The following is a 57,294-nucleotide window of genomic DNA, read 5'->3' on the forward strand; positions in this document are numbered from 1 at the left end:
CCGCGGGGCCCCCCCCCCCCCCCCCCGCCCCCCCGGGGGGGCGGGCCCCCCCCCCCCGGGGGCCGGGGGGGGGGGCGCCGGGGGGGGGGGGGCCCCCGGCCCGCGGCCCCCCCCCCGCCGCACGGGCTCAGCCGGGGGTCACCCGGGATCGCTCGGATCCGATCAGAGCGCCGGGATCGGGTAGGTCGGGTACTCGACGCCCGAGATGTACCGGACGACCCGGACGACCTGGCAGGAGTAGCCGAACTCGTTGTCGTACCACAGGTACAGGATCGCGTTGTCGCCCTCGACCTTGGTGGCGCCGGCGTCGACGATCGAGGCGTGGCGCGAGCCGATGAAGTCGCTGGAGACGGCGTCGGGCGAGTCGATGAAGTCGATCTGGCGCTTCAGCGGGGAGGTCAGCGAGACCTCGCGCAGGTAGTCCAGCACCTCTTCGCGGTTGGTCTCGCGCTTCAGCTGCAGGTTGAGGATGGCGATCGAGACGTCCGGCACGGGGACGCGGATCGAGCTGCCGGTGATCTTCGCCTGCAGGTCCGGCAGGGCCTTGGCGACGGCCGAGGCGGCGCCGGTCTCGGTGATCACCATGTTGAGCGGTGCCGAGCGGCCGCGGCGGTCGGCCTTGTGGTAGTTGTCCAGCAGGTTCTGGTCGTTGGTGAACGAGTGGACGGTCTCCACGTGGCCGCGCAGCACGCCGTACTCGTCCTCCATCGCCTTCAGCGGCGGGACGATCGCGTTGGTGGTGCAGGAGGCGCAGGAGATGATCTGCTCGTCCGGCTTGATGGTGTCGTGGTTGACGCCGTGGACGATGTTCGGGACGTCGCCCTTGCCCGGGGCGGTCAGCACGACCTTGGCGATGCCGGGGCGCAGGTGCTTCGACAGGCCCTCGCGGTCGCGCCAGCGGCCGGTGTTGTCGATCAGGATCGCGTCCTTGATCCCGTACTCCGTGTAGTCGACCTTGGCCGGGTCGTCGGAGTAGATCACCGTGATCTCGTTGCCGTTGGCGATGATCTTGTTGTTCGCCTCGTCGACGACGATGGTGCCCTGGAACTGGCCGTGGATGGAGTCGCGGCGCAGCAGCGAGGCGCGCTTCACCAGGTCGTCGCCGCCGCCGTTGCGGACCACGATCGCCTTCAGGCGCAGGCCGTTGCCGGAGGCCTTCTCGATCAGCAGGCGGGCGACCAGGCGGCCGATCCGGCCGAAGCCGTACAGGACGACGTCCTGGGCGTCCCGGCGCTCCAGCTTGTTCTCGCCGGTCGCGCCGATCACGGCCTTGGCGGTGAACTCCTCGACCGACAGGCCGCGGGAGTCGGCCCGGTAGGTCGCGGCCAGCATGCCGATGTCGATCTGCGTGGGGCCGAGGTCCAGGGCGGTCAGCGCCTGCAGGAACGGGAACGTCTCGGTGACCGAGAGCTCCTCGCCGGCGATCTGGCGGGCGAAGCGGTGCGTCTTCAGGATGCTGACCACCGACTTGTTCACCAGCGACCGGCTGTGCAGCAGGACGGTGACGTCCTTCTCGCGGTGCAGGCGCCCGATGATCGGGATCATCGACTCCGCGATCTCCTCGCGGTTCTTCCAGTCCGTGAACACGTCGTCGTTGACAGTCACAAGTCCATCTTTCGAGCTGAGGGTGTTGCCCACATGGTAGCTTCGCCCGCTTCCGGCGCTTCCGCCGGTCCCGGCCGACCACCTCCTCCGACCTCGGACGACCCCCTCCGAGGTACGATGCGCGGGCAACCTGACGGGGTCGCCGGGGCGGTGGGCGACGGGGACGGGAGTCGAGCGCATGGCGGATGCGGAGGGCCACCCGAGCCCCCGGGAAATGGACCTGCGGGCCGTTCTGACCGCCCTCGCCGACCCCCTGCGCTACCAGATCGTCCAGGAGTTCCTGGAGCTCCCCGACGCCACCGAGCGGGCCTGCGTCTCCTTCGGCTTCAGCGTGTCGAAGTCCACACTCAGCCACCACTTCCGCGTCCTGCGCGAGGCCGGCCTGATCCGGCAGATCAACCGCGGCAACAGCCGCAAGGCCCAGCTGCGCCGCGCCGACCTCGACACCCGCTTCCCCGGCCTGCTCGACCTCGTCCGCCACAACCCCGCCCCCTTCGCCCCGGGCTCCGCCGCCGCCCTCGCGACACCCGCCGCCCTCGCGACACCCGCCGGGCCGCCGTCCGCCGGGTAGGGCGTCTCGGCCGAGCCGGAACCGCCCGCGCATGCTTCGGGCCGCCGCACAGCGCGCGTGCGCCGGCCCCGGGCACGGTCAGCCTGCGTGGACGCGCTCCCAGCACTCCCGCAGAACCGGTTCGAGGTGGTGCCTACCGGCGGCGTCGACGTCGAACACCTGCAGCGTGCGCAGCAGCACGAGCGCGTGGGCCACGCCCTCCGGGTCGTCCTCCCTGTCTGTCTCGATCGCCGCGTGCAGGTCGTCGAGGGGCATGCCGTCCGAGGTCATGAACTCCAGGACGTCCCGGTAGGCAGCCCACTGCGGCGTTCCGGGGATCATTCCGGCATCCGTCAGGAAGTCCTTCGCCCCCTGGTTCTCCTCCAGGTCCGCGACGACCTTCCGAAGCGCCTGCTCCGCATTGCGTCCCTCGTCGAGCGCGGCGGACAACTGGTCCACCAGGAGGGGCCAGCCGCCGGTGCCTTCCCGGAGCCGCTCCAACTGGGCCTCGGAGGTGAACACCCCCTTGTCCTGGGCCCACGCGCGCAGTCCGTCCGTCGTGAACCTGCGCAGCGAGATCGCCTCGATCTCGACACCGTGCTTCTGGCCGTCGCCGAGGGCGACCTCCCAGACGACCTGCTGCTCGGGCCCTGCGATGACGACCGTTGAGCGAGTCACACCTGACGCGGTCGGGACGCGTCGGACGGCACTCTCCAGCGTGGCCAGACACCTGTTGTCCTTGGGCCCCTTCACCGTCAGGTCCGACACGACGACCCGCTTCGTGTTCGGCTGGCCCAGGACGAGCTCGCGCTCGTACTCGGACCACTTGGAGACCAGGGCGATCTCCCAGGACGTGGCCTTGGCTACCTCCTTCAGGGCAACACTCACCCGGTCGATCCCGGTGGCGACGGTGCCGATCACCAGACGGGCCTGGTTGCCCTGCCCGGGAAGCACGTCGGCAATCTGGTTCGTGGTGAGCGGCGAGTGCGAGTGGCCGTCCGACGACTGGAAGCGTGCCTCGAACTGGCTGAAGTGCTCCGCCACCTTCCGGCTGGAGGCCTGCTCCAGTTCGGCCTCCACCATCTCCAGGTTGCCGATCATGCTCAGCGCGTTGGCACTGCGCAGATGCCAGCCGCCGTGGTCGGGGTCGGGTGCGAGCACGCCGAGTCCCTCCATCTCCGAGAGGTAGGCCCGGAACTGGTCCGTGTCCAGGCTCTCGAAGCCCTCCGGCCACCAATAGGTGCATTCCTCCCTCAGCCGTACCTGACTGAGTTTGTCGTCCAACCCGTAGTGGTGGGCGTGGTGGGCCACGACGTTCGCGATCACGTTGTAGCGGGAGTCGAGCCGCAGCGTGTCGTGGAACGCCTCGGTGATGCTGGCCCGGAGGGCCCGGTCGGACTGGACCTCCTCGACGTCCGCGCGCGTGATGGTGTAGGGCGGTCCGGACTCCGCTCCGCTCCGCTTGGCGTGCATGGACTGCACCAGCCGCTGCCCGAACATCTGGAGCAGGAACGGCTGGTACGAGCAGTGCCCGAGGATGCGGTGCACCAGCGCGGGCTCCTCGAACGCGTAGCCGAGTACCCCAAGCGGCTCGATGAGCAGGCTCACGGCGTCCTGCGGTCGCAGCGGACCGATCACCCTGGGGCTCTGTGCGAGGTGGCTGAACGGGCTGTTGACCGCGATCTTCGCGTACCGCTGCACCGAGTGCAGGCCGGCGAACACGATCTTGACCCGGTCCTCGGTGTCTCCGCCCAGGTCTCGCAGCCGTCGAGTCTCCGTGAACTGCGGGGAGTCGCTCTCGAAGAAGCCGTCTGCCTCGTCAAGCATGATCAACAGCCCGCGTTTGGAGTCCTCCCGAAGCCATGCCTTCATCCCTGTCAGCACCTGCTGGTAGCTCAGCACCGCATCGGGCTTGACCTTGCGTGGCAGGACCAGCGCGTCCCGTTCGACCAACTGTCGACCGATCCGGTCCCACACCGCGGAGGAGGGGGCGTTGGTCCCGGTGAACGTCGAGTCGAGCGAAAGCAGCAGGCTGAGGCGCGAGTTGGGGATCTGGGCCTGGTACTTCCGTCCGGCCGCCGTCAGCAGTGCGGACTTGCCGAGTCCCCGGCCGCCGAACACCACCTGGTCACCCTTGGGGCGCTGAACGGAGGCGAGTTCCTCCCGGCGGCCGAAGAACATCTCCTCGGACACCGGGGCCCGCTTGCCCATGACATACGGGTTGACCGCGGAGAACGGCAGCAGGACCCGCATGGCAGAGTCGAGACGCTGATTGCCGCAGGCCGCGAGATGGGCCAACGCGGCGTCGTCCAGGACGACGATCGCCCGCCTGCCGTGGGCACCCTGTGCCGCGAGCGCGCTTCGATCACGCACCGAGAGGGTGCCGAAATAGGCGACGAGCAGGCTGTCGTGATTGGGATCCTGCTGGATCCATGACAGCAGCGTCTCGGCCGAGGGCCGGTCCCACACCAGCATCACCCGAAGGCTGCCCCGCAGGCCCGAGCCGAAGTCGGGCACCAGTGCCGACCCGGTGTAGTACACCGAGGGGACGTCGAGGAACCGATAACTGCCGGAGCGCGGCTGTTCGACGCGCTGCGGCGGCTTCGTGCTGCTGTAGCCGATCAGCCGGAGGGCGGGCACCAGCAACTCGCTCTCGCGGACGCCCTGCGTGCGCGCGCTGCCCTTGCGGCCCGCCAGATCGGCCCACCCGGCAAGCGCCTGAGCGGCCTGCTCCGCGATCTCGGGCGACAGTCCCGAGTAATCGAGTGCTTCCAACTCCAGGAAGCGCCTCCGCTGACGTACCGCCTCGATCAGCTCCCGGGAGATGCCCGCCGACGCCAACCGTTTCGGCACGTCGGGGAAGAACGTCGCCAGGCTCCGGTCCGTGGTGCGCGTGTCCGGGATACTCTCGCCGTTCACCAGGTGGGAGATCAGCTCGTCGGCGGTGAGCAGGTCACTGGTGTCGATCAACTGCTCGACCCGCTCCTGGTCGTCCGGGCGCAGTCCGTCGATCGCCTGGAGCCGAGCGCGCAGCGCGGCCGTGTGGCTGGCCCGTGCCCGGTTGAGCTCCCCCGAGAGGGCCTCAAGTTCCCGCCTGACGTGGGCGAGGTCGCGGTCCGGATCCGGCACGGCGTCCTGGATCCGGCGTTCGAGCACGCGCTCGCCCTCTTCCGTGAGGGCTCCATCGACCCGAGCGCGCCGAAGGGACTCCTCAAGATTCTGGCGACGGTCACACAGTTCCTGCGAGACCCGCCTGCCCGCATCGGACACGACGCCGGACAGCTCCGCGGACGGCAGGGTCTGCTCCCCCAGGCCGGGAAGCTGACGCTTCGTCCAGAGGTCGAGGAGTATGCGCGCGGTCGCGAAGTGCTCGGCCTTCGTCTGGGAGCGGACCGCTTCCTCCCAGGAACGCTCACCGGCACTGGCGAGCTCGGCGGCGGGCACCTCCGGGTAGCGAACCGTACCGGTGGCCGGGTCCATGCCAGCTCCCGACACCTTGAGGAGCTCCGCGTGCAGGGCCAGCTCCGCGGTGAGCTCGATGTCGTCGAGCCGGGCGTCCCCGGACAGCAGATCGAAGGTCCGGTCGAGCAGCACGACGGTCGCCTCCAGGGTGGCGGCGGCGACGGCGTCCGCGATCACGGCCTGCTCGCGCACCTCCCGCAACACGTCGTCCCGGAGGCCGAGGACGACCAGGCGCATCTCCTGCACCTGGTCGGCGCTCCAGTCCCGGTCACGGGCACCGAGCGCCTGAGCCAGGCGGCACCACTTGTCCACCATGGCCAGCCGGTCGGCCGTGTGACGCAGGAGGTCCTGCTTGGCCGGTCCCTCCAGGCGGCTGCGGGCACCCGCCGACATGAACTGGCGGTCCGTACGCTCCAGCTTGTCCTGGATGACAGCCGGTTCCCTGAGCTCGTTCACCTCCCGCGACAGCGCATCGAGGCGGCTGCGGTCGTCCTCGACGGCCTGTCGCATCAAGGAGCCGATCAGGCCCTTCTCCGGGTCCCACCAGTGGCGGATGATCTTCTGACCTCGCGGGAAGCGGATGCTCGGGATCTGGTCGAGTCCCTGCTTGCAGTCCTCCCTGGCGTCCTCCAGGGCACGCTCCAACTCGGCCGCGTCACGGGCCAGCGCCAGCGGCGGCGAGTGCACCAGAAGCGACTTGAGCGCGCGCTGGGCCACCTCGTCGGCCACCTGTGCCAGGCCGAGCGGCAGCCCGGTCGCGATCCTGCCGAGCGAGGCACCGGCCTCGGGGTCGCCCGTGACGAGCACGGCCCGCAGAAGCGCTGCGGTGGCCAACGCGGCGTCGGGCCGGCTCGCGGCGAGGTCGCCGAGGTCCGGGCCGGCCAGCAGCGTACGGATCCGCGACACGCTCTCGCTGCTCGTCGAGCGCACCGCCTCGGCACAGGCGGCGAGTTGGAGGGCGGTGATCCGGTGCTTCGGCTCGCCGAGGCTGTCGGCCAGCGAGGCGGCCAGACCGTAGCGTTGGGCCGCGATGAGCCGGGCGAGGGCCGAACGGGACTCCGAGTCGACGTCCTCGGCCGCGCCCGTGGCCGAGGAGGGCCCGGGGCCATGGGTGGGCAGGACAGCGGTGACGTGGACCGGTTCCGGCTGCTGGCCACCGGCCGGCAGCTCGGATGCCGTCACTGGCGCGGGCACCACCGGTGCCTCCGGCAGCCGCTCCGCCGGCGAGGGTGCCGGAATCGCCACGTCCACCGTCCCGGCGGCGGGACCGACGGCGGTCGGCTCGTCATCCGGGTGGGGAGCACCGGGCGCCACCGGATCGCCATCGGTCCACGCGGACTCGGCGACGGCCGTAACCGTCTCGACGGCGAAGACGGATGCTTCGTGTCCGGGCGCCACCTGCTCGGGAACCGCCCGCGCGTCGCCCTCCGACTCCTCCGCACGACTCCGCCCCAGCACCAACTCCTGGTAACGACCGGTCAGGTAGGCGAGCGAACGGCTCCTCGACGCGATCTGGAACAGGCTGATGATCTCGGTGGACTGCAGCTCCGCGGCATGTTCCACCATGGTCAACAACGCGTCGAGCGCCTCGGCATCCTCCCGATCGGACGCCCCCCAATCAGCGGCGCCCGCAAGGACGTCCGCTCGGTGACGGGCGGTCTCCAGGTCCGGCGCAAGTGCCTCGCCGCCCGATCGGCTGGTCAACCGGGCCACGTCACGGAGCCGTTCACGCAGCGGCGCAGAGGCAAGGCGGCGCACCACGGCATCGGTCTCCCGGGCGCAGGTGGCCAGGTCGGCCGTGGTGATCACGGCCCCGTGCGCGCGCAGGCCGCGAACCGCGACGTCGAACGCCGTGGCAACCTCGACCAGCGCCGCCAGATCCGCATCGGCCGGACGAGACTGCTCGGTGATGGCGGTCATGGTCCGCCGGGCCGGCTCGACGGCTGCCCCGAGTCCGTCAACGACCCGCTGCAGTGCGGCATTCAGCTGCGGCGTGTCGGGCGTGGCGGCGCAGTCGCCTTCCGGAACGACCGCGCCCACCGAATCGGCCGGCTTCTCGATCCGGGTTTCGGACGTGTTCAGTGCCTGTTCCTCCTCGTCGTCGCCGTCATCGGCGCAGGGCGGGTCCGGGGCCAGCTCCACCACCCGCTGGGCTGCGGCGAGAACCGCCTTGACCGGGACCCCCATGTCGGTGCTCCAGGGCTGTCGCAACGCCCACGCCCACAGCGGAGCGTGGTCGATGCTCGCGTCCAGGTGCGACCAGATGGTCAGCCACAGCAGAGCCGGGCTCCAGCGGTGGGTGAGCGGCTGTGCGGTGTCCTCGGGAACGCCTCCGGCGTGCCTGAAGCCCGCCAGTGCCACGTCGTTGAAGAGCGGATGGGTCAGCAGACCGGCCACATGATGGGCACGCGAGGCGTCCCGACTCCGCTGGAGTCGAGTCAGCACGTCGTGACACAGAGCCCGGTTGACCCGGGTCCCGTCGATCCGGATCCGGAGCGCACTGAGGAGATTGCGGCGCCACTGCACCGGGGTGGAGTTGAGGGAGTGCTCGATGTCCGCCTCGGTGAGCCGCAAGAGCGCGACCGCCAGCGGCCTGGGCTCGCCCGACCGAACATCGGCGACCACTGCGGAGAGCGCCTCAAGAGCTTCGGTCAACTCTGGGGAAGCACCCTTGGATTCCGGTGAGTCGATGTCGAAGAGCGGCGGTTCGCTCTCCAAGCGCGGGACAGCCCGAGGTTGACGGGGAAAAGTCATGCAGCCTCCTGTCTGATGGGAAGGGGGGCACCCGTGTACAGCGGGTGCCATACGGTCAGCGACCTCGCTTGTGCGGACGTACGTAGGTGAATCCGGCCGGCAGCTCGGACGGGCCAGTCAGCCGGAATCTCCGGTGATCCGCGTGGTAGAGCGCGCGTTGCTCATCGGTCGCCTCATGACCGAGATGTCCGATACGGCGGAGGAATCCGGCCACGTCGTGCTCCTGTGTCGGCTGGCCCGGAAAGCTCGGCCCGTCCGGGTCGCGGCCGACTGCGGGGTTTCCGCCCCGGACCTCGACGCGCTGCGGTGTGTAGCAGACGAGTTCCTCAAGGGGCTGCCCCGTCCGAGGCGGGAAGTACGACCGACCGTCCGCTCCCCGGCTGCCTCGCGCGGTCGTCAGCCGTCCGGTGTCGAGCGAATCGGCCAGAGCTACGTCAATCCGATCAGCGGCCGGCACGCTGCCGTCCATGACGGCCTCCACGGCCGCCGGCACGTCGGCCCGCGCCAGCATCGCCCGCCCGAACTGGTCGAGCAGGCCCAGCCGGCGGACCGCGGTCATCAGCAGGCGCGCGGCGGACCGGTCCGGTGCCTTCCGGACGTTCCTCGCCAGGCCGTCCACCCCGTCCCGGGTGAGGACCCTGGGATCGTAGCGGTGCGCGATGGGATCGCCGTCGACGGTGACCGGTCGCGGCAACAGCATCGTCCGTGCGTGAACCGCTCGACTTCCTCGCTGCCAGGTGAACGAGAGCCAGATCCCGGGGAAGAACTCCCACGGCCAGATGAGACCGGTCAACCGGACGCCCCGCCCGCACTCGGTCACGTTCGTGTCCTGGCAGACCGCAGTCGGCGCGAGCTCCTGCCCGGCGTGCTGCAACAGGACACGGACCGGACCGGCCATGGCATCAGCCGCACGGAACTCCTCGGCGACATGGCGCGGCAGTGGCAGGTAGTCCTCCAGCAAATGTGCCAGTCGAAGCGGCTGGGCCCACTCCACCTGGCTGTCGTTCACCGAGCGGATGACCGGCGCCCCCAGGTCACCGTCGTCAGGCCACGGACCGGAGACAGCCTGCTCCACCGTCGCCCCGGCTGCTCGGTCCTCGTCGTGCACCCGATCGGCAGCGGACGTCGCCGGATCCGGGATCGGGTCCGAGTCCGGTTGACCGGGGTCCGGCTTCGGCTCCGGCACGAAGGCGCGCCCCGGCACCGGCCGGGGGAACGACTCGGCCCAGCCCCGCCCGAGCGGCTCCTCCACCGAGCTGTCCGCCTCTGCCGCGTCGATGCCCTGTCCCACGTACACGGCACGCCAGACACCGCCGCCCTGCCAACGGTCGTCAAGGGCCAGTCGCACTCCGGACGGCAGCAGGCCGGTGACTTCGTCGCGCTCACGCCGCGCGTAGTCGGCCAGCACGGAGTTGGCGTGGCAGACGGCCAGCGGGTAGTCGGTCCCCTGGATCCGGTCCCGCCACTCCGCCCTGCTCCGTAGCACCGCGCCGATCGCCGTGTACGACGGCTTCGGTCCGGCGACCTGGGCCCGGCGATTGGTCCGCGGAAGGGCGTGGCTTGCCGTTGACTCGGCCAACCGACCCAGGTCGTCGCGTCCCAGGGAACCGGCGTCGGTGAGTCTTCGTGCCATCGACTCGCGGGTGAACACGTGCTCCCCCCACATCCGCGCCGCGTCCAGTGACGCCAGGGCCTCCCGTACGGTGCCCATCAGCCCTCTCACCGCCGCCAGCATTTCGTCCTCGCCGCTCCCCGGCGCGATGAGCGACGGAAGTGGCGACGGCGCCAGCGCGCTGGTGAGCTGGTCCCGGCCGCGAGCGACCAAGTAGTGAGCGTAGAAGTCGGTGTCGCCGAGGTCGGCGTCCGCCAGCGCGTACCGGGACTCGACCACCAGGTGCTCGAGCTCGTCGGTCCTGCCCTGTCGACGCAGGCGCTGCAACCGGCTCGCGGTCGGAGCCAGGTCCTGCCCGAACGCCGTCGTGTCGAACACGAGCCGTTCCCGGAGAGCGGGAGCAGTCGACCGGTGCGGTGCGAGGCGGCCCGGTCCTCGCGCACCTGCCGGCGCCCCGGAAAGCCACGCCGGAGTCTCACCGTAGGGCCCGACCTCCGGATGCGCCCCCTCCTTGTAGACGATCTCCGCGGGCAGCAAATCCCCGGCCGTCCGGATGTTGATCATCGCGCCCACGGGGAGCGCATCCACCTGGTCGCCGAGCGCCACCGCGGGGAAGTCCCCGATGTCCAGGGGCCCACCGACGTACCCCCCGGCGGCGACGTCGTAGCCGAAGTACACCGCGTTGAAGGCCACCGCCGTGTGCACGGGAGCGGATCGACACGCCACCAGCGCCCCGAGGTAGGTCAGTAGCCGATCCCGCGCCTCGGGGTCACAGGCGCCCAGCCCTGAGATCATCTCCCGGGTGATCAGGGGAGCGTCGTCGTAGGGTCGCCACACGCGCACAGGAGCGATCTGGAGTGCGGTCACACCGGGCCTTCCACCATCGCAGCGGCGGACGGCCTTTCAGAGCCGCTGGCGCTGGCACGGATTCCGCACCTCGGATCCGACCTCTCCTCGCGGCCCGACTCCCGAGAGCCCACACCGCTCCCGAGGAAGATCAGTCCCATCGTTGTCCGTTCTTGGTGGTGCCTGTGCCCGACAGGCACAAAGATGCGAATCGGGCAGACGGTTCGGAACGAGTCCATTGTGCAACTACCGCTGCCTGACGCGTCGTTGTTTTACAGATTAAGCGGCACCATCGACAGGCACCGTACGAACAGCCGCCACCCCTTGGTCACCGGGCAGTGTGGAGGTGCTCCTCGTGCGCACTCCCGCGGCCAGGGGGTCTCACCCCCTCGCGGGCCGGTCGGCCAGGTCGGTGAGGAGATCGCCCAGGACCAGTTCCTCCTCGATGCGCCGGCCGGAGGCGAGGAGTTCCAGGCTCAGGGGCGGGTCCCAGGGGGCGTCGGTCGGGGTGCCGGCCAGGGCCGCGGTGGCGGCGTGTGTGTCGAGGGCGGCGCGGTAGTCGGCGGCCGTGTAACGCCACGGGGTCCACGGAACGTGGGTGAGCAGGCGGGTGGCGATGCGGATGCCGCCCCAGTCGAAGTCGCCGTGGTAGCGGAAGCGCCATCCGGCGTCGGCGTACGACGTCAGCAGCCGCAGGGCCGCTGCGCTCGGCTGTCCCTGGAGGCAGACGAGCGGAGGGCACGCTGGGCCGAGCCGGTCGGCGGCGGCCAGGACGACGGCGGGGTTCTCGCAGACGTATGCGGTGCCGCCAGACGGTGGCGAGGGCGCGTCACGGACGAGCTGACGGAGCGTCAGTACCATCGGCTGCCCGACCTCGCCGAGTGCGTCGAGGGCCCGTCCGGTGGCGGAGGTGCGGTCGCCGGGGAGGTTCAGGGCGAGGACCTGTGAGGACAGTTCGTCGAGCAGGAGCCCGGCCGCCGCCCAGGTGTCGCGCCGCGCCTGGGCGCCGTCGCCGGGTGGGGTGCCCGTGAGGGCCCGGACGGCGTCCAGGGTGAGGGTCGCCAGCGGGCCGCGGTCGAGGGCGTGGGCATCGCCGGTGTGTTCGGCGGCGAAGGTGCTCAGCGAGCGCGGTGGCGAGGCGGGCAGGCCGGGGAGCAGCCGGGCGAGACCGGCGAGCAGCGGCGCCGCCTCGTCGGGGCGTCCAGCCAGTCGGCGGACGAGGCCAGTGGCGTGCAAGGAGGCGTACCAGTCGGCGAGTTCGGGGCGAGTGTTCACGAGCGACGCCAACGGGGCGAAGGCGTCGTCCCAGGCCCTGGCCAGCCGGTCGGCCGCCTCCTGCCGGGGCACGACCGCGCCGGTGAGTGCCACGACGGCGGCCTCCAGGCCGCCGGGACTGGCACCACTCGCCCGGAGTACCCGGTCGACGGCGGCCAGCGGCACGGACAGCGAGAGTCCGGGGCGCGGCGCGCGGCCCAGCAGCCGGGCGGCAGCAGCCCGTTGTGGGTCGGAGGCGCCGCTCAGGGTGACGGTGCCGTCGAGCGGCTGCCCTGTCTCCAAACGCCGGCGGACACGGTCGAGCAGCCAGGCGAGTTCGGGCGTGCCGATCAGGCGCTGGAGTCGGGGGATGTCCATCATGAGGAGAACACGCTCTCCTGACGTGGCCCCGGGACTTCGCGGTTCGGCGCCTGGGTTCGGCGCCGGCCGTCCCACTCCCAACGGGTGACCAGGACGGCGGCGATCTCGTCGACCCGCGAGAGCTGGGCGATGGCCAGCCCGGGCACCTGCGGGTAGCAACCCCATTCGCGTTCGGAGGTCATCACCACGTCCAGGTCGAAGGCCGCGAGCAGGCCGAGCGACTTGGCCCGGGAGTCGTCGTCCACGCCGGCGAACGCCTCGTCCAGGGTGACCAGGCGCGGTGCGTGCGGGTTGCCGGCCGAGGCGTAGTGGGAGGACGCGGCGGCGAACAGCGGCAGCGAGACGGCGAGCACCCGTTCACCCCCGGAGGCGGGGCCGGTGGCGGACTGCCACTTGCCGTGCTGATGGCGTTCGATGCCGAACTCGTGCCAGGAGCGGTAGTCCAGGGCGGTGGTGAGGTGATCCAGCCACGTCCCGGACGGATCGTCGGTGCGAGCCCGCTCGATCTGAGCCTGGAGGAACTCGCCGAGCGATGCCCGGTCGGCCGTCGTCCACGCGTCCGAGGACTGGCGCAGCAGGCGGTCACGGGCCGCCACCAGGCCGCCGGGGGCGTTGCGGGCGGGCCGCCAGACGAGCCGCAGCAGCATGCCGGTGCTGGTCGGGCGGTCCTTGAGTTCGCCGTTCATCCGCAGCACCTGCTGCTCGGCGGAACTCACCAGGTCCTGCAACGTGCCGGCGACCTCGGTGATCAGGTGGTTCTCCAGGATCTCCTGCTCCCGGGCGGAGAGCAGCCGCTGCCGGTCGGCGACCTCGGTGGCCAGGGCGGTCGCCAGCTCGGGGACGGAGCGCTCGCGCCCCTGGAAGACGATGTCGACGACCAGTCCTTCCTCCGACATCCGGGCCGCGGCGGTGTGGCCGTGGCGGGCGAGGGCGTCGGAGAGGTCCTTGAGTTCCTCGGTGATCCGGCGCTGAACACGCTCCCAGGCCGGGCCTGCAGCCTCGACGGATTCCAGTTCCCGCTCGATGGCACGGGCGAGGCGGACAGCCGGTTCGGGCGCCCAGGAGTCCTGTGCGTGTTCCTCTGCCAGCGAAGGTAGGGCCACGGCGAGCAGGCCGGTCGTGGTGAAGCGGCGCAGCGCCTCGATCGCGTCCCCGCGCAGCCGGCCGGCCTCCTCGATCTCGACGCGGACCCGGGCTTGGACGGCACCTGCGGCGGCCCGGCGGCCGGTGGCGTCGTTCTGGTCCCGGCGGGTGACTCGCTCGCTCTCGGCGCAGTCCCTCAACGCTGCTTTAACATCCGCGAGTTGGCGCTGCAGCTCGGCGACGGCGGCACCAACGGTGGCGGCGAGCGTCTCGTGCCGCTCCCCTGCCGCGACGGCCTCGCGCGCCGAGTCGAGGGCCCGATCGGCCAGTTCGGCGGTGTGCTCGGCGGCTCGGCCGTGATCGGCCTCCTCGTCGGCCAGCGCGGCGCGGGCGGCACGGGCCTCCCGGACGGCGGGCCACAGGGAGGCCAGGGACTCCCGGTACGCGCCGAGGGCGTCCAGCGCCCCCCGCAGGCCGGCGCTCGTGGCCGGGAGACCGAGTTCCTCGGCCAGGTCATGCAGTTCGCCGCCGGCGTCCTCGGCAACGGCCGCGGCTCCGGCTGCCGCGCTCTCGGCCTCGCCGCGCCGTGCGGCGGCCCGCGCGTACTCGTGGTGCGCCGCCGCCGCAGCGGCGTGCGCGCCGCGCAGGTCGGCGTCGTCCGGCAGTGCGGTCTGCTCGGCCGCCAGGGTACGGGCAGCCGCCTCCACCCGCTCCGCGCGGATCCGGAGCTTCGCCAACTGCTCGTCCAACCTAGCGAGTTCCCCCTCGACGGCGGCAGTCCTGGCGCGCCTGGCCTGCTCGCGGGCGCCCTCGCCCAGGTACTCGGCGGCCGGCTTGGACCAGGCGCCGGCGAGCGCGCCGAGGCGGAACCGCCCGTCCAGGCCGATCCAGCTGCCGCTGTCGGGCAGTTCGTCGCCCGGGCGCAACAGCCCGATACCGGCGAGCAGCCGCGCCACGTGCTCGTCCGACATCGCGGACGTGGCCGGGTCGGCGCGGTCGACGGCCGGCTGCAGGACAGCCGCCAGCGAGGGTCCGCCGACCGGAGGACCGGCGGTCGCCAGGGTGTCACCGAGACCGGCGGTCACCACCGTCCCGTCCGGATCGATCCAGGCATCCAGCAGCCCCGAGGACTCCAAGGCTGCTTCGATACCGCTTTTCTGGTCATCAGTCAGGTCATCGCCCGTGAAGTCGACGAGATGCCATAGGGGTGCACCGGAGCGGCCCTCCCGGGCCTCGGGCGAGCGGGTGCAAGGGACTTCCGGAGCACGCCGGCGGCCGGCCCTCAGGTCGGCCAGCTCGGCCAGCAGCCGCTCACGGTGCCCGCCCGCCGTCCGCCGTTCGGCGTCCAGTTCCGCACGAGTGCGGGCGAGTTCGGACTCGACGGCGGACGCCACCCGCTGGGCTGCCGCACGGGAGGGATCGCCACCGGCCAGGGTCCGCACCCACTGGTCCAGTTCGTCGAGAACGCCCTCCGGGTTTCCGGGGCGGAGCAGCTCACAGCCGGCGAAATGCGCCCGGACGGCGCCGACGTAGTCCCGGCCTGCCACGGCCGTCCGTTCCCGGGCCTCGGCCCGCAGCTCGGCCGCGCCCGCCAGAGCCCCGTCCGCGTCCTCCAGCCGGCCACGGGCCCGGTCCAGCTCCCGCAGCGCTTCCTGGGCCCTCCCGAGGTGCTCCTCGACGAGGGCGATGGAGCGCTGACGGCGGCCGGTGAAGTCCGCCGCATTCCGCTGCGCGCTCTCGGGCACCTCACCGTTCGCGAGGGGAAGCGCGACCCGTTCGTCGTGCTCCCGGTCCAGTCCGGCCTCCGCAGCGGCCCCGCCCGCCCGCTCCAGGGCCTCGCCCCGGGCCCGTTCAGCCGCCTCCACGCGAGACCTGGAGGCCCCCAACTTCGCTGTGGAGCGGGAGAGTTCTCCCTCGGCCCGGAGACGGTCCGCCTCGGCCCGCTCGGCCTCCTTCGCGGTGCGCTCGGCCAGCGCGGCGGCCTGCTCCAGTTCCCGGGCGCTGCGCATCTCCGGGCCGGCCCGCAGGGCCTCGTCCCTGGCCCGCAGGCCGGCGCGCAGCCGGTCCAGTTCCTCCAGCCGGGCCCCGGCCGCGTCCACGGCCTCGCCGGCGGCGGCGAAGTCCTGCTCGGCGGTGTTCAGTTCGGCACGCAGGGACTCGAACCTGGAGTGCTGGGCACGAGGGGCGCGGGCCTTGCGGCGGGCGGCCACTCGGGCATACCGGCGGTAGTGCTGAAGGAAGGCGCCCGCCGCGCGCTCGGCGGACGCCATCACCGCCAGCTGTTCCTTCTCCTCGTCCAGCGAGCGGAACGCCTCGGCCACGTCGGCGATCACGGCCTGGTCCATCGGCGGCAGCGACTCGGTCAGGGCCTGGGAGAGGGCCTTCTCGCTGGGGCGTTTGGAGAGCTGCGGCTGGCGGAGCTGGATCAGCAGGTCCACCAGGGCCGCGTACCGCTGTTCACCGAGCCCGAACAGCGCTTCGTCCACGGCGCGCCGGTAGGCCCGCGCCGAGTCGTACAGCAGTCCGCGACCGTCCAGTGCTTCGATCAGCCGGTCCCGGCCGATCGCGGCGCCGGTCGAGTCGACCAGCCGCAGCTCCGGGCCGATCCGCCGGTCGGTCACGAAGTACCAGTGCCGGGCGATTCCCCGGCCGCTGACCGCCTTCAGGCCGCAGCCGAGCGTGAGGTACCGGGTCGTGCCGTCCTGGTCCTTTCTGCCGAACTCGATCCAGGTGTAGCCGAGCCGCTCGGGGTGCGGGTGCTCGCCGCCGAGCAGCAGATTCCACTCCATCCGCTTCTTCGGGTCGGCGTCCGGCTCCACCCGGTGCGAGGAGAGGTCGCCGTCGAGCAGGAAAGGCAGGGTCAGGGCGAGGACCTTGGACTTGCCGGTGCCGTTGTTGCCGCGCAGGAGCAGCCGACCGTCGCGGAAGTGGAACTCCTCGACGTCGTAGTAGAAGAGGTCGACCAGGCCGACCCGCAGCGGCTGCCAGCGCGTGCGCCCGGGCAGCGGCAGACGCGTCCCGTCAATGGTGTTCATCGCTTCCTCGTGCCCTTCGTACGGCCGGCGGACGCCTTCGTGTTCCTTCGGGGGGCGCTCTGGCCGGGCTCGAGCAGGACGGTCTCACCGACCCGATAACGGTCCAGGGCGGGTCTCGGCCGCACCAGCGTGGTTCCGTCCGACGCTTCCCCCCGCGCGAGCAACCCGAGCGCGACCAGCCGCTCCACGGCCTGCTCGACCAGTTCCGTCTCGGTGCCGGGAGCGGTCGCGCTCTTGCGCCAGAAACCGGCGTGTTCGACCGCCCAGTCCGCCACCTGCCGGTGCAGGTCGGTCAGCGGAACGGCACCGCCGCGTTCGGCGAGGTACTCGGCCACGAGTAGGGTCACGTGGCCGTCCGTGCCCGACTCCGGCATCCGCACGTCGGTGAGGTCGTCGTCCGGGTCGACCATCGCGAGGCCCTCCGCCCTCACCTCCGGTACGAGACCGGTGAGTTCGCCAATGCGTCGGGTCAACGCACCGCGCTGGGAGGTGAGGTAGGAGCTCTCCTGCCCGGTCAGCCCTTCCGTGTACAGCACCGGATCGTCCAGCAACCGTCGGGTCAGGCTCTGTCTCAGCGCCCGGTTGTACAACTCCTCGCTGTCCGGGAGGACTTCGGCATTGAGTTCAGCGAGCCGTTCCTCGAAGCCGGCCGCGTGTACGGTGCTCGGGCCGCGCCGGGAGACGAGCAGGACGGCGAGCACCCGCCGGTCCACGTCATAGAGGGCGTCCCCGGCCGACTTCAGGAAGGCATCCTCGTCACCGGCCACCTTGGCCAGCACGCCCCACTCCAGCAGTAGCCGGACCACGGCCACCAGGTCAGCACGCTGCTCCCGGTCACCCAGCGTGAACTCCAGCCCCGCGGCAGCCAGTACCGGATCAGCCGCCGCCAGCACCACCTGTTCCGCGAGTCGCCCCAGGGCGATCTGCTGGTCGGCCCGCTCCAGCGCCGCCAGGCACAGGCACACCAGGACGTAGCGGCGTCGGGAGAACGGCAGGCCGGTGCGCCCGTCCCGGGCGGGATGCGTGGGATCGTCGGCCCGGCCCGGGATGCGGCGCAGCCGGGCCACGTCGGAGTCCACCAGCAGCGCCCATCCGGTGTTCCGCTCGAACCAGGTGCGCAACTCGGTCGTGTGCTGGCGGACCAGCCGGAAGTCGTCCGCGTGGGAGCCTCCGGCTCGCAGCAGCGGGCGGCGCAGCAGGGCCCGTGCGGCCCGTCGCACCTCGGCGGCGCGCTGTGCGGCGAGGGCGTCTCCGAGGCGGTTGTCACTCACGATCTGCCTCCACGGGCTCGTACGTGCTCGTCAGATCGATGATCTCAATGAGGTGTTCGGGGCCGGACAGCACGCCGTCGAGGGTGCGGATCTCAGCGATCCCTCCGCCCGGCAACCTGGTCAGTCTGATCTCCATCGTCCCGTCGTTGGTGGTGGTCGAGATCGCTTCGGTTCCGGGGCGCCAGGATGACAAGGCATCGCCGAGAAGCTGCAGGAACAGCCGGAACGCCTCCCGGTCCAGTACGTCCAGCTCACTGAGCCGAAGTTGGCCGCGGGTGGCCAGCCGGACCCGCACCGCCGCCGTCTGTTCGGCTTGTTTGCGGGCCAGCTCGGCCAGGTACGCCTTGGCCTCGCCACGGTCCTGCACGGCCCGGGCGCGGCCGCGCCGCTCGTAGGAGCCCGTTCGGCGCAGCTGAGGGCTGATCCGTACGCCGGGTGCGTCGCGCCAGGGGGTGGAGGCGGGTGCCGGCCCGTCCTCCCGTTCGGCCAGCGCGTCCTGGTCGATCGTCAGGTGACGGGCGGAATGGAGCCCGAAGGCCGATCGCCAGAGACGGTGCCGGGAGTCGTCGTCGGGCGCCTCGGCGAACCACCGGGCGAGCTCCCGGAAGTCGGCCGAGCGGTCCGAGCGGCCTGCTCGCCGCTCGTTCAGCGCCTGGACGACGCTGAGCAGTTGGGGGATCGCCTGGCGGGCGGCGGCGCGCAGCAGCTTGGCCTGCGAGCTGCGGCCCGGCACGCTCAGGAACCAGGACCGCAGTCCGTCCCACCGGCCGTGCCAGCGCCGCTGTCCGGCCGCCAGCGCTTGCGCCACCACGTCCGGCGCGGCGTCGGCGGCCTCGCGCCGGACTGCCATGGCCAGCAGCGGGCCGATCGGCCCCTCCTGCGAGGTGCCGAGTTCGTCCAGCAGCCCGGCGATCTCGGCGCCCCGGGTGACCAGGTCCTGGATGAACCGTTCCAGGTAGTCGATCAGTCGCTGCTTGTAGGCGAGGAACACCTCCACCTCGGCCTCGTGCAAGTCGACGGTGCGCTGGAGGGAGCCCATGAACGCGCGGGCGTTCTCCGCCAGTTCCGTGAACCGGTCCACCAGGGCGCGCAGCGACAGGTGCGCCACCGCCGGGTCCGGCTCGGCCTGGTCGGCCAGCGCCAGCAGCGCCCGCAGTTGCACGGCGATGTCGGCCAGCGCGACCGCCTGCAGCTCGCCCCGCCTGCCGAGCGACTCGTCGTACGCGGCCAGCGCCTCCTCGGCGGCCTCCCCGGCACGGGTCAGCTGGTAGATGTGGCGGGACCGGTAGAAGTCCTCCAGTGCCGTGACCCGCCCGGTGTCCGGATCCGCCCTCAGGTTCCCCCACTTGGCGAGCCGCTCCAGCGCGGTGGTCACCGCCTCCAGTGGTGGCCGGTCCTCCGCCGGCAAGCCGAGGTGGACGTCCTCCGGGCGCAGGTGGACGGTGAACTCCTGCTTGGCCCGAACGAACACGCCCATCACGCGCCGGTAGAGCCCGCAGCCCTCGGTGGTGAGGTGCGCGAAGGGCCGGTACGCCCGGCCGGCGTCGTCGGCCGGGGAGCTCATCGGGTCGTCGGCGCTGGTCATGCGCGTCATTGTGCCGGACAGCGGTACTTGCGCGAACGGATTTGTCGAATTGGGGCACCTTGCGGGACCATCCGCCCCCCTCGCGGCGGCAGGGCCGGCCTGGGCGGCCATCAGTGGGCCGACCTGGGCGGCCTCTTCCCGTGCCAGACCGCGCAGAACGAGGTCATCCACTTCCACCCCGCACGACCTCGACGCGGCGCCCCGCTCCGTTGAGCGGGGCGCCGCGTCCACCGGCCAGGGCTCGTTTCAGGCGGGACAGGGCGAACAACGCCGAGTAGCCGCCGCCGCTGAGTTGCCGCCCGTACGGCACGGTGGGGTAATGGAAACGGCCCGTCCGCAAGCGACTTGGGAGTCGGTATGAGCGGTGGTCCCGAACCGATCAGTGCCGAGGGCCTGCGCGTCGCGCAGGAGGAGCTGGCGCGGTTGCGCGCCGAGCGGGAGAAGGCGGCCGGGACGCTGCGCGGCGAGGACGACGCGGTGGGCGACCGGGCCGACGAGGCGGACGAACTGCAGCGGGCCGACGAGGTGGCCCGGCTGGACGACCGGATCGCCGCCGTGGAGGGCCGGCTGGCGGAGGCCGCGACGGCCGGGGCGCCGGCCACCGACGTGGTGGGCGTGGGTTCGACGGTGTCCCTGCGGTTCGCGGACGGCGAGGAGGAGGTCGTCGAGGTCTCCGAACTGGCCGAGATCGGCGAGCGGACCCTGGTGACCTGGGACAGCCCGCTCGGCAAGGCGCTGATCGGCTGCCACGCGGGCGAGACGGTGGCCTACGACACCCCGGTCGGCGCGGCCAGCGCGACCGTCCTGTCGATCGGCGGCAGCTCGACCCGCTAGAGCGCCGGCTGGAGCGCCAGCTTGAAGCCCTCGTGGCTGCGCGCGTAGCCGAGCGAGGTGTAGAAGCGGTGCGCGGCCTCGCGCTGCTTGTTGCTGGTCAGCTGGACGAGGGCGCAGCCGCGGGCCCGGGCGCGGGCGGCGGCGGACTCCATCAGGCTGCGGCCGAGGCCGCCGCCGCGGCGGTCGGCGCGGATCCGGACGGCCTCGATGAGGGCGCGTTCGGCGCCGCCCTTTCCGAGCCCGGGAATGTACGTCGCCTGCAGGCAGCCGATGACGGTTCCGGCGTCGTCCAGGACCAGCAGTTCGTTGCGCGGGTCCTCCTCGATCGCCGCGAAGGCCCGCTCGTGCGCCGCGCCGACCACGATGCCCGCCGGGTCCACCACCGTGTCCTCGTCGGCGAGCAGGGCGAGGACGGCCGGCAGGTCGGCGCGGGTCGCGGGCCGCAGGGTCGGATCAGCCATGGGCCACACCCTAGCGGGCACTCGACAGGCGCCGCCTGTCAGGCCGGCGGGCATGGCCGCGATCGGCCTGCTCTGCCTGGGCGTCACCGCCGCGCACAGCCGTCGCCACCTGCCGGGCGCCGCGACGCGGGAGGATGCTTCCGTACAGACCTCACCGACGAGGCAGACCTCACCCACGAGGTCGACCTCACCGACGAGGCAGACCTCACCGACGAGCAGGAGCCGAGGACGATGGGCCGAGTGACCGTACCGCGCAGGGTGCTGCGCCTGCGCCAGGGCGTGCCCTCGCACCGCCCCGACACGCTGGCCGCCGAGGAGCCGATGGAGATCCGGGTCGGCGGCCGCCCGCTGACGGTGACCATGCGCACCCCCGGCAGCGACTTCGACCTGGCGGCCGGCTTCCTGGTCAGCGAGGGCGTGCTGCACGCCGCCCACCAGCTGGCCGGCATCCGCTACTGCGCGGGCGCCACCGCGGACGGCGGCAACACCTACAACGTGGTGGACGTGGTGCTCGCCGCCGGCGTGCCCGCCCCGGACGCCTCGCTGGAGCGCAACTTCTACACCACCTCCTCCTGCGGCCTGTGCGGCAAGGCCAGCCTGGACGCGGTGCGCACCACGGCCCCGTGGAGCGTCGCCGAGGACGGGCTGCGCGTCACCCCCGCCCTGCTGGCGGCCCTGCCGGAGCGGCTGCGCGCCGCCCAGAAGGTGTTCGACAGCACCGGCGGCCTGCACGCGGCCGGCCTGTTCGACGCGGACGGGCGGCTGCTGTGCCTGCGCGAGGACGTGGGCCGGCACAACGCGGTGGACAAGGTGATCGGCCACGCCCTGCGCGAGGGCCTGCTGCCGGCCCGCGGCACGGTGCTGATGGTCAGCGGCCGGGCCTCCTTCGAGCTGGTCCAGAAGGCCGTGATGGCGGGGATCCCGCTGCTCGCCGCCGTCTCCGCGCCGTCCTCGCTGGCCGTGGACCTGGCCGAGGAGAGCGGGCTGACCCTGGTCGGCTTCCTGCGCGGCGAGTCGATGAACGTGTACACCAGGACGGACCGGATCGACACCGACACCGACGCCGACGCCGACGCCGAGGGCTCGTAGATGCTCTTCCGCCGGCTGGAGTACCTGCTCGCCCTCGCCCGCGAGCGGCACTTCGCCCGCCGCCCAGGCCTGCCCCGTCTCCCAGCCTGCGCTCTCCGAGGCGCTGCGCAAACTGGAGGACGAGCTGGAGGCGCTGCCGTAGCCGGTGCCACGAGGCCCGGCCGCCGCCGCGCCCCGGTGCGGACGTGGCGTCCGGACGGCGCGCCACGTCCGCACCGGCGGGGCAGGAGCCGCGCCGGGGTGGCTCAGTAGTCGACGGGCGGGTAGCCCTGACCGGCCCAGTAGGGGTACCAGATCTGGTTGTTGCCGTTCCAGCAGTCCCACTGCTGCATGCGGACGCCGCGGGTGTTCGCCCCGCCCGGGACGTCCAGGCACTTGCCGCTCCACGCGTTGCGCAGGGTGTAGCCGGTGCCGGGGAGCTTGGTCCAGATCCACTTCTGGTTGCTGCCGCCGTTGCAGTCCCACTGCTGGGCGGGGGCGCCGTTGTCGGTGCTCCAGCCGCCGATCTCCATGCACTTGCCGCTGGCCGCGTTGACCAGCGAACCGTCCACCAGGTTCCAGTTCTGGTTGGCGCCGCCGTTGCAGGACCACTGCTGGACGGCCGCGCCGTCGGCGGTGCTCCAGCCGCCGATCTCCAGGCAGTGCGGGCTGATGGCGCTGCCCAGGGTGACGGTGTTCGGGACCCCGGACGGGTGGTAGTCGTCGGCGCTGGCGCCGGGGACGCCGACGGTGAGCGCCAGGCCGGCGCCGAGGACGGCGGCGGCTATGCGGGTCTTGAGGGCCAAGGTCGTGATCCTCGCCAGGAAGAGGGGTGATGACGTGGGTGTGCCGCTCGCGGGCGTGATCGTCCGCGGCTGCCGGGCGGTCACACTAGTGGATCGACCGTGCGCCGGTCACCGGGATTCAGTCGCTCGGCTGCGGGGTCCAGCGGTGCAGGCCCTTGCGGTCGTAGTAGCGGGTCATCGCGAAGCCGAAGGCGAGGGCCAGCACCAGGCCGAGCGCGATCATGACCCAGCCCCGGGCCAGCCCGGCGTCGGCCCGGGCGTCGAAGAAGAGGATCGCCCGGATGCCGTCGCTCAGCTGGCGCATCGGCTCGAACAGGCCGAGGAAACGGTAGAAGCCGGGCACCGCCTGGAGCGGCACGGTCGCGCCCGAGGAGGGCAGGGCGAGCGCGATGAAGACGAACATCGACACCAGCTGCCCGATGCCGCCGAAGGCCGCGTTGATCGCCTGCACGCCGAGGCCCACGGCGAGGCTGGCGCAGTACGCGAAGAGCCAGAGCATCGCCGGGTGCGGGGCGTCCATGCCGAGGATGCCGACCGTGCAGAGCATCACCAGGCTCGTGGTGACCAGCATGATCCCGGCCGTCATGACCATCTTGAGCAGCAGGGTCTGGGTGCGGGTGATCGGGACGGTCGGGCGGCGGGTGTGCCAGGGGCCGATCTCGCTGTCGGCGTAGCCGAGCGCGCCGTCGACGCCGCTGTGGATGATGTTGCCGCCGATGAAGGCGGTCAGCACGGCCAGCAGCGTGTAGTAGAAGGCGCTCAGGCCGAGGCCGCTGTGACTGCCGATGGGGTGGCCGATCCGGGTGGTGACGGCGAACGGGTCGGCGAGCAGCAGCCGGGCGGTGGCGCCGGTGTCCGGGCCGGCGGCGGTGGCGGGCGCGGGCGGGAGGGTGGCGAGCAGTTCCTTGCCGGTGACGAGCGATGCCTGGTGGGCGGCGTTCTGGGCGATCTGGGAGGCGATCGAGGAGCCGAGGCTGCCGAGGCCGGGGTTGGTGAGGACGGCCAGGGTGGGCCGCTCGGTGGCCTGACCGGTCGCCAGTCTGGTGACGGCGGCGGTGAAGTCCTTGGGGACGACCAGGGCGGCGTAGACCTTGCCGGAGGCCAGCTGCTCGTCGAGTCCGGGGCCGTCGACCTGCTTCCAGTCGACGGTCTCGCCGGGGCTGCCGGCCAGCACGGCGCCGGTCAGCAGGGTGCCGACGCTCTGGGTGCGGCCGGGCGGCGGCGGGCCCTGGTCCTCGTTCACCAGGGCGATCGGGAGCCGGTGCAGGTGCCCGGTCGGGTTGACGATCCCGCCCATGTAGAGCAGCGAGAGGAGGGCGGCCAGCAGGCCGCACAGGACGGTCGGCAGGAGCCACAGTCTGGGCCGGCGGGCGAGCTGGAACGCCCGTGCCTGGCGGACGGGCCCCTGGGAGTCTGTGGTCGCCATGCCACCCCTCGGGTTCGGGCACGCCTGGGCGCCGTGCCGCTGCGGGTACGGCGGGAAGTCGTTCCGTGGCCGCCCGGCGGCCAAACCCCCGTCACCCGGGCGGGTGGCACACCTCACCGAAGGTAAAGGTTCTACCAAGTACGCAAGTATCGGGTCGCGGCGGGTCTATGCTTTTGGAGGTTTGAAGAAGGCACCTCGTTCGGTGAGGCTTCTTCACGGACACAGGCCACTGATCCGACGACGTCGAGAGACGCCCAGGGTTAGGACAGATCTTCCCGACCTAAGGGTTGATCCGAAGTGGCTTCCCCAGCAGGGGGATTACGCCGTGGAGTGCCAAAGCTCTGACGAGTTGGGGTGAATCGGCGCGCCTCCGGTCACGGATCGCGCGCGCCGGTGAACTCCTTGCCGCGTCGATGACACGCACCACGGGGTGCGTCGGCCGGGAGGAGGCGAGAGACATGGATTGCAGTAGTCCGGGCCACAGTAGCCCCTACCCCCGCTTGTCCTCGTACACCTCCGGCACGCGGTAACACATCCCCCTGCGCGTCTTCCTGACGGCACATCACCTCAGCACGCGGCTTCGCCGTGCCCGCGCCCGTCCGCCCGGGTCGGCACCGCCGCGCGCCGATGCGCCGCGCCCGCTCGCAGGGGGAATTGCTGCCGCGCGTCCCCGACCACCCCACCTGCCAGGGGTACGGGAGGAACGTCATGACCACCAACGCCACACTCAACTCCAAGGTTCCGCAGCCGCGTTCGGCTGTACTGGACGACGCCCACGTCGGTGACATCAAGGGTGCGCTCGGCACCATCAGGCTCGATGACGACGCACCACGCCAGGGGCTGTCGGCAAGACTCAAGACCCTGCTCGCGATCGTCGGCCCCGGCCTGATCGTGATGGTCGGCGACAACGACGCCGGCGCGTTCTCCACCTACGGCAACGCCGGGCAGAACTACGGCACCCAGCTGCTGTGGACGCTGGCCCTGCTGATCCCGGTGCTCTACGTCAACCAGGAGATGGTGCTGCGCCTGGGCGCCGTCACCGGCGTCGGCCACGCCCGCCTGATCCTGGAGCGCTTCGGCAAGTTCTGGGGCGCGTTCAGCGTCATCGACCTGTTCCTGCTGAACGCACTGACGCTGGTCACCGAGTTCATCGGCGTGACACAGGCGGCCACGTACCTGGGCCTGCCGAAGGAGGCCTCCGTCGTGCTGGCCGCCGCGGTCATCATCGCCTCGGCGTTCACCGGCTCCTTCCAGCGCTTCGAGCGCGTCGCCGTCACGCTGTGCGTCGGCTCGCTGCTGCTGGTGCCGATCTACTTCATGGTCCACCCGAAGACCTCGCAGATGGCCCACGACTTCGTGGTGCCGACCATGCCGGGCGGCTCGGGCGAGCTCGCGACCGTCATGCTGCTGATCGTCTCGATCGTCGGGACCACCGTCGCCCCGTGGCAGCTGTTCTTCCAGCAGTCGTACGTCATCGACAAGCGGATCACCCCGCGCTTCATGAAGTACGAGAAGGCCGACCTGTGGATCGGCATCGCGATCGTCATCATCGGCGCCGCCGCCATGATGGGCTTCGTCGCCGCGACCTTCGACGGCACCGACGGCTTCGGCAACTTCACCGACCCGGCCGGCATCGCCAAGGGCCTGGAGGACAAGGTCGGCCACGTGGCGGGCGTGCTGTTCGCCATCGCACTGCTGGACGCCTCGATCATCGGCGCCTTCGCGGTCTCGCTCTCCACCGCCTACGCCATCGGCGACGTCTTCGGCATCAAGCACTCGCTGCACCGTGGGGTCAAGGGCGCCAAGGGCTTCTACGGCATCTACGCCGGCGTGGTCGTGGTGGCCGCCGCGATAGCCCTGACGTCCACCGACTACGCCCAGGGCCTGATGACGCAGTTCGTCCAGGTGCTCGCCGGTGTGCTGCTGCCCTCCGCCACCGTCTTCCTCCTGCTGCTGTGCAACGACAAGGCCGTGCTCGGCCCCTGGCGCAACGGCCCGAAGACCAACGCCTTCACCGCCGTCGTGGTCGGCGTCCTGGTCATGCTCTCGCTGATCCTGACCGCCGCCGTGGTCTGGCCGGACATCAGCTCGAACGCACTGCTGTGGATCATGGCCTCCTGCGGTGTCGCGGGCGTGCTGGTCGCCGGGTACTTCTTCACCTTCGGCCGCAAGGGCACCAAGGAGGACCCTCCCCCAGCCTCCGGCCGGGGGTGCCCCCATGACCGCACCGACCGGGCGAACTGGCGGATGCCCCCGCTGGAGACGCTGGAGAAGCCGGTCATGTCCACCGCCCGCAAGATCGGCATGGGCGCCCTGCGCTCCTACCTGCTGATCGCGATGATCATGGTGATCGTCAAGGTCGTCCAGACCGCCATGAACCACTGACCCGGACGCCGGGGGCGGCGGCGAACCCGAACCCGCCGCCCCCGGCCCCGACCCGGAACCCTCGACCGCCCCGCACCCGGGGAAGGAAGGAAGTACGGCCCCATGCGCCCCGCCCTGCTCCACCGCTGCCCGAGTGTCCGCCTCGCCCTCCACGACGGCGTCGAGCGCGAGTACCGCCTCGACGACCCGGGCAGCTGCCCGCACTCCGGCACGCCGAACACCCCGGCCTCCGCGTACGAGCCACGCGTCCACCTGGCCTACCTGCTGGCCTGCCAGGGCCACCGCCCGGACTGGCTCGCCGACTTCGCGGAGCTCCCGCCGGCCGCCGCGCGCCGCCTCGCCGCCCGCGCCGCCGACACCACCGCCCTGCGCCACCGCCGACCCGCAGCCTGACCGCGTCCTCTGACGCCTCGTCAACTTCTCTGCCGGTCGGTTCGCTTGCCCATGTTCATTGTCCCGTCACGGAGGTGACCAGCCATGTCCATCGTTGCCGCGTTCCAGCCCGTTCTCCCGTCCACCGACCGCGGCCGCCTGCGCGCCGCCCTCGCCGCGGTGGGCCGACGGCTGGCCCAGAGCCCGTTCGACAACTCCGTCCTGCAGGCCGTCGTCGCCCCGGCCGCCGACACGCCGACCGGTCGCCCGACCCGGATGCGGGCCAGCTGGCACACCGTGACCGACGCGGACGGGACCACCCGGCTGGTAGCCGCCTGGCACCCCGGCCGCTGACGGACCCTTTCCCGACCTTCCGAACGACCAGCCGAACGACCAGCCGAACGACCAGCCGAAGGAGCATCGCCATGGCCGTGCGCTACCCCAGGCTCGAAGCCATCTTCTCGGACCACACCCCCGCCGCCCCCGTCCGGCGGCCCGCCCCGGGCACCGTCACCGCCGTGCAGCCCGACACCGGGCTGGTGGTGAACCCCGAGCACCGCACCGTCACCGTCGACGGGCAGCAACTCACCCTGCCGTACCTGGAGTTCGAACTCCTCGCCCACCTGGTCGGCAACCCGCTGCGGGTGCACTCGCGCCGCCAGCTGATGGAAGCCGTCTGGGGCCGCCCGGACACCGGCGACACCCGCACCATCGCCACCCACATCGCCCGGCTCCGCCGCAAGCTCGGCCCCGGGCACCGGGAGGCGATCGCCACCGTCCGCCAGATCGGCTACAAGTACGACCCCCGTCTGAACCAGGCGGCCTGACCGCGACCCGCGAAGGAGGGACACCGCCATGACCGCCATCACTCCGCTCCCCCGCACCGGGAGAGGGACCGCCCTCGGCGGCGTCCTGCTCCTGCTCGTCCTCCAGGGGATCGCCGTGGGCGTGGCCCCCGCCCCGCTGCGGCTCTTCCTCTCCGGCGTGCTCATCGGCGCCTCGGTGGCCGGCCTGCTGCTCGCCCTGCTGCTGGCCCACAGCCGGCGGCGGGCGGTCCGCCCGGCGGACCGCCCGGCCGACGAGGACGACGCCCAGTGGTTCAGCGCCCGCTCGCTGGACGGCTTCCCGATGGACCAGGTCCGCCCGCTGCTGCTCGCCCCCGGCGCGCCCGGCCTGAACCGGCTGTACACCGCCTGGGTGCTCGCCACCCACGGGCGCGACCCGCAGTGGATCGCCCACCACCTCGCCCTGCCCGTCCCCACCGCCCGGCTGCTGGTCACCGCGGCCCGGCACCACGCCACGTCCACTCCGCCGTCCGGCCCGCTGTCCGGCCCGTTCGAAGGGAGGCCGCGATGATCACGGCCCTCGACCACGTCCAGCTCTCCGCCCCGCCCGGCAGCGAGGCCCTGCTGCGGGCCTTCTACGGCGACGTCCTGCAGATGGCCGAGCTGCCCAAGCCCGGCCCGCTGACCGGCAGCGGCGGCTGCTGGTTCGCCGCGGACGGCGGGCGGGTCCGGCTCTACCTCGGCATCGACGCGCGCTTCCGGCCCACCACCAAGGCGCACCCCGGCATGGCCGTCTGCGAGATCGACGACTTCGCGCTGCGCCTGTCGGAGCTGGGCGCCCAGGTGGTGTGGGACGACAGCCTGCCGCCCCGGCGCCGCTTCTACACCACCGACCCGGTGGGCAATCTGCTGGAGTTCGTCGAAGCGGTCGAGGCGGCCGGACCGGCCGCCTCGGCGGCCTGATCGAGCACCGATCACCCGGTCGAACGGCGGGCCATTTGCGTACGGACCTCAGGAGGGAGCAGACTGCCCGGGTTTGCGCGCCGGAGGTACCTGCCATGTCGTTCCCGAAGTCGGCCCCGGGCCCGTCCCGGGGCTCGCCGTCGTCCCGGACGGTGCGCCGCCTCGCCCGGGTGACCTGGGTGGACGTGCTGGTGGCGGCCGCCGTGCTGGTGCTGTTCTACCTCGCCCTGCGGGTCGGGCAGGGCACCACCGTGCGGTTCTCCACCGCCCGGGACGCCGCCGTCGACACCGACCCGGCCCGGTTGCCGTACGACGCGGCCCGCTCGCTGCTGCGGATGTTCGCCGCGCTCGCGCTCTCCGTCGTCTTCACCTTCGGCTACGCCTACGCCGCCGCGCGCAGCCGCCGGCTGGAGCGGGTACTGATCCCGGCACTGGACATCCTGCAGTCCGTGCCGGTGCTCGCCTTCCTCACCGTCGCCGTCACCGGCTTCCTCGCGCTGTTCCCCGGCTCGGTGCTGGGCCTCGAATGCGCCGCCGTGTTCGCCATCTTCACCTCGCAGGCGTGGAACATGACCTTCGGCTTCTACCAGTCGCTGGTCTCGCTGCCGCGCGATCTCGACGAGCTGTCGCGCTCGTTCGGGTTCAGCCGGTGGATGCGGTTCTGGAAGGTCGAGCTGCCCGCCGCAATGATCGGCCTGGTCTGGAACGGCATGCTGAGCTTCGGCGGCGGCTGGTTCTTCCTGGTCGCCTCCGAGGCGATCACCGTGGACGACCAGCGCTACGCCCTGCCCGGTGTCGGCTCCTACGCGGGCGCCGCGATCGCCGCCGGGGACCTCGGCAAGGTCGGCTGGGCGATCGCCACCATGGCCGTCCTCGTCGTCGGCGTCGACTTCCTGTTCTGGCGGCCGCTCACCGCCTGGGCCGAACGCTTCAAGAACGAGCAGTCCGAGGCCACCGAGGTACAGCGCTCGATCGTGCTGGACCTGCTGCGCCGCTCGCACTGGCCCGCCCTCCTCGGGCGGGCCCTGCGCCCGCTCGGGCACGCGCTCGCCCGGGCCGGGCGGCTGCTCGGCACCGACGACCGGCCGCTCGCCGTCTCCCCCGCCCGCCGGCGCGCCGGGGACGCGGCCTTCGCCGTGGTCGCGGGCGGCGTCCTGCTGTGGGGCGCCGTCGACCTCGGCCGCTACCTGGCCGACCGCACCGGCCTCGGCGTCTTCGGCGAGCCGTTGCTGCTCGGCCTCGCCACCCTCGCCCGGGTCGTCGTGCTGGTCGTCGCCGCCACCGTGGTGTGGGTGCCGGTCGGCGTCAGGATCGGCTTCTCGCCCCGGCTGACCCGGACGGCCCAGCCCGTCGTCCAGGTGCTCGCCAGCTTCCCCGCCAACTTCCTCTTCCCGCTGGTCGTCTGGCTGCTGCTGCGCACCGGCCTGTCGATCGACGTCGGGGGCGTGCTGCTGATGGCCCTCGGCGCCCAGTGGTACATCCTGTTCAACACCATCGCCGGGGCCATGGCCATCCCCACCGACCTGCGCGAGGCCATGGACGACCTCGGCGTGCACGGCCTCCAGCGCTGGCGGCGGCTCATCCTGCCGGGGATCTTCCCCGCGTACGTCACCGGCGGGATCACCGCCTCCGGCGGCGCCTGGAACGCCTCGATCGTCTCCGAGGTGGTCGGCTTCGGCGGCACCACGCTCACCGCCACCGGCCTCGGCGCGTACATCGCCCAGGCCACCGCGCGCGGCGACCACCCGCGCCTGCTCGCCGGGGTGGCCGTGATGAGCCTGTACGTCGTCGCCCTCAACCGGCTGTGCTGGCGCAGGCTGTACCTGCTCGCCGAGCGCCGCTACTCGCTCTAGCCCCCGAGGTCCTCCGCCATGCGCTTCCCCTTCGCCCGCCGCACCACCGCTGCCGCCGCTCCCGCTCCGGTGGCGGACGGCGCGGTGCTGCTGGAGGCCGCCGGGCTGACCAAGGCCTACGCCGGGGCGGACGGCGAACTGCCGGTGCTGTCCGGCATCGACCTCGCCGTCCGGGCCGGGGAGATCGTCGCCCTGCTCGGCCGCTCCGGCTCCGGCAAGTCCACCCTGCTGCGCTGCCTGTCCGGCCTCATCCCGCCCAGCTCCGGCACCGTCCGCTACCGGGGCGCCCCGCTCACCGGCGCCAACCCTGGCACGGCGCTGGTCTTCCAGAACTTCGCGCTGCTGCCCTGGCTCACCGTCCGGCAGAACGTCGAACTCGGCCTGGAGGCGCGCGGAGTACCGCCCCGGGAGCGTGCCCGGGCCGCCGACTCCGCCATCGACCTGATCGGCCTGGCCGGCTTCGAGTCCGCCTACCCCAAGGAGCTGTCCGGCGGCATGCGCCAACGCGTCGGCTTCGCAAGGGCGTTGGTCGTCGAACCGGACGTGCTGATGATGGACGAGCCGTTCTCCGCGCTCGACGTGCTCACCGCCGAGAACCTGCGCGGCGAACTGCTGGAACTGTGGGAATCCGGGCAGTTCCCGACCCGGGCGGTCGTGCTGGTCACCCACAACATCGAGGAGGCGGTGCTGATGGCGGACCGCATCGTCGTCCTCGGCTCCCGCCCGTACGGCACCATCCGCGAGACGGTCCAGGTCGCGCTGGAGCGGCCGCGCGACCGCGACGCGGACGACTTCGACGAACTCGTCGACCGGGTCTACCGGATCATGACCGGACGGCCGCTGGCCGAGCGCCCGACCGAACGGCCCGACCCGGGCGCGCGCCGCACGGTGGCCACCACCCCGCTGCCCGCCGCCAGCGTCGACGGCCTCTCCGGCCTCGCCGAGACCATCGCCCACCGCGACGGGCGCTGCGACCTCGCCGACCTCGCCGACGAACTCGGCCTGGACATCGACGACTTGCTCCCCCAGGTCGACGCCCTCGACCTGCTCGGCTTCGCCGAGATCCACGGCGACGACCTGCTGCTCACCGAGGCCGGTGCGGCGTTCGCCGGGGCGGACGTGCAGGACTCCCGGGCGATCTTCGCGGAGGCCGCCGTCGAAGTCCCACTGGTCAAGCTGATCGCCAACAGCCTGCGCGGCGAGGCCGGTTCGGGCGCCGTGGTGCGGGCCGGCTTCTTCCGCGACCTACTCGCCCACCACTACACCAGCGAACAGGTCGACCAGCAGCTGGAGACGGCGACGGACTGGGGGCGCTACGCGGGCCTGTTCGGCTACGACGCGGCGCGGAAGGAGTACGTCGCGGAAGCGGGGCGATGAGGGGCGGCCGTGGCAAAGCGGCGTCCGCTGCTGGACGGCCCCTCGCCGAACAGTCCGGACGTGCTCTTCCAGTCCTAGGGCAGCGGCAGGGCGGCCAGGGAGCGGGTGTGGGCGGCGAGCAGGTCCGGCAGGTCGCGCATGTCGTCGAACAGCACCCGGCCCGGGCCGGCCAGTCGGGCGGCGGAGTTGACCCCGCCGGTGTAGCCGAAGGCGGGGATGCCGGCCGCGTTCGCCGCGCTCAGGCCGTGCGGACTGTCCTCCACCACGACGCAGCGGGCCGGGTCGGCGCCCAGGGTGCGGGCCGCGTGCAGGAAGAGGTCGGGGGCCGGCTTGCCGCGCGGCACGTCCTCGGCGCCGCTGAAGATCCGCCCGGCGAACCTGTCGTACAGCCCGGTCAGGCCCAGGCCCCGGCGCAGCCAGCGGTGGCTGCTGTTGGAGGCCACGCAGTCGGGCAGTTCGATCCGGGCGAGCGCCTCGGTGATCCCGTCGACCGGGGCCAGCCGTTCCTCGGTCAGCCGGGTGTGCAGCGGGCGGTACTCCTCCCACCAGTCGGCGGGCAGTTCGCGGCCGAGCAGCTGCCCCAGGGCCGCCGTCTTCGCCCCGTGCGAGAGGCCGACGAACCGCTCGACGATCTCCTGCTCGCTCATCGGCAGCCCGAGCGCCGCCATCGCCACCTTGTCCACCGCGACGCCGATCGGCTCGCTGTCGATCAGCACGCCGTCACAGTCGAAGATCACCAGTTCGATCACTCCCGCACCCTAGTACGGTGGACGGCGTGGACGGGAACCCTCGGCGTGACATCGGCGACCGCGCGGACCTCGATGAGAGCTGCTGCGCCGGTTCTACGCGGCCCTAGCCGGTGGCCGGGCGGCGGACCGCCCGGGCGGCGCGGGCGGCCCGGGCGAACGGCTGCTCCGCCGGGGCGGTGGCCGGGGGCGGGCCGGCGTCGCCGCCACCGCTGCCGCGGGGCGGGAGGTCGTTCGCGACCAGGGCCGCCTCGGTCAGCAGGCCGCGCACCTCGGTCGCGCGGTAGAAGATCCGGGTGCCCTCCCGGCGGGCGACGACCAGCCCGGCCGCCTTCAGCTTCGCGAGGTGCTGCGAGGTCGCCGCGACATGGGCGCCCAGCAGCTCGGCCAGCTCGCTCACCGGCAGCTCGCGGCGGCTCAGCGCCCACAGCAGCCGGTATCGCGACGGGTCGGCGACGGCCTTCAGGACCGCGACCGCCCGCTCCGCCGCCTCGGTATCCCAGGCCTCATCCTTCGCACCGCCCATACCGGGATGGTACCGGCGCACGCCCCCCGCTCTCCCCTCGGGCCGCTCAGGGGTCGACGGGGGTCGGGGCCCAGCCCTTGCCGTCGTAGAAGTAGCCCGGCGCGCCCGTCGTCGCGACCGTGCGGAACACCTGGTTGTTGTCGGGGACGCGCACCGTGCCCTGGTGGCCGTCGCTGTTCCACTCGATCTCCAGGTACCAGGAGACGTCCTGGGAGCGGGTGGTGGCGTCGATCCTCAGCACCTGCAGGTCGGTGTCGGACACGTGGAAGGGGAAGTCGGACGGCCCCACCTTGCCGTTGTCCTTCTCCCCGGCCACGGCCACCGTCCGGGGCGCCGGGGCGTCCAGGTCGACGTTGAAGAACGCCGGGTCGATGCCGCCGCCGCAGCCCGAGCCGGGCATGTAGGCGTTCCCCTTCGGCGCCGGCCGGCTGTCCACCACGTGCACGTACACGGCCTGCAGTGCGACGGCCTTGGCGCTGGTGCCCTGCGCGGTCAGCTGGAGGCGCAGGTGCCCGGCCGGGACGCCGCCCTGGGAGGCCGCCCAACCCTCCGTCGCGGCCTGGTTCTTCGGCGGCAGCGACACCTTGCCGGGGGCGCGCGGGGTGAGGAACCACTGGCCGCAGGGGGTGCCCCAGTTGTTGCTCAGAACGTTGACGTGGAAGGGCGCCGGCGGCGCCTCGGGGGTGGCGACGGGCGCGGACGCGGAAACCGACGCGGGAGCGGAGGCGGGCGCGGGGGCGGGCGCGGAGGCAGGGGCCGAGGCGGGAGTCGAACCGCCGACGGGCTCGGCGGTCGGCCCGGCGGCCGTCGCCGTCGCCGACGCGGTCGCGGCGGCCGTCTCGACCGCCGGTCGGCCGTTGCCGCGCAGCAGGAGCGCCGAGACGACGGCCACCACGACCACGGCCGCCACGCTCGCCAGCACCCGGGCGCTCGGCCGGCGGGGGCGGCGCGGCGCGGCGACCGGGCCGGGGGCGTCCTCGACCTCCGCCTCCGCCTCCGCCTCCGGTTCCGATTGCGGTTGCGGTTCCGGCACGGCCTCCGGCCTGGGGGCCACCGCCACCGCCCCCGGCTCCCGCCGCCGGGCCGCGTCGGCCAGGATCCAGCGCCGGTGCAGTTCGACGAGTTCGGGGCCGTCCGCCCCGCACGCCCGGGCGAACCGCTCCACGGGCGCGTACTCGGCGGGGACGGCGGCGCCGTTGCAGTAGCGGTGCAGGGTGGAGGTGCTGACGTGCAGCCGGGTCGCCAGGGCACCGTAGCTGCGCCCCGAACGGTCCTTCAGTTCGCGCAGCATCGCGGCGAACTCGTCGGTCTCCACGCCCATGCCCACTCTCCCCCGCAGCGCCGGCCGGGGCCGGATCCTCGGCCGAACCCGCAGCTCACGGTACCGGCTGCCGCCCCGGCCGCCGCAGCGGCGGAGCGAGGCCCGGACGGTACTACGGATGGCGGGGGTCAGTGGGTTCACCACGGGAAGGGCCTTCTCACGCCGCCGGGGTGTCGGCGTGCGCCGCCGAGTCGGCCGCGTCCGCGACGGTGCCGCGGTAGAGGCCGAGCTTGACCTTGCCCACCTTCACCGCGGGGCTGAGCGGGAAGTTGTGCGTGGCGGCGTTGGGCATGTTCACCCCGTCCGCCAGCACGTTCAGCACGTTGACGGAGACCGTCCCGGGGACGAGGTCGACCACCGCGTACGCGGTCTCGCCGGAGCGGAGCGAGTAGGCGGGCGGGCCGCCCAGCCCGCCGGGCACCAGCGGCTTGACGTTCTTGCTGCGGTCGGCGGCCTGGGCGTCACCGAGGTCGACCTGCGGGTAGTAGCTGAGGCCGCAGGACTTCGGGCCCTGGTTGCGCACCTCGATCACCCGCTGACCCGGCGCCTCCGGCCGGGTGCCGACCTTCACCGTCACGTCCGCGCCCTGGCAGGGGTGGGTGTAGGCGTACGGGTCGTCCTCCCGGGGCGCGCCGCCGGGCTTCGCGGGGGCGGCGGTCGGCTGCTTGGGCTTGCCGCTCGGCACCGACGCGGGGGCAGCGCCGCCCGACCCCGCGCCCGGCACGGCCGGGGGCGTGGCGGCCCCGGCCGGGTCCACGGCGGCGGGCGCGGCCGGGGCCGGCGCGGAGGCGGCGGCGCTCTTGCCCGGCTGCGCCTCGCCCGCCGCATCGCCGCCGGGCCCGCAGGCGGTCAGACCGAGGACGGCGCCGAGCGCGAGGGCGGCGGGCAGGACGAAGGCACGACGAGACGAAGATGACATGGCGGATCCCCCGTGGGACGAAGAAGCGGAGAAGGTGGCCGCCGGGCGGTGGATCGACGCCACCCCGGCCCGGCGGTCACGACCTTGACCCGCCGCCCGTCCCGCCCACCAGCCCCGCCGGCCCATCCGGGACGCTGGAACGCTTCCACCCCCTGTGACCTGCGGTTTTCCACCGCCCTGGAACGCCCTGCCGGAACACCCCACCGCCCCTGGCGGGCGACCGCGGCTCCGCCGGGAACGCCGGGCGCTCCGTTCGCGACGGGTCGGCTCCGGCTCACGGGGGTGCTCGTTCCCGGCGGTCCCGGGCGACTCGACAGCAACATCTGCGCAGCTGCGCAGGCTTGTGGAGGGTGGTGCGGAGCCCCTACGGTGTTGCCCGCCGTGGTGCTCGGGAAGTCCGGTGATCCCCCCTCAGGGGGCGAATCCGGCGCGGCCCTCGCCACTGTGAACGGGAAGTGCCTCCGACGCGCCCGCAGCGATGCGGGCAGTCACCGGCGCCGTACGGCGCACGGGAAGACGAGCCGGGGGCACGCTTCGCCCTGCCCGCACGCGGGCCCGGGCGATCCACCCGCAAGCCAGGAGACCGGCCACGGCGCGCACGACCCCCGGGCACCCCGGGGGCGCCCCCACGAGGAGCTGGAGAGGCCTGCCCGTCATGACGCTCACCGACGGATCACCGTCATCCACCCTGCCGTTGCCCCAGCGCTGGCAGCGGCAGGACACCGTTCGCACCGCGACCCTCATGGCCGTCATCGTCGCCATGCACGTGGTCGCCTTCGGCATGCTGATCCTGCTGATCGCACCGAACCACTACACCGTCGGCACCCAGACCTTCGGGGTCGGCCTCGGCGTCACGGCCTACACGCTCGGCATGCGGCACGCCTTCGACGCCGACCACATCGCCGCGATCGACAACACCACCCGCAAGCTGATGGCGGACGGCCAGCGGCCGGTCTCGGTCGGGTTCTGGTTCGCGCTCGGCCACTCCAGCATCGTCATGCTGATGGCCGCCCTGGTCGCCGGCGGCGCGCAGATCGTCGGCTCCCTGATGGACGACCAGTCCACCACGCACCAGTGGCTCGGGACCATCGGCACCGGTGTCTCCGGCACCTTCCTCTACCTGATCGCCGCCCTCAACCTCTTCGCCCTGGCCGGCATCTACAAGGTCTACAAGGCGATGCGGGCCGGCAACTTCGACGAGAAGCAGCTGGAGAAGCACCTCGACGAGCGCGGCTTCATGAACCGCATCCTCGGCAAGCTGACCAAGTCCATCCGCCGCCCCGGCCAGATGTTCCCGATCGGTGTGCTGTTCGGCCTCGGCTTCGACACCGCCTCCGAGGTCGCGCTGATGGCGATGGCCGGCTCCGGCGCCGCCTCCGGCCTGCCCTGGTACGCGATCATCTGCCTGCCGCTGCTGTTCGCCTGCGGCATGAGCCTGTTCGACACCCTCGACGGCACGTTCATGAACTTCGCGTACCACTGGGCGTTCTCCAACCCGGTCCGCAAGGTCTACTACAACCTCACCATCACCGGGCTGTCGATCGCCGTCGCCTTCATCATCGGCACCATCGAGCTGGTCGGCGTCCTGCACGAGCAGCTCGACCTGAGCGACCCGGTGACCGACTGGATCGCCGACATCAGCCTGGACAACGTCGGCTACATCCTGGTCGGCATGTTCGTGGTCGTCTGGGCCTGCGCCCTCGCCTACTGGCGCCTCAGCAACGTCGAACAGCGCTGGGCCGCCCGGGTCGAGAAGGCCGAGGCCTGAGACCTCGGGCCTGAGACCTCGGGCCTGAGACCTCGGGCCGGACGCACGAGGGCCCGGCCCGGGCGGTGGGATGCCGCCCGGGCCGGGCCGTTGCCGTCCGCGTCGGCGTCAGCGTCAGCGGTCAGGGAGTGCGCTCGGGCTGGAGGGTCCAGCGGCTGTTGTCGTGCAGGTCGGGGCAGTCCCAGATGTCGAGCCAGGTGCCCTGCTCGGTGTGCCAGGCGTTCAGCTCGATGCAGCGGCCGGTGTTGGGGTCGCCGTTGCTGATCGTGGCGTTGTTGACGAAGCGGCCGTCCGGGCGGACGGTCCACTTCTGGGTGGGCGAGCCGTCGCAGCGGGCGAGCCGGACGAGCGCGCCGTTGCCGGTGGCCCCGTCCGCCGTGGTGGCGCAGAACGCGCCGGAGCGGATGGTGCCGTCGGCGCCGATGTTGTAGCGCTGGTTGGGCGTGTTCCAGCAGGTGCCGAGGGCCAGCTGAGCACCGTCGCGGGCGCCGCCCCAGGCGTCCATGCACATCGAGGGCGCCAGGTTGGAGTGGACGGAGGTGCTGGCGTCGGCGTAGCCGATCATGCTGGGGGTGCCGAAGTTGTCGACCTTGCCCTGGGTGCCGGTGCTGCTCTGCCCGGGGTAGACGGTCATCGCGTTGTTGTTGTCGATCGTCCAGATGTCCGGGTAGCCGTCCGCGTTGATGTCCCCGGCGCCGATGCGCGGGTAGTTCGCGGCGTTCACGCCGTAGCCGATCTTGACGCCGGCGTCGGGCTTGGTCAGGGCGGTGAAGTCGACGGTGCCGTCCGCCTTCCAGCCGAGCGGGTAGGCGAAGACGTCGCCGGTGGTGCGGTTGCGGGCCCACAGGGTGGTCTGGTTGGTCTGGCCCGGGTTGTTCTTGTCGGTGCTGGTGGTGACGCCGTTGGCCGCACCGGGGTTGAGCAGTTCCAGGTCGGCCCAGCTGCCGGAGACGGTCGGGATCAGCGTCGCACTGTTGATGTTGTCCGCCAGGCCGTCCGGCGAGTAGAGGAACAGGTTGTTGTTCTCCAGGGTCAGCAGCGTGGTCTGGGTCGAGATGATCTGCTGGCCCGCGGTGCCGCCGGGCTTGGCGGCGGTGGCCTCGCCCTCGGGGGTACCGAAGGCGATCACCTGGGAGACGCCGCTCCAGTCGGCCGCGCTGTAGCCGGCGCAGGGCGCCTTGGTGCCGTAGGTCGTGCAGGACGCCGGCCGGTTGAGCCCGATCGGTGTGAGGGTGTCGAGACGGCCCACCCCGTTGTTCGGGATCAGGTACATCGCGTTCTTCAGGATCGCGGACTTGTCCGTGGCCTTGGCCGGGTTGTTGAAGTGCGCGACGATCTCGTCCACGGGCTGGCCCTGGGCGAAGGTGCCGTGGTGGCTGATCTGGAAGTCGGCCCAGGTCGTGCCGTAGTCACGGGCGCCGGGCGCGGCCGCGCCGGGGGCCGCCAGCGAGGTCGACGGGTCGGCGGTGCCCCCGATGACCCGCAGGTCGCCGGTCTTGTCGGTGACGACGATGTCCGGCTTCTGGTCGTTGTCCACGTCGCCGAACACCGGCTGGGTGCCGGGCTTCCACGGCGCGTAGAAGTTGTAGACGGCGCCCTGGCTGTAGTTGCCGGCCACGTCCATCGCCCACGCGTACAGGGTGTTGGTGCCCCACTGGCGCGGCTGGTAGGTGTACGGCTGGCCGGGCTTGATCGTGTCGGAGCGGTTGCAGCCCCAGCCGACGACCGGCGTCGGGTCGGTGCTGACGCGCACGCAGGCGACGCCGGAGGCCCACAGGTTCGGGCCGGGGGCCGGGTCGTCGGCGTTGATGGTGAAGGTGCCCGAGTCGCCGGCGTACTTGGCCGGGTTCGGGTTCGGGGTGCCGGACGGCGGGAAGTCGGTGGAGCTGATGCTGACGCGCGGGTTGGTCCTGTCCACCCGGAAGTAGCACCAGGCGCTCTGCGGCGAGGTGAGCAGGCCGTCCGCGGACTGCGCGAACCAGCCGTACTGGTGGCCGTCGGTCAGCGAGCCCACCGGCAGGCTGTAGCCGGGGTTGTTGTAACTGCCCAGCCACCCGCCGTTGTTGTTGCCCAGGCTGAAGTTGGGGTCGTTGTCGTCCCACAGATGGAAGCCGGTGTAGAGCGGCTGGCCGGCCGGGGAGTAGCTGCTCGCCGTGATGTTGATGTTCTGGTTGCTGCCGACCCAGCCCGGGTTGTCCCAGGGGTGGGTGCCGCCGGAGTTGCACTCGGCCTTGCCGCCGGTGTCGGCCCAGCCGGGGGCGGGGACGGTGTGCGGGTACCAGATCGTCGGCGTGACGTCGTAGTTGGTGGTGATGCTGGGGTTGCTCGCGATCTTGTGGCGGAACTCCCCCTTCCACTCGGAGTCACTGGGGGCGATGGCGAGGGTCCACCAGGGCCAGTGCCCGGCGGCCGCCTGGTTGATCATGCCGGTGACGTCGACGGCCATCGGGCCGGTGCCGGTGATCTGCTGCCCGCCGACCCAGGTGCACCCGTTCATGACCTGGGTGCCGTCGAGGCCGCACGGCTGCTGGCTCCACGTGGTGTTCCCGTCGATCGGGGACGGGGCCGAGTAGACGCCGAGGTTGGTCGGGGTGCCCGGGCTGGAGGCGCCGTCCACCTGGGCGTTGAGGACGGAGGTGTACAGCGTCGGCGGGACTTCGGCGCCGCCGGGCGCGGTGTAGATCGCCGGGTTGACGGTGAACTGGAAGTAGGCGCGCTGACGGCCCAGGCTGCCGCAGTCCAGGTTCGGGTCCGTGCTGTGGAAGCCGCAGTAGCCCGTCGCCAGGTCCGACTTGAGGTTGAAGTTCTTCGCGTCCTTGTGGTTCTCCTGCACCTCGACCGAGCCCTGGACGGCGTTGTTGACGGCGATCAGGGTCGGGTCCAGGTACCACGGGCCGGTGCCGGAGCCCAGAGCGGCCGGGTCCGGAGTCAGCTCGATGGCCTCGCTGGTGGCCTTGGCGCCGATGGGCGCGACCTTGGCGCCGTCGCCCGGCGCGTCGGCCGTCGACGGCGCCCCCTGGGCGGCGGCCTCCTCGGCGGCCGGGGCGGAGACCGCCTTGCCCGCCTTCGGCGGCGTGGCCGCGGCCGGCTTCGAGGAGTCCCACTGCATCGGCGCGGGGGCCTGGAAGCGCACCTTCCCGCTCTTGTCGTCCTTGACGTTGATAGCGCCCTGGTCGTCCGTGGCGACGGTGAGGCCTTGGGCGCTGACGGGGAAGCGCAGTGTCTTCAGCGCCGGGTTGGCCGCCGCCTCGGGCGTGCGGACCACGACGACGTCGCGCCAGCCGCCGACCGTCAGCGCGGTCAGCTGCAGGTCGACGCCGGGCAGCACGTCCGCGTAGGTGGCGGTGGCACCGCTGAGCGTCGGCTTCGGCAGCGCGAACGGGGCGCTGACGGCCAGCTTCCTGCCGTCCTCGGTGGTGACGGTGGCCATCGGGCCGGTGCCGCCGCCGGAGAACGCCACCGCGGTGGCGGACACCGCCGGGGCGATCGTGCCGTCCGCGCCCGTCTTCAGCGTCGGGTCGAGGTCGGCCCACGTGCCGCCGCGCTTGGTGCGCACCGGATGGGCGTTGTCGGTGGTGCTCAGGGTGCCGTTCGGGTTGGCGACGGTCTTCGAGGCCGTGTCCGTCATCGCCTCCACGACGACCGGCTTGCCCGTCGACTTCGCCTTGGCGATCGCGTCGAGCATCGCCTGCTGCTGCTCGGTCAGCTTCGGGCCGGGCTTGGACGGGGTGATCGGCGGCACCGGGGACGTCGGCCCGTGCTGCGCCGGTCCTGACGGCGCGTCGGCCGCCAGCGCGGTGGGGGCGGACAGCAACGCGAGACCGAGCACACCGGTCACACCGAGCGAAGTCAGCCGAATCGCTCGTTTGTGCACCGATCGCGCTGATCGTGACGCTCGGGACGGTCTCGCCAAATGAGGCGTCATTGGCTTGTCGGACATGTCAGTTCGCTTTTCCCTCCCCTGCACCGCGCCACGGTCGACACGGTGTTCGGAGGGGAACGATGGAGCCCGGACAGGGAGTTGGTCAAACGCGAAGGCGTCTTGACGGGACATGTCCGGAATTGGTTCCCACCCGATCGGTCAAGACTTCGTAAACACCACCGGGGCGCGGTGGAACTGCCTGTTCCGCTGCTCTCGGAGTCGCTTATGTTTTGGACTCAACCACGGGACACGTGCGCCTATTTGAGGGTTACTCACTTTCATTCTCGCCGCACGGGAGGAGCAGCCGTGGCAGTTTGGCATGTCCGGAATCGGACGTCCGGCGCGGGAGGAGGCTCGGGCGGGGGCTCGGGCGGGGGCTCGGCGACACCCGGAGACGGAGGCGGCGCATTCGGTCACCGTGCAGGTGACCGACCGGGACAAGGGTGATCGCGGGCGCCGTAAGCTTCCCGATGATGGCGACGGCCGGGGAGGGCGACGTGCGGGACGGGTGGATCAGGGTGCCGGTCGGGGACGACGCCGACCGGTGGGCGACGCGCGGCGGGTGCCGGCGGGTGCTGCTGATCGTGCACAACGTCACCTCGGCGACCCGACTGCTCGACGTGGTCGGGCTGTTCCGGGACGACCTGCGGGTGCAGCTGCTCGCCACCTGCCCGGGAACCTCGGCGTTCCGCTCCGGGACGGACGAGCTGCTGGCCGCGCTCGGGGTTCCCGTGCTGCCCTGGGAGCAGGCGCTGGAGGTCGGGGCGGAGCTCGCGGTCGCGGCCAGCTTCGGGGGCCAACTCCAGGCAGTGAAGGGCAAGTTGGCCATCCTGTCGCACGGCGTTGGCTACAATAAGAGACTCGCCACACCGGACACCGGACACCGGACACCGGACACCGGACACCGGACACCGGACACCGGACACCGGGGGCGCCTCCCGTCTTCGGTCTCTCCCCCGAGTGGGCGCTCGCCGAGAACGGCTCCCCCGTCGCCGACGCCATGGTGCTCTCCCACCCCGTCCAGCTGGACCGGTTCCGCGCGTCCTGCCCGGAGGCGGCCGGGACGGCGGTGCTCGGCGGTGACCCGTGCTACGACCGGATCCTGGCCGCCCGCCCCCGCCGGAAGGCGTTCCGCCGGGCCCTGGGTGTCCGGCCCGGCCAGCGCCTGGTGCTGCTGAACTCGACCTGGAACCCCACCTCCCTGTTCGGCGACGGCGGCGGTGGCGACGGCGGCGGCGAGCAGGACGCGCTGCCGCTGCTGCTGCGCGCCCTGCCCGAGCTGCCGGTGGACGAGTACCGGGTCGCCGCCGTCCTGCACCCCAACGTCTGGCACGGCCACGGCCCCGGGCAGGTCCGGCTCTGGCTGGACGGCGCCGCCCGGGCCGGCCTGACCCTGGTCGATCCGGTGGCGGACTGGCGGCAGGCGCTGATCGCCGCCGACGCCGTCGTCGGCGACTTCGGCTCGGTCAGCTACTACGCCGCCGCGCTGGGCACCCCGGTGCTGGTCGCCGCCCCCGGCCCGACCGTCCTGGAACCGTCGTCGCAGGTCGCCGAGTTCGTCCGCGAGGCACCGCGCCTGGACCCGTACGCGCCGCTGCGGCCGCAGCTGGACGCCGCCCTCGACGGCGGCCGCGTCCCGGCCGGCCCGGCGGAGTTGACCACCTCCTGCCCCGGCGGGTCCGCCGAGCGGCTGCGGGCGCTGTTCTACGGGCTGATCGGCCTCCCCGAGCCGGCCGCGCCCGCGCTGCTGGACCCGCTGCCGCTGCCCGCGCACCAGCCGGGCCGGGTGACGGCCCCGCTGCGGGTGCTCACCGAGGTGGGCGGCGGGCCGGTGGCGCTGCGCCGGTTCGCCGCCGCCCGGTACGAGCCGGACGGCCCCGGCCACGGGCACCTGGCCGTGCACGAGGACACCCTCGACCCCGGCGCGCTCGCCCTGGCCGACCTGGTCCTCCAGCACACCCCGCCGGGCCGGTCCGCGGACCCGCGCCTGGGCACGCCCTGCCAGTGGGCGGCCGAGGTGCTGTCCCGCTACCGCTCCTGCGCGCTGGCCGCCCTGGTGACCGGGCCCGACGCCTGCACGGTGGTCGACCGGGCGGGCGGCGCCTGGGAGTTGACCACCGCCGGCCTCGACCCGGCCGCGGCCGCCTCGGCCTTCCTCGCCCGGCGGGCCGCCCACGCCGCCGCGGCGCCCACCGACCTGACGGTCCGCGTCGGCGGCGCCGTGCACCGGGTGACGGTCAGTCCGTCCGGTTGACGACCGGCCCGGTCAGACGGTCTTGAGGGTGCCGCCGTCGATGACGTGGTCGGCGCCGTGGATGTTGGCGGCGCGGTCGGACAGCAGGAAGGCGACCAGGTCCGCGACCTCCTCGGGCTCGGTGAAGCGCCCCGAGGCGATGCCGAACCGCCCGGGCAGGGCTGCCAGCAGGTCGCCGTGGCCGACGCCGGACGCGGCGGCGACCTTGCCGCCGAGCCGGTCGGGGTCGGTCCACTGCGGGCTGGCCGTGGGCCCCGGGGAGACGGTGTTCACCCGGACGCCGCGCGGCGCCAGTTCCTCGCTGAGCCGCTTGCCGAACAGGTTCAGCGCGGCCTTGGCCTCCGCGTAGCCGACCGGCGCGCCGGCGGGCATCCGGCCGTTGATCGAGGAGATGTTCACGATCGCGCCCCGGCAGTCCAGGAGGCTCGGCAGCGCCGCCTTGGTGGTCCACATCGCGCTGAACAGGTTGAGGTCGAAGAGGGCCTGCCACTGCTCGTCGTCGGTGTCCAGGAACCCGCCGACGGACATGCTCTCCGGGTCGCCCGCGCCGACGTTGTTGACCAGGAAGTCGATCCCGCCGACCGCGGCGAGCGCCTGCTCGACGACCGACCGCGCCCCGTCGCGGGTGCTCAGGTCGACGGACACGGCCGCGGCGGCGACCTCCGCCAGCTCGGGGGTGACGGTTCGGGCCGCACCCACCACCCGGACGCCCTCCGCGGTCAGCGTCCGCGCGATCGCGAGGCCGATGCCGCGACTCGCGCCGGTGACCAGCGCGGTCCTTCCGGCGATGCCGAGGTCCATGATCTGCCCTTCTCGAACGAGGAATTCTTGAACTTGAGGTCTAAAATCAGGGCGCGAAAAGGGCCACCGCCCGGGGCGCCGCGCCTCAGAGGCCGGCCAGGGCCGTGTCGATGATCCCGTACAGGGCCGGCCGGTCGAAGGTCTTGGCCATCACCCGCAGCCCCGCGGCGGTGGCCTGGAGGAACAGCGCCTGCGACCTGGCGTCGACACCCCGGTCGACGTCACCGTCCCGCTGCCCCCGCTCGATGCGGGCGGCGAGCAGCCCGACCATGCGCTCCTCGATGCGGTGCGCCGCACGGGCGGCCTCCTCGTCCCGGCCGGCGAGCTCCTCGACGGTGTTCTGGGCCAGGCAGCCACGACGGACCGGCCCGTCCAGGTCCATGTCGACGAGCAGCGCGAAGTACGCGCGGATGCGCTCCTTGGCGGTGCCCGGCCGCGCGAGGAACTCCTCGACCGTCTCCGCGCCCGTCCGGCCGTAGAGGTCCAGCGCCTTGGTGAACAACTCCCGCTTGGAGCCGAAGGAGTGGTACAGGCTGCCCTTGGCCACCCCGGTCGCCTCGGCGAGGTCGGCTGGGGAGGTGCCGGCGTAGCCCTTGGTCCAGAACGTCTCCATCGCCTGTGCGATGACCACGTCCGGTTCGAAGCTCTTCGGCCTGCCCATGCGGCGACCCTAGCGAGTATTTGACCTACGGGTCAACTAATCGGGTCGGCGCCGAGCGAGCGCAGCACCGCCAGGGGCGCGAGGTGGAAGGTGGCGCCCTGGCGTTCCAGCAGGGTGCCGGCCTCGTCGAGCAGCGGCAGGGCCTGCGGGCCGTGGCCCTGCTCGATCAGGGCCTGGGCGAGGTCGGTGAGCGCCCGGGCGGTGTTGTAGCCCTCGCCGGTGCCCCGGAAGAAGGCGACGGCCTCCTCCAGGGCGGCCCGCGCCGGGTCGAAGCGGCCGAGGCCGCGCAGCGCCCGTCCCCGGTGGCGGTTCAGCAGGGCGCGGGCGCGCGGCAGGTCGGCGTGGCCGGTGTCCTCGGCGCCGATGCCGGCGAGCAGGGCGAGCGCGCGGTCGAAGCAGTCCAGGGCCTCGGCGTAGCGCCACTGCCGCAGGCGCAGCAGGCCGAGCGATTCGACGGCGGTGGCCCGGCCGCGCAGGTGCCCGTCCTTCTCCTCGGCGTCCGCCGCCAGCAGCAGCTGCTGCTCGGCCTCCTGGTAGTCCTGCAACTCGACGAGCGCGAGCGCGAGTTGGCCGTGCATCCGGCCGGCCGTGCGGGGCGGCGAGCCGGGTGCGGCGGCGGCCCGGGCGCCGGCCCGCAGGGCGGGCAGCAGTTCGTCATGCCGGCCGGCCTTGAGCTGGACGGCCCACAGCGCCTCGACGAGCTGGCAGACCAGCTCGGGTGCGGCGAACTCCTCGGCGGCGCGGACGGCTTCGACCAGGTTGGGCAGCTCGGCGCCGAGCGCGGCGAGTGCCTGCGCCTCGTCGGGGTGGCCGTCCGGGCCGAGCACCGCGTACAGCGGGCCGAGGTGCCAGCGCTGCGGCAGCGCGGCGAAGTCGGCGGCGACGGCGAGGCGCAGCAGGGCGTCGACGGTGCGGGTGACGGCGGCGGCGCAGGCGGCGAGCCCGTCCTCGCGGACGGCCCGGGCCTCGGCGTGCCGGCGGACGACGGGGCGGTAGTGGTGCCGGCCGTCGACGGTGGTCTCCAGCAGCCCGGCGCCGGCGAGTTCGTCGAGGGCGGCGGCCGCGGCGGGCTCGGCGAGGCCGGTGGCCGCGGCGGCGAGCCGGGCGGTCAGGCCGGGCCAGGGGCGCAGGGCGCAGCGGCGGTAGGCGAGGGCGGCGTCGGGTGTCAGCTGCCGGTAGCGGTCCTCGGCGGCGGCCTCGGCCGGGTCGGCGGGGCGTTCCCCCGGGGTGGGCCCGGCCGCGGGGGCCCCGGCCAGGCCCGGCGCGGCGGCCCGCAGGGCGAACGGGTAGCCGGCGCAGCGTTCCAGGACGCCGGGCAGGGCGGCCTTGGCGGCGGCGACGGCGGGCTTGCCCGCGACCTCGGTGAGCAGGCGGCGGGCGTCCTTGTCGGCGAGCGGGCCGACCGGGATGTTCACCGCGTCGAGCCCGGCGAGCGGGCGGCGGGCGGTGATCACGGTGAAGACGCCGGCGGCGGCGGTGAGCAGCGGCCGCAGCTGGGCGGCGGAGTGGGCGTGGTCGAGGACGACGAGCAGGCGGCGGGTGGCGAGCAGGGCGCCGAACAGGTCGGCGCGGTCCTCGACGGTGGCGGGCACGTGTTCGGCCGGCACGCCGAGGCGGTGCAGGAAGCGGCGCAGCACCGGCGCCGGGTCGGCGGCACCCTGCGGCCCGGCGGCGCGCAGGTCGGCGTAGAGCTGGCCGTCCGGGAAGCGGGCGGCCTCGCGGGCGCCCCAGTGGATGGCGACGGCGCTGGTGCCGATGCCGTCCGGGCCGTGCAGCAGGGCCTGCCGGGGGCGGCCGTCCGGCTTGCGGCCGCCCTCCTTGTCGAGGGCGGCGAGCGGGCCCTTGCGGTCGGTGAAGTGGCGGGTGGAGGCGGGCAGCAGGCGCGGGACGGCGTCCGCCCCGCCGGCGCCGCCGGAGGGCACGCCGCTCATCCAGGCGGCGAGCGCGCGGGCCTGCGCCGGGTCGTTGCGGGCGCCCTCGACGAGCAGCCGGGCGACGGCGTCCCGCTCGGTGGCCCCGCCGGGTGCGACGACCTGGCGCCCGGTCGCCCGCTGCACCAGCCCGCCGAACGCCTCCCAGGCCCACTTGCCGGCCTCTCCGGCCATCGACGAACCGGCCGCCCCCAACACCCCCGAGACCGCCGAGATCGACAGCGGATCGACCATGCCCCAACCCCCAGCACCACGCGCGGCAGGCCCCGGCCCTCCGCCTACGTCTCCTGACCCCGCCAACGGTAGCGTCTGTGCTCAGCTGCGCGTTCGGCTTCGCCGGGAACGGCCGCCCCGGGTGTGGGATGCTCTGCCGCGATCCGGACGCGTGCCGGAGGCGATCCGGTCGGGATCCGGACGGGATCCGGACGGGATCCGGACGGGATCCGGACGCGTGCCGGTCACACGGTCCGTCATACGGCCTGTCAACGGGGGACGATCTTGCGAAGTGGCCTGCACCTGGCCGGACGGTACCTGCTCCAGGAGCCGCTGGGACGCGGCGGCATGGGCGAGGTGTGGCTGGGCCGGGACGACCGGCTGCACCGGCCGGTGGCGGTGAAGATCCTGCCGCTGGCCGCCGAGGCCGAGCGCGACGCCGTCACCCGGTTCCGCCGCGAGGCGAAGATCGCCGCGAACCTCAACCACCCCGGCATCACCACGGTGTTCGACATCGACGAGCACGTCGAGGAGACCGGCCGGACGCTGGTGTTCCTGGTGATGGAGCTGCTGCAGGGCCACGACCTGCACGCGGAGATCGCCCGGCACCCGGGCGGCCTCCCGATCGAGCGGGCGACGGAGTTCGGCCGGCAGATCCTGGAGGCCCTGGGCGCCGCCCACGAGCAGGGCGTGACGCACCGCGACATCAAGCCCGCCAACCTCTTCCTGCTGGCCAAGGGCCGGGTGAAGGTCTGCGACTTCGGCATCGCCCGGCTCGCCGACGCCACCCGGATCTCCTCCACCGGCAGCATCGCCGGGACGCCGCTCTACATGGCCCCGGAGCAGATCCAGGGCGGGCTCACCGACCAGCGCACCGACCTGTACGCGTTCGGCTGCGTGCTGTACGAACTGCTCACCGGCACCAGCTGGGTGGACACCGGCTCCGGCGTCGCCGCGCTGCTGTACCAGCACCTCAGCCGGCTGCCCGACGCGCCGAGCACCAGACGCCCGGAGATCCCCGGGCACCTCGACCGGCTCGTGCTCGACCTGCTCGCCAAGGACCCGGCCGACCGGCCGCCGACCGCGGCGGCGGCCCTGGCGCTGCTGGAGGGGCCGGGCCTCGCGGGCACCGGACCGGACGCGACCGTCCCGCTGCGCGGCGGGCAGGCTCCCGTCGACGCCTCACCGGAGGACCCGGCACCTCCGTCCGCGGATCCGGCGCCTCCGTCCGCGGACCCGACGCCCCCGCCCCCCACCGCGCCGGCCACCACCGCGGACGCCTCCCCGCCGCGCCGCCAACCCCGATGGAGCACCGTGCTGCTCGCCGGCGCCCTGGCACTGGCCGTGACCGGCGCGATCGCCTACGAGGTCAACCTCAGCAACACCTCCTACCCCGACGTGAACTCCCCGCACAAGGACGAGACCCCGTCCGGCACCGTCCTGGCGCAGGGGGACACGGCCAGGATCCCCTTCATCTACGACACCGGCCCGGGCACGGGCCGCGCCACCTGGGAGCGCATCACCCTGGGTGTCGCCGTCACGTCGATCACCCGCGACCCGACGCCGAACGCCCCGGCCGGATTCGACTCCTACTGCGTCCACTACAGGCTGACCAACGTCGGCAGCAAGGACATGCCCGCCCAACTGCCGATCGACGGGTACGGGACGAGCAGCACCAGCCCCGCCGACAGGTTCGGCGGCGGCCTGCTGAGCCTCGTCTCCGACCAGAACGTCCAGGGCAGGCCCGCCCTGCTGCTGGAGGGCGTGCTCTCGGACGGCCGCCTCACGAGCGAGGAGCACGCCAGCGGCCCGCACCCCCCGACCGCCGCCGTCGAGTCCCCCGGCTGCCGCCCCCACGCCCCCGGGAAGCTCGCCCCCGGCCAGTCCGGCGACCAGGGCACGACCGTCCACGTCCCCACCGGAAGCACCCTCACCGGCGCCCGCTGGACCGAGCCGACCACCGTCATCGACCAGGACAGGCACACCTACACGGTCCAGTGGAACGCCTCGCCGAAGTAGCCGGAGCAGTCGGAGCAGTCGGAGCAGCAGCGCGGCGCGGAAGCGGCGGCTCAGCCTTCGAGGTGCTCGGCGAGGTAGCCGAGCACCGGGTTCCACTGCGCGATCCGGACCTCGCCGAGCACCCCGGCCCCGCCGTACGGATCGCCGTCCACCAGCGCCCGCACCTCGGCCTCGTCCTCCGCCCGGAAGACGAGCAGCCCGCCGGTGTCACTGGTCAACGGCCCGGAGAGGACGAGCTTGCCGTCCTTCTGGAGCCGCGTCAGGTACTCGCGGTGCTCGGGCCGGATCGCCAGGTGGCGCTTGTCGGTGGTGAAGACGTACTCGACCGCGTAGTAGGCCATGGCGTGCGTTCGACTCCTCGTCGGGTGGGTGCGGAACGGCGGATCCACTGTGCCAGGCCTCGGCAGGGGGCGGAAGACGCACCACGGCGCCACCACCGGGACGACGGATCGGCCCGGACCGGCCCGGACCGCCGGGTGCGGATGGCAGGGTTCCGGCCAAGGTTGCACCGCATTCACCTCAGCTGACGGATTCACGGGATCATCACGAGATCCCCGTGCTACAACCTTCGGCGGGCCACAACTCCCGTTGTCCGCCCACCTGGTGGCGCACGTCCGCCAGCCCCGCGCCACGCCGTACCCGTCCGGCCGTCCGCCCGGTCACGACCCTTGGGAGAGCCATGTCCTCCGCACGCATCCGCCCCGTCCGCCTGTTACTCGCCGCCCTGGCCGCCGTCGCCCTGCTGTTCTCGGGCGCGGTCGCCGCGACCCCCGCGAGCGCCACCGCCAGCAGCCTCGACGGCGCCTGGGCCTGCAGCGTCCCGTCCGGGTACGTCTACGACCAGGTGCAGATGAACCGCAACTGCAGTGGCGGGGGCAGCTGGGGCTCGCCGCAGTTCCACCTGCGGACCCCGTACGACGGCCTGACGGCCTGCGTGAGTTCGCCCGGCTTCACCTACGACTACATCAGCTGGGGCTCGGCCTGTAGCCAGATCTCCGGCGTCCAGTCCAACCAGTACCACCTGCGCACGCCGTACAACGGCCTCTGGGCCTGCGACGTCCCCGCCAAGTTCACCTACAGCACGACCACCCAGAACCTGGACTGCGCCATCATCCAGGGCGTCCCGACCACCAAGTTCCTCCTGCTCGGCTGAGCCCTCCCGCCGAAGCACGGGGAGCGGGAAGTCGGCCCGGCCGACTTCCCGCTCCACCCGGGCGCGCGCCGACCGGCGCCCCGGCTCACTCCTCGCCGTAGTACCCGGCGTAACCCGCGGCCTGCCGCTCCACGGAGAAGTCCTCGAACGCGCCCGCCAGTTCGAGCTCGCGCAGCCGGTCCAGCGCCGCCGCCGCGGACGGCGAGGGGTGGGCGGCGAGATGGGCCTTGGCCGCCGCCAGCCCACGGCCGAGCAGGAGCTCGAACTCGATCGCGCACGCCGCGTCGAAGCTCGCCTCCTTCGCGCCCCAGACCAGGAGGGCATCGTCGGGCCCGCCGCCGTTGAACAGCTGCACGCAGCAGAGCTTCATCAGCTCGGTGTCGCCCTCCCCCTGCGCGCGCCGCTCGCGCTCGGTGTGCTCGCGGAGCAGCGCGCGGATCTCGTCGAGCTGCGCGCCCCCGGGCTGGAGCCCGAACCGGCGCAGGCTCTCGTCCTCGTCCACCGGCAGCCTCCCTCGATCCTCCGGAACCGGCCCATCATCCCCGACGCCTCCCCGCCTCGGACGCGCCGGCCCGGTCGGGCCGTCGTCGCCGTCTGAGGTGGGCCGTGGTCCGGCGCCGGTGAACCAGGCGCGCAGATCCGCGAGTTCGGGTGCGGCGCAGCCGTCCGCGGGAACGACGAACGCGCAGGGCAGGTCGCCGTGCTCGGCGGGGTAGCCGCCCCGAGCGGACCCCGGCGGACCGCGGCGGGTCGTCACGGACAGTCAAATGCCAAGCGGGATTCCGGATATCACCCGTCGCGCCATCCATTGCGTGCCGCAAATCGGCCTGATAACTTGAAATGTGCTCGACGGGGGGGCTCTTTCCCCTGCCGGGGAGCGAACGACTTCTCACGCCACTCCACCTGAGCAGGGGGAAGCATGCGTAAGTCAACACGAGCCTTCGCCATCGCCGCGATGGCGATCTGCGCCGGAATCATGGCCACGTCCACGGCGGCCGCGGACACCACCTCCATTTCGGGCATCTGCCCGAACAACGGCGGTTGGTACACCTCCTCCAATGTCCGGTACGTCTCCGGAAACCTGAACTACATCGGGGCCTCCTTCAGCTCGTTCCCGGACGGCATGAAGTTCCGCGTCCTCGACTCGGCCGGCACCGAGCACGGCATCATCAACGCCTCCAGCAACTTCCAGTACCTGTCCTGGGGCGACCTGTGGCCGGGCGAGTCCTTCCAGAACCAGTACGGCGACGCCGGCTTCGACTGGAGCTACCACTTCTCCGGTACGGAGTGGTACTGACCCCACAGATGAAGCAACGTCTCCGAAGGCAGGCAGCGGCCCTCACGGTCGCTGCCCTGTCCCTCGCCGCCTGCGGCACCAGCCCCGACCACGCCCGAGGGCCGAACCAGCCGGCCGTCGACGCCGCCGGTGCCGCCAGGGAGTTCACGGCCGAGGAGAAGAACCTCACCCTCGCGCCGGGGCACTCCTGGCCCCCCGATCCCACGCCGAAATCCGTCGCCGACGACGGGCACGGCATCGTCTACCAGCCCGGGTACGGAACCACCCACGCGGACCTCTTCTGGTTCTGCACGTGGGAGCGGCGCTTCGTCGATCCCGGCATTTCCGACGCCGATCGACAGGCGACACTGAACACGATGCTGACCGTCCGTTCGACCTATTTCTACAAGAACTCCCTCGAACCCGCCGACAAGAAGTTCTTCGACGGAATTCTCGACAGTGCCGGCCTCGGCGACAATTCAAAGGTGCAGACCGACATTCGCAACTGCCCCCCGGACAGTAAATGATCCGTCAAACGATCCGCCGCCGGGCGCGCATTCTCGCGGCGGTCGCGGTGGCCGCCCTCGTCGCCGTCGCTGTCTCGGTGTGGCAGTTCCGCGGCGACGCCGCCGACGCCGGCGCTCCACGGCCGTCGAGGGTGGCCGGCGCCGCCCAACCGACGGTCACGGTGACCAGGGGCGAGCTGACCGAGGTCGTCACCCTGCACGCCGTCGTCGGTGCGCTGCCCCAGTTCTCCGTCAACGCGACGGCCTCCGGGCCGCTCGCGCGGACGGCCGTCGGCCCGGGCCAGGCGGTCGCCGCGGGCCAACAGCTGTTCAGCAGCGGCGGATCCGGCGTGGCCGCCCCGGCGGCGGGCACGTTCGTGAAGTGGCTGGTGGCCGAAGGGGCTCCGGTGAGTTCCGGGGTGCCGGTGGCCGTCGTGGCGTACGCGGGATTCGCCGAAACGGCGTCGGTGCCGCCCGATGCCGCGTACCGGCTGCTGGACGGCCGGATCTCGGCGCGCGCCATGATCACCGGCGGGCCCGGGCCGTTCGACTGCGCGCTGGTCCAGGCGTACTCGGACGGCGCCGGCGCCGGTGCCGGCACCGGGAGCGGCGCCGCCGCCGGCCCGGCGGGTGCTCCCGCGGCCGGCGGAGTGCCCGTGGTCTGCGCCATCCCACCCGACGTCCCGGCGCTGGCCGGCCTGACCGGGACGGTCGCCGTCAAGAGCGCGACCGTGAAGGACGCCCTGCTCCTGCCGGTGGAAGCGGTGGCCGGGGCCGCCGCCCACGGGGAGGTCAGCCGGGTCGACCCGCGCTCCGGCAAGGCGGAGGTCGTCAAGGTCGGCCTCGGGATCAGCAACGGGACCCAGATCCAGGTCACCGAGGGCCTGGCCCAGGGTGACGTGGTGCTGGGCACGGCCCCGCCGCTGGATGCGCGGCTGCCATGAGCGCACTGGTCGCCGAGGGGATCACGAAGACCGTCCGACTGCCGTCCGGGGAGAGCCTGGACCTGCTGCGGGGCATCGAACTGCGCGTCGGAGCCGGGGAGTCGGTGGCCGTCCTCGGGCGGTCCGGCAGCGGCAAGAGCACCCTGCTGTCCGTCCTCGGCCTGCTCACCACGGCCGACCGGGGCACGCTGTCGATCAACGGACAGGACACCTCGCGGCTCGGCGACCGGCAGCGCGCGGCCTTCCGCAACCGCGAGTTGGGGTTCGTCTTCCAGAACTACTCGCTCCTCGGCCACCTGTCGGCCGCGGAGAACGTCGCGCTCCCGCTGCGCCAAGGCCTGCCCTGCCCCGGGCGGGAGGTCCGGGCCCGGACGGCGCGGGCGCTGGCGGCGGTCGGCCTGACCCACCGGGCCGCGAGCCGGCCGCGGCAGCTGTCCGGCGGCGAGCAGCAACGCGTCGCCCTGGCCCGGGCGATGGTCCGCGAGCCCGGCATCATCCTGGCGGACGAGCCCACCGGGGCCCTGGACGCCGACACCGCCGACGACGTGCTCCGGATGCTGGTCGAGACGTCCGAGCGGCGGGGCGGCGCGCTGGTCGTCGTCACGCACGACGTCGCGGTCGCGCGCCGGCTCTCGCGCTCCGTGCGCCTGGCGGAGGGAAGGCTGGTTCCCCATGTGGCGCGCACGTCTGCTGGCTGACGCCGGCCGCGACCTGCGGGCCCACCGGCTCCGCACCTTCCTCAGCGCCCTCAGCCTGTTCGTGGGGGTGCTCGCCGTCGTCGCCGTCACGGCGATCGGCGCCGTCGTCGAGGACGTGTTCGTCGCCAACGCCGAACAGCACGACGGCCGGAAGGCCACGGTCGGCGTGAGCCTGCCGCTGTCGGCCATGAACGCGGCCGTGCCCGGGATCGTCGCGGTACTGGACCACCGGGTCCGCGCAGCCGGCGGCGACTACGCGCTCGTCGCGGCCGTCCAGGCCCAGGTATCCGGGAACGCGGCGGCGACCCACGCGACGGCGGTCGACGGGTTCCGGCCACAGCGGATCTCGCTCGTCGCCGGCGACCCGGCCGCGATCCGGCGGCTGCCGGTGCTGGACGGCCGCTGGCCCGACTGCCGGCAGGCGGCCCTGCCGGGCGGGATCGTGGTGAACCAGGCCGGCCGCGACACCTACGGCGGCGTCGGCACGGAGCTCTCGGTCCAGCCGAGCCCCCTCTTCCCTCCCTATCCGCAGCGGATCGTCGGGGTGATCGCCGATGGGCTGGCCGCGCCCGAGCTGTACCTGCCGCTCCCCACGGCCGAGTACCTCCAACCCGGGATCCTCCCCGCGGACACCCCGGTCACCGTGCAGATCCACGCCGCGCACACCGGAGAGGCGGTGCTGCGGCAGGACCTGGGCGACGTCCTCACCGACCTCGGGGTCGACGGCTCCGGGATCGAGATCCGCCGCCTGGACACCGTCGACACCCTGCTGTCCGCCGTCCGGCAGACCCGGACCATGTTCGGGCTGATCGCCGCCGTCATGCTGGCGATCGCGGCGCTGGGGCAGCTGAACATCGGCCTGGCCACCGTCCGGGAACGGCACCGCGAACTCACCGTCAGGCGGGCCCTCGGCTCCACCCGGGCCCGCATGTTCGCCCTGGTGCTGCTCTCGTCCCTGGCCGCCGGCCTGCTGGCCGCCCTCGCCGCGATCGGCGTCGCCGCCGCGACCGTCACCGTCGTGATCCCGCACGTCCTCGACCCCGCCGAGGCGATCAGCCCGCCGGCCTTCCCGGTCGGATCCGCCGTCGCCGGCCTGGCCGCCGCACTCGCCGCCGGCCTGGCCGGCGGCCTCGCCCCGGCGATCGCCGCGGCCCGCGTCGACATGGCCCACGTCCTGCGCGAGTGAACAGCGGCACCGATCGGCTACGGCGCCGGCTGCTCAACGAGGTGGAACGTCCACAGCTGCCCGATCGCGTGACTCTCCGGCTCCAGCGAGACCGGCCCCTTGCCGTCCTCCGGGGCCGTCCAGCACAGGTCCTGACCGTCCAACCGGATCCGGACCCGATCACCGGATGCCGGCTGCACCGTCCACACCGCCTCGGGCCCCGCGACCGACGCGATCACCTGACCGCCCTCGTCGTGCACGTTCCGGTACACGCCGTAGACCGACAGCCGAACACGGCCGTCACCGCCCCCCACCGGCGCCACCTCCCACGCCGTCCCGATGTCACTGCCACTGCTGCGCGACGTCACCTCGACCGGCTGGAAAGCGATGCGGAGCAGGCCGTTCACCCCCGCGTTCTCACCGTTCACGGCACTGCGGATGTCATACACGCCGTCGAGAACCATCAGGACACGTCTCCGTTCATCGGAACCGGAAGGAGCTGCGCGCGGCCCGCTCGGGGCCGGTCGCAGGATTGTCGAGCCAACGAGTACCACGACACCCACCGGAAGCCCTCGATGGCGCACACCATGTGCCCTGGAAGCGATATGACGGATCGTCACATCATCGTGGAGAGCGCCGCCGGGCCCCTCCCGCTGCTCACCCGCCAGCTCGGGAAGACGCCACGCGTTCGGCCACCTCTCTCCCCCCGGCCCAACCGGGGATCAAAGCCGCCGGCGACCGATCAGCTGTCGGTGCGGCTCCTGCACTCCCTCGCGGAGATCGTCCGGTGAGAACCACCGAGCCTCCAGGATCTCGAACGAGGCCACCTCGATCCGGCCGCTGACGAACAGCGCCTCGTAGGCGACTTCGACGCGCAGCTTGTATCCGCTCTTCAGGTGCGCCAGTTCGCACACCTTCACCGTGAGCCCGGTCTCCTCCCGGACCTCACGCACGATCGTGTCTTCGAAGCTTTCCCTTGTTCGCGTAGCCGGTCGGCAGGCCCCACTGCCGGCCCTCCGGCCACATCCGGTGCTTGAGCAGCAGCACCCGGCCTTCCTCCTCGCGGACGATGCCCGTGACCCCGACCATGAACTTCGAGTGCCACAGCCAGCGAACGCGCCGATGCATCGGCCCTCGGATGATCCGCCAGAGCTTCGCAGCGATCTTCTTCACTGGTTTCGCCCCTTCAGTTTCGCCCCTTCAGTGATGGCCACTCCCGCGCGCAGCTCACCGGTCTCTGTCTTTCGCCTCGGCGAGACCGGGCGCAGCATCTACCGGAGGAGCCAGCTGTTCGCCCGGTCGTCGAGCCAGGCCTGGTGCTCGCCGTCTGGCATGACGGTCAGGCCGAACCTCGCCGGTCCCGGGCGGCCGTTGTCCAGCCACCACTGGTGCGCGGCTTCGACCTCGCCCCAGAGCCGACGCGGACCGTGCTGCCACACGGTGTACCGATCGGCGTCCCCGGTGCCGTCCCAGTCGACGGCGGCCCAGGAGCCGCCGTCCTGCGTGGCCACCCACAGCCGCGTGGCCACACCGGGCACGTCGGGGTCGTGGTGCCAGGCGTACCAGAGATCACCGAGCCGGTGCCCCAGGGCGAATTCGGTGTCGATGCCGCTGTCGGCGACCGACCAGGGGTCGAGCGTGGTGGTGGACTCGGTCGGCTGGTGGTCGTCGTGGACGACGTCCCGGAAGAGCAGCAGGTCCCGCCGCTGGGTACGCATCAGCATGAACGCGCTGTCCGGGGCGTAGCGACCGGTGGCGCCGCCGTCCTCGTCTACCGTCAGTTCCAGCAAGCCGCCGCACACCCACGGGTTGTCCCAGGGGGCCAGGATGACGCCACCGGGTTTGGTCTGGGCGATCCAAGCCGGCGGAATCCGTTGCACGGAGCAGGTCGCCAGCACCCGGTCGTAGAACGCCTCTGGGCCCCAGCCGAGGCGTCCGTCGCCGCACACGACGGTGGGGGTGTAGCCGAGTGCCTTCAGGGCTGCTTGGGCGAGCGCGGCCAGATCGGGGTCGACCTCGATGGTGGTCACGTTCGCGTCGCCGAGCCGGTGGGCAAGCAGGGCGGCGTTGTAGCCGGTGCCGGTGCCGATCTCCAGCACCCGGTCACCCGGCGACAGATCGAGCGCGTCAAGCATCCTGAACACGATGGACGGCGCCGAGGCCGAACAGGACGGCCACGCGTCCGCCGGGTCCTCGGGCTCGTGGCCGTCGTTGATCTGCGTCACCACGGGCGCATCGGCGTAGGCCGCAGCGAGCCACCGGTCGGGTTCGGTGCGGCGGTCGCACGGTTCGTAATCGTCTCCCTGGACGAGCCAGACCCGGTCGGGGAGGAAGCGGTGGCGCGGGACAGCCTGTGCGGCGCGGCGCCACTCCGGGGCGACCTCGTGCCCGAGGTGGCGGGCAACGGCCTGGAGCAGGCCGCTCGTGGCGGCCTGCTCCAGGTACTCCGGTCGGGCCATCACTTGCCGTTGCCGCCCTTGCCGTGCTTGCCGCCGGTGGACCCGGAGGAGGTGTCCGGGCTCGACTTGTCCTTGCTGAAGTCCTTGTTGCCGCTGTCGTGCTTGCCCTTGCCGCCGTCGTTGGGGCCACTGCCCCCGCCGGAGCTGCCGCCCTTACCGGTACCCCATGCCATGGAAGCCTCCTACGTGATCGTGATGGTCGCCGGAGCCGATGCCAACACGCTAGGCAGGGAGGAGAGTTGGA

General features: G+C 72.7%; 43 protein-coding genes, 2 pseudogenes and 2 riboswitches. Of the genes and pseudogenes, 21 read left to right on the top strand and 24 right to left on the bottom strand.

Going from position 1 to position 57,294, the window contains the following annotated elements; genetic code table 11:
- Positions 1-162: 162 nt before the first annotated feature.
- Complete coding sequence (locus ACPC54_RS07140; RefSeq protein WP_498962086.1) at positions 163-1,605, bottom strand: glyceraldehyde-3-phosphate dehydrogenase; 1,443 nt, start codon at positions 1,603-1,605, stop codon at positions 163-165.
- A gap of 178 nt (positions 1,606-1,783) precedes the next feature.
- On the opposite strand from ACPC54_RS07140, the gene ACPC54_RS07145 reads away from it, so the two are divergent.
- Positions 1,784-2,176 (top strand): ArsR/SmtB family transcription factor, encoded by a 393-nt coding sequence (locus tag ACPC54_RS07145; RefSeq protein ID WP_498962088.1) that lies wholly within the window; start codon positions 1,784-1,786, stop codon positions 2,174-2,176.
- A 78-nt stretch (positions 2,177-2,254) separates the two neighbouring features.
- On the opposite strand, the gene ACPC54_RS07150 is transcribed toward ACPC54_RS07145, so the two are convergent.
- The 6 genes from ACPC54_RS07150 to ACPC54_RS07175 form a co-directional block, all read right to left on the bottom strand.
- On the bottom strand, positions 2,255-8,335 hold the full coding sequence (locus ACPC54_RS07150) for a hypothetical protein (protein WP_498962090.1): 6,081 nt from the start codon (positions 8,333-8,335) through the stop codon (positions 2,255-2,257).
- Positions 8,336-8,426: 91 nt separating this feature from the next.
- The gene (locus ACPC54_RS07155; RefSeq protein ID WP_498962092.1) at positions 8,427-10,850 is read right to left on the bottom strand and encodes a hypothetical protein; all 2,424 of its coding nucleotides are present in this window, start codon (positions 10,848-10,850) and stop codon (positions 8,427-8,429) included.
- A gap of 360 nt (positions 10,851-11,210) precedes the next feature.
- A complete protein-coding gene (locus ACPC54_RS07160) occupies positions 11,211-12,461 on the bottom strand; it encodes a TIGR02679 family protein (RefSeq protein ID WP_498962094.1) in 1,251 nt (416 codons plus the stop codon).
- Positions 12,461-16,582: a TIGR02680 family protein gene (locus ACPC54_RS07165; RefSeq protein WP_498962096.1), complete on the bottom strand. Its 4,122-nt coding sequence runs from the start codon at positions 16,580-16,582 to the stop codon at positions 12,461-12,463. Before ACPC54_RS07165 ends, ACPC54_RS07160 begins: the two co-directional genes overlap by 1 nt.
- Entirely contained in the window at positions 16,579-17,853 is a 1,275-nt protein-coding gene (locus ACPC54_RS07170) for a TIGR02678 family protein (protein WP_498962098.1), read from the bottom strand. The genes ACPC54_RS07165 and ACPC54_RS07170 overlap by 4 nt, the downstream gene beginning before the upstream one ends.
- Positions 17,846-19,438, bottom strand: a complete 1,593-nt coding sequence (locus tag ACPC54_RS07175; protein WP_498962100.1) for a TIGR02677 family protein — start codon at positions 19,436-19,438, stop codon at positions 17,846-17,848. Before ACPC54_RS07175 ends, ACPC54_RS07170 begins: the two co-directional genes overlap by 8 nt.
- A gap of 357 nt (positions 19,439-19,795) precedes the next feature.
- Between ACPC54_RS07175 and ACPC54_RS07180 the strand changes: the two genes are divergently transcribed.
- Positions 19,796-20,272: a GreA/GreB family elongation factor gene (locus ACPC54_RS07180; RefSeq protein WP_498962102.1), complete on the top strand. Its 477-nt coding sequence runs from the start codon at positions 19,796-19,798 to the stop codon at positions 20,270-20,272.
- Here the strand turns inward: ACPC54_RS07180 and ACPC54_RS07185 are convergent.
- Positions 20,269-20,733 (bottom strand): GNAT family N-acetyltransferase, encoded by a 465-nt coding sequence (locus ACPC54_RS07185; protein ID WP_498962105.1) that lies wholly within the window; start codon positions 20,731-20,733, stop codon positions 20,269-20,271. The genes ACPC54_RS07180 and ACPC54_RS07185 overlap by 4 nt on opposite strands.
- 231 nt (positions 20,734-20,964) lie before the next feature.
- Between ACPC54_RS07185 and fdhD the strand changes: the two genes are divergently transcribed.
- Both fdhD and ACPC54_RS07195 read left to right on the top strand, forming a co-directional pair.
- A complete protein-coding gene (fdhD, locus tag ACPC54_RS07190) occupies positions 20,965-21,822 on the top strand; it encodes a formate dehydrogenase accessory sulfurtransferase FdhD (RefSeq protein WP_498962107.1) in 858 nt (285 codons plus the stop codon).
- Positions 21,823-21,952: pseudogene (locus tag ACPC54_RS07195) on the top strand (LysR family transcriptional regulator); the annotation flags it as partial. It lies immediately after the preceding gene.
- A gap of 115 nt (positions 21,953-22,067) precedes the next feature.
- On the opposite strand, the gene ACPC54_RS07200 reads toward ACPC54_RS07195, so the two are convergent.
- Positions 22,068-22,607, bottom strand: a complete 540-nt coding sequence (locus ACPC54_RS07200; protein ID WP_498962109.1) for an RICIN domain-containing protein — start codon at positions 22,605-22,607, stop codon at positions 22,068-22,070.
- Positions 22,608-22,725: 118 nt separating this feature from the next.
- The gene (locus ACPC54_RS07205) at positions 22,726-24,033 is read right to left on the bottom strand and encodes a YhgE/Pip domain-containing protein (protein WP_498962111.1); all 1,308 of its coding nucleotides are present in this window, start codon (positions 24,031-24,033) and stop codon (positions 22,726-22,728) included.
- A gap of 187 nt (positions 24,034-24,220) precedes the next feature.
- Positions 24,221-24,394, top strand: a riboswitch (M-box (ykoK) riboswitch).
- Positions 24,395-24,741: 347 nt separating this feature from the next.
- On the opposite strand from ACPC54_RS07205, the gene ACPC54_RS07210 reads away from it, so the two are divergent.
- From ACPC54_RS07210 to ACPC54_RS07245, 8 genes are all read left to right on the top strand, one after another.
- Positions 24,742-26,418: an NRAMP family divalent metal transporter gene (locus tag ACPC54_RS07210; protein WP_498962113.1), complete on the top strand. Its 1,677-nt coding sequence runs from the start codon at positions 24,742-24,744 to the stop codon at positions 26,416-26,418.
- A 102-nt stretch (positions 26,419-26,520) separates the two neighbouring features.
- Entirely contained in the window at positions 26,521-26,811 is a 291-nt protein-coding gene (locus tag ACPC54_RS07215) for a hypothetical protein (RefSeq protein ID WP_498962115.1), read from the top strand.
- 84 nt (positions 26,812-26,895) lie between these two features.
- Entirely contained in the window at positions 26,896-27,144 is a 249-nt protein-coding gene (locus tag ACPC54_RS07220; protein ID WP_498962118.1) for a hypothetical protein, read from the top strand.
- 71 nt (positions 27,145-27,215) lie between these two features.
- Positions 27,216-27,617, top strand: coding sequence for a winged helix-turn-helix domain-containing protein (locus ACPC54_RS07225; RefSeq protein ID WP_498962120.1), 402 nt, complete (start codon positions 27,216-27,218; stop codon positions 27,615-27,617).
- 28 nt (positions 27,618-27,645) lie between these two features.
- Positions 27,646-28,146: a hypothetical protein gene (locus ACPC54_RS07230; RefSeq protein WP_498962122.1), complete on the top strand. Its 501-nt coding sequence runs from the start codon at positions 27,646-27,648 to the stop codon at positions 28,144-28,146.
- Positions 28,143-28,538, top strand: a complete 396-nt coding sequence (locus tag ACPC54_RS07235) for a VOC family protein (RefSeq protein ID WP_498962124.1) — start codon at positions 28,143-28,145, stop codon at positions 28,536-28,538. The genes ACPC54_RS07230 and ACPC54_RS07235 overlap by 4 nt, the downstream gene beginning before the upstream one ends.
- Before the next feature lie 95 nt (positions 28,539-28,633).
- Positions 28,634-30,391 carry an ABC transporter permease gene (locus ACPC54_RS07240; protein WP_498962126.1) on the top strand — a complete coding sequence of 586 codons (1,758 nt, stop codon included), beginning with the start codon at positions 28,634-28,636 and terminating at the stop codon, positions 30,389-30,391.
- 18 nt (positions 30,392-30,409) lie between these two features.
- Complete coding sequence (locus ACPC54_RS07245) at positions 30,410-31,768, top strand: ABC transporter ATP-binding protein (protein WP_498962128.1); 1,359 nt, start codon at positions 30,410-30,412, stop codon at positions 31,766-31,768.
- 74 nt (positions 31,769-31,842) lie between these two features.
- Here the strand turns inward: ACPC54_RS07245 and ACPC54_RS07250 are convergent, their stop codons facing one another.
- From ACPC54_RS07250 to ACPC54_RS07265, 4 genes are all read right to left on the bottom strand, one after another.
- Complete coding sequence (locus ACPC54_RS07250) at positions 31,843-32,517, bottom strand: HAD family hydrolase (protein WP_498962130.1); 675 nt, start codon at positions 32,515-32,517, stop codon at positions 31,843-31,845.
- 103 nt (positions 32,518-32,620) lie between these two features.
- A complete protein-coding gene (locus tag ACPC54_RS07255; RefSeq protein WP_498962133.1) occupies positions 32,621-33,040 on the bottom strand; it encodes an ArsR/SmtB family transcription factor in 420 nt (139 codons plus the stop codon).
- Between the two features lie 46 nt (positions 33,041-33,086).
- Positions 33,087-34,361 carry a helix-turn-helix domain-containing protein gene (locus tag ACPC54_RS07260; RefSeq protein WP_498962135.1) on the bottom strand — a complete coding sequence of 425 codons (1,275 nt, stop codon included), beginning with the start codon at positions 34,359-34,361 and terminating at the stop codon, positions 33,087-33,089.
- 157 nt (positions 34,362-34,518) lie between these two features.
- Entirely contained in the window at positions 34,519-35,280 is a 762-nt protein-coding gene (locus ACPC54_RS07265; RefSeq protein WP_498962137.1) for a DUF4232 domain-containing protein, read from the bottom strand.
- 365 nt (positions 35,281-35,645) lie between these two features.
- A riboswitch (cobalamin riboswitch) is annotated at positions 35,646-35,886 on the top strand.
- Between the two features lie 49 nt (positions 35,887-35,935).
- Between ACPC54_RS07265 and nicT the strand changes: the two genes are divergently transcribed.
- Positions 35,936-37,048: a Nickel transporter NicT gene (gene nicT, locus ACPC54_RS07270; protein ID WP_498962139.1), complete on the top strand. Its 1,113-nt coding sequence runs from the start codon at positions 35,936-35,938 to the stop codon at positions 37,046-37,048.
- 121 nt (positions 37,049-37,169) lie between these two features.
- On the opposite strand, the gene ACPC54_RS07275 is transcribed toward nicT, so the two are convergent.
- Positions 37,170-40,886, bottom strand: coding sequence for a ricin-type beta-trefoil lectin domain protein (locus ACPC54_RS07275; protein WP_498962141.1), 3,717 nt, complete (start codon positions 40,884-40,886; stop codon positions 37,170-37,172).
- A gap of 1,084 nt (positions 40,887-41,970) precedes the next feature.
- Between ACPC54_RS07275 and ACPC54_RS07280 the strand changes: the two genes are divergently transcribed.
- A complete protein-coding gene (locus ACPC54_RS07280) occupies positions 41,971-43,224 on the top strand; it encodes a hypothetical protein (RefSeq protein WP_498962143.1) in 1,254 nt (417 codons plus the stop codon).
- A gap of 12 nt (positions 43,225-43,236) precedes the next feature.
- Here the strand turns inward: ACPC54_RS07280 and ACPC54_RS07285 are convergent, their stop codons facing one another.
- The 3 genes from ACPC54_RS07285 to ACPC54_RS07295 form a co-directional block, all read right to left on the bottom strand.
- Positions 43,237-44,025 carry an SDR family oxidoreductase gene (locus ACPC54_RS07285; RefSeq protein ID WP_498962145.1) on the bottom strand — a complete coding sequence of 263 codons (789 nt, stop codon included), beginning with the start codon at positions 44,023-44,025 and terminating at the stop codon, positions 43,237-43,239.
- A gap of 85 nt (positions 44,026-44,110) precedes the next feature.
- Positions 44,111-44,686 carry a TetR/AcrR family transcriptional regulator gene (locus tag ACPC54_RS07290; RefSeq protein ID WP_498962147.1) on the bottom strand — a complete coding sequence of 192 codons (576 nt, stop codon included), beginning with the start codon at positions 44,684-44,686 and terminating at the stop codon, positions 44,111-44,113.
- Between the two features lie 32 nt (positions 44,687-44,718).
- Positions 44,719-46,851, bottom strand: a complete 2,133-nt coding sequence (locus tag ACPC54_RS07295) for a tetratricopeptide repeat protein (protein WP_498962149.1) — start codon at positions 46,849-46,851, stop codon at positions 44,719-44,721.
- Positions 46,852-47,115: 264 nt separating this feature from the next.
- Between ACPC54_RS07295 and ACPC54_RS07300 the strand changes: the two genes are divergently transcribed.
- Positions 47,116-48,849: a serine/threonine-protein kinase gene (locus tag ACPC54_RS07300; RefSeq protein WP_498962151.1), complete on the top strand. Its 1,734-nt coding sequence runs from the start codon at positions 47,116-47,118 to the stop codon at positions 48,847-48,849.
- Between the two features lie 50 nt (positions 48,850-48,899).
- Here ACPC54_RS07300 and ACPC54_RS07305 read toward each other — a convergent pair whose 3' ends face one another.
- Positions 48,900-49,190, bottom strand: coding sequence for a YciI family protein (locus ACPC54_RS07305; protein WP_498962153.1), 291 nt, complete (start codon positions 49,188-49,190; stop codon positions 48,900-48,902).
- 338 nt (positions 49,191-49,528) lie between these two features.
- Between ACPC54_RS07305 and ACPC54_RS07310 the strand changes: the two genes are divergently transcribed.
- Positions 49,529-50,002 carry a hypothetical protein gene (locus ACPC54_RS07310; protein WP_498962155.1) on the top strand — a complete coding sequence of 158 codons (474 nt, stop codon included), beginning with the start codon at positions 49,529-49,531 and terminating at the stop codon, positions 50,000-50,002.
- An 85-nt stretch (positions 50,003-50,087) separates the two neighbouring features.
- Here ACPC54_RS07310 and ACPC54_RS07315 read toward each other — a convergent pair whose 3' ends face one another.
- Positions 50,088-50,504, bottom strand: a complete 417-nt coding sequence (locus ACPC54_RS07315; RefSeq protein WP_498962157.1) for a hypothetical protein — start codon at positions 50,502-50,504, stop codon at positions 50,088-50,090.
- Between the two features lie 417 nt (positions 50,505-50,921).
- Here ACPC54_RS07315 and ACPC54_RS07320 point away from each other — a divergent pair, with 417 nt between their 5' ends.
- The 5 genes from ACPC54_RS07320 to ACPC54_RS07340 are packed head-to-tail and all read left to right on the top strand — an operon-like array spanning position 50,922 to position 54,612.
- On the top strand, positions 50,922-51,299 hold the full coding sequence (locus ACPC54_RS07320; RefSeq protein WP_498962159.1) for a hypothetical protein: 378 nt from the start codon (positions 50,922-50,924) through the stop codon (positions 51,297-51,299).
- Between the two features lie 8 nt (positions 51,300-51,307).
- Positions 51,308-51,805 (top strand): hypothetical protein, encoded by a 498-nt coding sequence (locus ACPC54_RS07325; protein WP_498962161.1) that lies wholly within the window; start codon positions 51,308-51,310, stop codon positions 51,803-51,805.
- Complete coding sequence (locus ACPC54_RS07330; protein ID WP_498962163.1) at positions 51,802-52,728, top strand: efflux RND transporter periplasmic adaptor subunit; 927 nt, start codon at positions 51,802-51,804, stop codon at positions 52,726-52,728. Before ACPC54_RS07325 ends, ACPC54_RS07330 begins: the two co-directional genes overlap by 4 nt.
- The gene (locus ACPC54_RS07335; protein WP_498962164.1) at positions 52,725-53,426 is read left to right on the top strand and encodes an ABC transporter ATP-binding protein; all 702 of its coding nucleotides are present in this window, start codon (positions 52,725-52,727) and stop codon (positions 53,424-53,426) included. Before ACPC54_RS07330 ends, ACPC54_RS07335 begins: the two co-directional genes overlap by 4 nt.
- The gene (locus tag ACPC54_RS07340; protein WP_498962166.1) at positions 53,401-54,612 is read left to right on the top strand and encodes an ABC transporter permease; all 1,212 of its coding nucleotides are present in this window, start codon (positions 53,401-53,403) and stop codon (positions 54,610-54,612) included. Before ACPC54_RS07335 ends, ACPC54_RS07340 begins: the two co-directional genes overlap by 26 nt.
- Before the next feature lie 17 nt (positions 54,613-54,629).
- On the opposite strand, the gene ACPC54_RS07345 is transcribed toward ACPC54_RS07340, so the two are convergent.
- From ACPC54_RS07345 to ACPC54_RS07360, 4 genes and pseudogenes are all read right to left on the bottom strand, one after another.
- Entirely contained in the window at positions 54,630-55,055 is a 426-nt protein-coding gene (locus ACPC54_RS07345; RefSeq protein WP_498962168.1) for an RICIN domain-containing protein, read from the bottom strand.
- A 258-nt stretch (positions 55,056-55,313) separates the two neighbouring features.
- Positions 55,314-55,719 (bottom strand): annotated as a pseudogene (locus tag ACPC54_RS07350) (NUDIX domain-containing protein).
- Positions 55,720-55,862: 143 nt separating this feature from the next.
- The gene (locus ACPC54_RS07355) at positions 55,863-57,050 is read right to left on the bottom strand and encodes a methyltransferase domain-containing protein (protein WP_498962170.1); all 1,188 of its coding nucleotides are present in this window, start codon (positions 57,048-57,050) and stop codon (positions 55,863-55,865) included.
- Complete coding sequence (locus ACPC54_RS07360) at positions 57,050-57,223, bottom strand: hypothetical protein (RefSeq protein ID WP_498962172.1); 174 nt, start codon at positions 57,221-57,223, stop codon at positions 57,050-57,052. Before ACPC54_RS07360 ends, ACPC54_RS07355 begins: the two co-directional genes overlap by 1 nt.
- Positions 57,224-57,294: the final 71 nt, after the last annotated feature.

It is taken from the genome of Kitasatospora sp. NPDC094028 (genome assembly GCF_049543595.1).
GTDB lineage: Bacteria > Actinomycetota > Actinomycetes > Streptomycetales > Streptomycetaceae > Kitasatospora.

Excerpts from the sequence above, each read along its gene's own strand:
- ACPC54_RS07145 (WP_498962088.1), top strand. The coding sequence starts at position 1,784 with ATGGCGGATGCGGAGGGCCACCCGAGCCCCCGGGAAATGGACCTGCGG.
- ACPC54_RS07160 (WP_498962094.1), bottom strand. The coding sequence starts at position 12,461 with ATGGACATCCCCCGACTCCAGCGCCTGATCGGCACGCCCGAACTCGCC.
- ACPC54_RS07165 (WP_498962096.1), bottom strand. The coding sequence starts at position 16,582 with ATGAACACCATTGACGGGACGCGTCTGCCGCTGCCCGGGCGCACGCGC.
- ACPC54_RS07175 (WP_498962100.1), bottom strand. The coding sequence starts at position 19,438 with ATGACCAGCGCCGACGACCCGATGAGCTCCCCGGCCGACGACGCCGGC.
- ACPC54_RS07180 (WP_498962102.1), top strand. The coding sequence starts at position 19,796 with ATGAGCGGTGGTCCCGAACCGATCAGTGCCGAGGGCCTGCGCGTCGCG.
- ACPC54_RS07185 (WP_498962105.1), bottom strand. The coding sequence starts at position 20,733 with ATGGCTGATCCGACCCTGCGGCCCGCGACCCGCGCCGACCTGCCGGCC.
- fdhD (WP_498962107.1), top strand. The coding sequence starts at position 20,965 with ATGGGCCGAGTGACCGTACCGCGCAGGGTGCTGCGCCTGCGCCAGGGC.
- ACPC54_RS07205 (WP_498962111.1), bottom strand. The coding sequence starts at position 24,033 with ATGGCGACCACAGACTCCCAGGGGCCCGTCCGCCAGGCACGGGCGTTC.
- ACPC54_RS07210 (WP_498962113.1), top strand. The coding sequence starts at position 24,742 with ATGACCACCAACGCCACACTCAACTCCAAGGTTCCGCAGCCGCGTTCG.
- ACPC54_RS07215 (WP_498962115.1), top strand. The coding sequence starts at position 26,521 with ATGCGCCCCGCCCTGCTCCACCGCTGCCCGAGTGTCCGCCTCGCCCTC.
- ACPC54_RS07220 (WP_498962118.1), top strand. The coding sequence starts at position 26,896 with ATGTCCATCGTTGCCGCGTTCCAGCCCGTTCTCCCGTCCACCGACCGC.
- ACPC54_RS07225 (WP_498962120.1), top strand. The coding sequence starts at position 27,216 with ATGGCCGTGCGCTACCCCAGGCTCGAAGCCATCTTCTCGGACCACACC.
- ACPC54_RS07230 (WP_498962122.1), top strand. The coding sequence starts at position 27,646 with ATGACCGCCATCACTCCGCTCCCCCGCACCGGGAGAGGGACCGCCCTC.
- ACPC54_RS07235 (WP_498962124.1), top strand. The coding sequence starts at position 28,143 with ATGATCACGGCCCTCGACCACGTCCAGCTCTCCGCCCCGCCCGGCAGC.
- ACPC54_RS07240 (WP_498962126.1), top strand. The coding sequence starts at position 28,634 with ATGTCGTTCCCGAAGTCGGCCCCGGGCCCGTCCCGGGGCTCGCCGTCG.
- ACPC54_RS07245 (WP_498962128.1), top strand. The coding sequence starts at position 30,410 with ATGCGCTTCCCCTTCGCCCGCCGCACCACCGCTGCCGCCGCTCCCGCT.
- ACPC54_RS07255 (WP_498962133.1), bottom strand. The coding sequence starts at position 33,040 with ATGGGCGGTGCGAAGGATGAGGCCTGGGATACCGAGGCGGCGGAGCGG.
- ACPC54_RS07260 (WP_498962135.1), bottom strand. The coding sequence starts at position 34,361 with ATGGGCGTGGAGACCGACGAGTTCGCCGCGATGCTGCGCGAACTGAAG.
- ACPC54_RS07265 (WP_498962137.1), bottom strand. The coding sequence starts at position 35,280 with ATGTCATCTTCGTCTCGTCGTGCCTTCGTCCTGCCCGCCGCCCTCGCG.
- nicT (WP_498962139.1), top strand. The coding sequence starts at position 35,936 with ATGACGCTCACCGACGGATCACCGTCATCCACCCTGCCGTTGCCCCAG.
- ACPC54_RS07280 (WP_498962143.1), top strand. The coding sequence starts at position 41,971 with ATGGTGCTCTCCCACCCCGTCCAGCTGGACCGGTTCCGCGCGTCCTGC.
- ACPC54_RS07285 (WP_498962145.1), bottom strand. The coding sequence starts at position 44,025 with ATGGACCTCGGCATCGCCGGAAGGACCGCGCTGGTCACCGGCGCGAGT.
- ACPC54_RS07290 (WP_498962147.1), bottom strand. The coding sequence starts at position 44,686 with ATGGGCAGGCCGAAGAGCTTCGAACCGGACGTGGTCATCGCACAGGCG.
- ACPC54_RS07295 (WP_498962149.1), bottom strand. The coding sequence starts at position 46,851 with ATGGTCGATCCGCTGTCGATCTCGGCGGTCTCGGGGGTGTTGGGGGCG.
- ACPC54_RS07305 (WP_498962153.1), bottom strand. The coding sequence starts at position 49,190 with ATGGCCTACTACGCGGTCGAGTACGTCTTCACCACCGACAAGCGCCAC.
- ACPC54_RS07310 (WP_498962155.1), top strand. The coding sequence starts at position 49,529 with ATGTCCTCCGCACGCATCCGCCCCGTCCGCCTGTTACTCGCCGCCCTG.
- ACPC54_RS07320 (WP_498962159.1), top strand. The coding sequence starts at position 50,922 with ATGCGTAAGTCAACACGAGCCTTCGCCATCGCCGCGATGGCGATCTGC.
- ACPC54_RS07325 (WP_498962161.1), top strand. The coding sequence starts at position 51,308 with ATGAAGCAACGTCTCCGAAGGCAGGCAGCGGCCCTCACGGTCGCTGCC.
- ACPC54_RS07330 (WP_498962163.1), top strand. The coding sequence starts at position 51,802 with ATGATCCGTCAAACGATCCGCCGCCGGGCGCGCATTCTCGCGGCGGTC.
- ACPC54_RS07335 (WP_498962164.1), top strand. The coding sequence starts at position 52,725 with ATGAGCGCACTGGTCGCCGAGGGGATCACGAAGACCGTCCGACTGCCG.
- ACPC54_RS07340 (WP_498962166.1), top strand. The coding sequence starts at position 53,401 with ATGTGGCGCGCACGTCTGCTGGCTGACGCCGGCCGCGACCTGCGGGCC.
- ACPC54_RS07345 (WP_498962168.1), bottom strand. The coding sequence starts at position 55,055 with ATGGTTCTCGACGGCGTGTATGACATCCGCAGTGCCGTGAACGGTGAG.
- ACPC54_RS07355 (WP_498962170.1), bottom strand. The coding sequence starts at position 57,050 with ATGGCCCGACCGGAGTACCTGGAGCAGGCCGCCACGAGCGGCCTGCTC.
- ACPC54_RS07360 (WP_498962172.1), bottom strand. The coding sequence starts at position 57,223 with ATGGCATGGGGTACCGGTAAGGGCGGCAGCTCCGGCGGGGGCAGTGGC.